Here is a 57,671-nt window from a genome sequence, read left to right on the forward strand (position 1 = left end):
TCATCGCAATTGGTATGGTATTGGCGGATACTAATACCGCGAGTTTTACCGCAAAACTAAACCAGCTGATAACCGTCGATATTCAACCGGATATGGTTAAAATTGCTGAGGCAGAGTATCCGAATGTTCTTGCAGCTGACATGTTACTTGCAATACAGAATGTGGGTTATAAGGGACAAGGCTTGGTAGAAAAAATGTCATTCCCTTACGACCAATTAAATACTAACACCGATGCCCCTCTAATAGCAGCCAACTATTATCCACGTTTTCAGCAGATGCTGAGAGAGGAAGACATTGTAGTTGTCGAGACCGGTACATTCTATTACGGAATGGCAGAGGTGAGACTACCGAGCGATGTAATATATATTGGGCAAGGTGGTTGGCAGTCCATCGGTTACGCAACCCCTTCGGCGTTTGGTGCTATTATGGCTGTGCCTGAACGCCGAGTGTTTCTGTTTACAGGGGATGGAGCCTTACAACTGACAGCTCAAGAAATCAGCACCATGCTTTATTATGGATGCAAGCCTATAATTTTTGTCTTAAACAACGATGGTTATACGATTGAAAAATATTTGAATGTAAAAACAAAAAATCAAAAGTACAACAAAATTCCTCAATGGTCTTATACTAAGCTAGCGGAAGTTTTTGGAGGCGATGCGCTTACAGCTACAGTCCGTACCTACGGAGAGCTTGATCAGGCAATAAACCAAGCTGAAATAGAAAGTACTGAAAAACTCTGTATTATTGAAATGATTGTAAAAGATCCAATGGATGCATCTAGATATATGAAAAAGATGCGCAATTATATGGAGAAGCAGGAAATGCAGCGTACTCAGCAATAGTATTGAATAGATTAGGAAGATAAGTCTAATTTTTTTAGAGGAATTCTGAAAAATTTACAGAAAAATTGTTAGGTGTATTTTAAGATATAAAGTTGATGAATGTTCGATATATTAGGAAGAAGCGTGTTTTGAAGAAGATAATCATAACACGCTTTTTTTATATTCAATTGCCATCCCTTATTTGATACTAATAGCACAGTCCAAATCATATTCTTATAATAGAAAGGGGTGTAAAGTTAATTGATAAAAGTAAAAGTTCGTTTACAACCCATTGTAAGTAAGATAAATCTACCCACCGTTTTAAGAACAACTATACTTCCAGGTGAATCAATTGAAAGATTATTTATTGCAACCCAAATAGGAGAAATCTTTTACATAGGAGACGGAGAAATAAGAACTTTTTTAGATATTCGTTCTCGAATCATAAAATTAGGGAAGTCTGAACAAGGTGGATCTGGCAGTGGATATGATGAAAGAGGATTGCTAGGACTAGCGTTTCATCCACAATTTCATTATAACGGTTTGTTTTATCTTCATTATTCATTGGCTGGAACACAAGGACCGGGCGCTCTTGCTGAACCTTTTAAGCCTAATCCATGTGACCCAAAAACGTTAAATTTAAGGTGGATAAACAGGGAAACTCAATATGATCATATTGATACCGTAGAAGAATGGGTTTTACAACCGAATGGTCAACCTCAAAAAAGACGTACATTACTTAATATAAGAAGACCATTTCTTAATCATAATGGAGTTAATAGCCTAAGTTTTTCACCTGAAACTAGGGCACTTGTTTTAACAACTGGAGATGGTGGATCAGGCTATGATCCATTTAATTTAAGTCAGCATGATATGGAGATAGCCGGTAAAATAATTGAAATTGATGTAGCTAAGAATACACTTATCAATAATCCTCCTGTAGTCACACGTTTTGATGAACTTCCCTCATCTATTCAGGAAACTCTTACGGTAATTGCTAAAGGCGTTCGTAATATCACAGGTATTTCATTTCAAAGGTTTTATAATCAGTATATTAAATATGTGGGAAATGTTGGGCAGGATTTGGTGGAATCAATTTTTTCATTTGTTAATTATAGACCTATACCAGTCACTCAACTTGTTCAAGCTTCTTTAATGATGAGATCTACTTCTGACCAAGACGGATTTATTAACTTTGGTTGGCGTGGATGGGAAGGGAATTTTCCTACTTCTTTTATAAGACGCTGTTCTTCAACTCCCACTTTAGATGAAAAAATAATAGCTTATTATGATGAAACAGTTAAAATGTCAGTGAAGCGGCTTCAACCATTCATTAGTTATTTTCATAAAGGCTCCAGGCCTGATAAGTTTGATGGAACTGCACTTACAGGTGTTCAACCATATATGGGGAATGGAATCCCGAATTTAACTGGAAGTATTTTGTTTACCGATCTTGCTCGGAAGGAAGAATCTAACTCCCCAGTTAGAGGGGTTTTAGCCTATACTCGTCCTAGTATAGATGGTAAATTAAATGATTTTAGTGTTATTGAAACTGATTATAATTTTGGATCTCAATCAGCTTATTATGTTAACTTGGGAACAAACCTGAATCAAACTAGATTATATTTAGGGGTTTATGAATCTACAAATGTGACTGATTTGAACAAAGGTACTATTTTTGAAATTGTTCTATAAAACATTAACATGAAAATTCAAACGATAGGGTATGTTATATCTTTATGAGAATAAAGAGAGGGCATTTCAAAATAAATATAATAGCAGCTTTAGAAAAAGGGCATTCAGCAATATCTTGCAAAACTTATTATAAAGGCAATACCGCATAAAACACGCGGGAATGAATAGTATAGAAAGTGACTGTTTGGATATTTTTAGGTGGTGATTTTAATCGAATGGTTTGTCCGTTATTGGTATCAATCGATGAGAGGGATATATGGAGACCATATTCACTTGAAAAAGATTCCTTTTGCAGCCAACTTGGTTATTACAGCCTTGCTGAGTACATTTGCCGCCATGCTTCAATCAGCAGGAGGCTTTATACCAGGTATAGGCTACTTAATTAGTTTTTTAGCGACATTACCAATTTTTTTAGTTACGTACCTTTCTATTCGTCAAGGGATCCTCTCTTATATCCTTACAATTCTCCTTTTATTTATCATTCAGCCGAGTGAATTAATTATTTTTCCATTTACAACAGGTTTATTAGGTATAGCTATAGGTGTGTCTTTTTTTCAATTGAATAAGAGAATTTTGGTTGTTTCTTTTTCATCAATATGTCTACTGGCGGGGATCATGGTGATACTGTATGTATTCCGTTTCCCAGTACTTGGCCCTACTGTTAATACAATTATAGATGCAAAGGTTATTGCAATAATATTTATATTAAGTTTTTTTTACTCCTGGCTATTCGTTGAACTTTGTAGAATATTTTTGAATAGATTGTATCATTTTTTATAAATGCTGACTAAATTCCATTGAACGAATAAGTGTTTTAATATTAAAGGTTTTAAAAGGAGGGGCAAGATGAAGCTAGCTTTTAGTACAAATGCATTTACAACATACACATTACCCGAAGCTATTTCAGAGATTGGAAATTTGGGGTATAAAGGGGTTGAAATTTTAGCGGATGTTCCTCATGCTTTCCCACCTGCATATACTGCTGCTTGGGTAACTGATGTACAACAAAAACTAGAAAAATATAGCCTTGAGGTCTCAAATATAAACGGAAATACAGCAGCTGGATTTTTTCCATATTCTACTGGAGAACCTACATTTGAGCCTTCATTATGTAATGTAAGAGAAGAGGTGAGGAATCAGAGAATTAAATATACAAAACAATTAATAGATTTAGCTGTAATAGTTAATGCCAAAAACATCAGTATTACAAGTGGAAAGTGTCTTTCAGGGAACCCACCAGATCAAGCAATTAATTATCTTATAAATTCACTAATAGAGATTATGGACTATGCTGAACGACGTGAAATCAACGTAGGGATTGAGTACGAACCTGGCCTTTTAATAGAAAATGGAAAAGAATTGAATGAATTAATTCAAATAGTGGGATCAAATAGGCTGGGCGCAAATCTGGATCTCGGGCATGCAGATGTAATAAGAGAGGATATTCCCACTTTATTATCAAGTTTAAAGTCTAGGATATGGAACATCCACCTAGAGGATATAGCAGATCATAAACACTATCATCTTATACCTGGTCATGGGAATATTGATTTTAATCAATTATTTAATTATGTAAAGCAAATTAAATATAAGGGATTTATTACAGTAGAATTATATACCTATTGCAATGATCCAGTACTGGCAGCAAAGGAATCTATAGAATTCCTTACACCATATTTTAAGAATAGCCTTTTATGAGGGGAGATAATTTATGAAATATTTTGATCCGCACATCCATTGTTATTCTCGTACAACCGATGATTATGAAAATATGAGTCTGGCCGGTGTACGCGCTGTTGTAGAACCCGCATTTTGGCTTGGAAGCGAACGTCGTTATCCTGAAACCTATTTTGATTACTTTCAACATTTGCTTACCTTTGAACCTGAGCGTGCTAAGCAATATGGAATCACTCATTATTGTTGTTTAGCTATGAATCCAAAAGAAGCAAATAACATTGATATTGCCTATCAAGTAATTGATGGATTGTCCGAGTATTTGCAACATGAGCGGTGTCTTGCAATTGGGGAGATTGGATTTGATAGGATTACTCCTGAGGAAGAAGATGTGATGCGGAGACAACTGAAATTGGCTAAAGACCTCGATATGTTAGTTATGGTGCATACTCCTCATCAAAATAAGCGGGAGGGAACAAGAAGAACAATAGAAATCCTAAGGGAAGAAGAGTTTGAACCTAATAGGGTATTAATAGATCATAATAATTCAGATACTATTGATCTTTCCGTTGAATATGGAGGCTGGAGCGGAATGACAATTTATCCGACGAAAGTTTCAACTGATGAAGCAATTGAAATAATTGAACATTACAGCATAAATAAGATTATGGTTAACACTGCAGCAGATTGGGGACCATCTAATCCTCTTAATGTTGTAAAAACTGCGCTTGAGATGCGAAAGAAAGGGCATGCAGAAAATATCATTCAAGAGCTAGTTTGGAATAATCCAGTTCGTTTTTATGAGCAATCTGGAAAATTAAAACTAGATTCATAAGGGGTGAAAAGATTATGAAACTTGCATATAGCAGTAATGGATTTAAAAGATATGACCTGTTAAAAACAATAGATATATTATCCGAAATCGGATATGAAGGCATAGAAATCTTACTAGATATCCCGCATGCTTTTCCACCTGAAGTAACGAATGAGAAAATACTCATGATAAAAGACAAGTTGAAGCAACGGAACATGATTATATCAAATTTGAATGCATTCATGCTGTATGGAATAAAAGATAATTGGCACCCGTCTTTTGTAGAGGTAGATGAAACAGAAAGAAGACAACGTATAGAACATACCCATAACTGTATTGACTTAGCTCAAAAACTCGGTGCAAAGACACTATCTACTGAACCAGGAGGTCCACTCATCAATGTAGGAAGGGAATGGGCAAATAAAGTTTTTATTTCAGCAATGGAAGAATTGGCTGATCATGCCGAAAGGTCTGGCGTAACAATTCTTGTTGAGCCTGAGCCTGATTTATTAATTGAAACATCAGATCAATTTATAGAATTCAAGAAGGCTGTTCCTTCGCAGGCAATTGCATTAAATTTTGATATAGGACATTTCTTTTGTGTTGGAGAAGACCCAGCTGCATTGGTTTATAAATTGCTACCATATACACAACATTATCATCTGGAGGATATTGCAGCGAATCGTGTACATGAGCATCTAATTCCTGGTCACGGTGCTATTCCTATTCTGGAAGTTTTACAATCTATAAAGAAAACGGGTTATGACGGTTTTATTACCATTGAATTATATCCTTATGAAAATCATGCAATATCGGCTGCCAAAGAATCTTATGACTATGTGCAAAGTATCCTTAACAGCCTATGAGAAGAATTCGTACTTATTTTGAACTGATAAGATTTCCGAATACCTTTACTGCGATGGCAGATATATTGGCAGGCACCTGGATTGCAGGAATAGTTTTGAATCAAAGTTATTTCAGTCAGATTATTCTTCTTCTGTTAGCAAGCGCATGTATATATGCGTCAGGGATTATTTTAAATGATTTTTTTGATTTTGAAATAGATAAAAGTGAGCGTCCTGAGAGACCTTTACCATCTGGTCGTATATTAACTCGTTCTGCTTTATGTTTTAGTTTTGTGCTTCTTACTGTAGGTATCATATCTGTATGTTTTGTTTCAGGTATCAGCTTTTTAATTGCTTGTATCCTCATTATGTTGGTATTTGTATATAATCGCTATTCAAAGCATTATGACGTTTTAGGACCATTAACGATGGGGCTTTGTAGAGGAGTTAACTTGTTACTAGGATTGAGTATTGTACCAGATAAATTAGTAGAATTTTGGTGGTTAGCGGGATTAGGGTTTATATATATTTTCACTGTTACTGTAATGTCTAAAGGTGAGGTTGGATCCGGCCTCCATCCTATACGAGTAAGAATTATGGCAGGAGCAGTCTTAACATGTGCTATTGCTATTTTGCTTTTGCATTTCTATGGTGTATGGGGAACAACTGTTATTACGGTAATAGTTTTTTTATTATGGACTTTTTCAGGGATTTTACCAGCATTAGTAAATCCAATATCATCTAATATTAAAAAAGCAGTTGGAACATGTATAATTGGTCTTCCATTATTGGATGGAGCAATTGCTGCTTCATTTGGAGGATGGCCAGCTTTCTTTTCTGTATCTTCTTTCCTAATTATAAGCTATATCATGTCTCGTATCTTTCCCGTTACATAGACGAAAGGATGATATCTATGGAGAAAAAGAACGTGATTGTATTAGATATTATTAGTTTGACGGAGGAGCATCTAAATGATGCTGAATTAACCCCAAATATTCGGAAGTTGCTAGAGAATGGCCAACAAGCAAAAATTAAACCTGTATTTCCGGCTGTAACTGGTTCAATGCAGGCTACGTATATTACTGGAACCTCACCAGCTGAACATGGAATTATTTGTAACGGTCTTCCAAATTGGAATACAAAAGAGATAACAATGTGGAATCAAACAATGCTACCAGTTGAAGGTAAAAAGATATGGGAGAAGTTGAAGGAAGAAGATTTGGCAGCTAAAACAGCAGTGTTGTTTTGGCAGTTCAGTAAATTGAGCACAGCAGACTATGTAGTTACTCCTGCCCCAATTCATCTCGATAAAAAAACAATTATGTGGTGTGATTCAAAGCCGAGGGGGCTATATGAAAAATTGAGGGAGAAATATGGGGAGTTCGATTTGAAAAGCTTCTGGGGTCCGCTCTCTTCAGTTAAATCCAGTGAATGGATATTAGATGCAGCAATAGATGTTTTAGAAGAATATAAACCAAGATTATCACTTGTATATCTACCCAATATAGATTATAACGCACAAAGGTTTGGGCCTGAAAGTGAAGCTGCGAAGAGATCCATTAAAGAAATTGACAGTTTAATTGGAAACTTTGTCGAGCAATTGGAAGAGCGCAACTTGAAGGAGCAAACACGGCTAGTTATTTTATCAGAATACAACTTTAAGACAGTTAACAGACCTATATTTATCAATCAAACGTTGAATAAAGAGGGATATGTGGCTATCAAGCATGTCGAAAATATGGATTTTCTCGATTTGGAGATGTCGAAAGCCTTTGCTTTAGCAGATCATCAATTGGCTCATGTGTATATTCAGGACTCACGTGATATTGGGGTAGTTAAAGAAATTCTCGAAAGAACACCAGGTATAGCCGAGGTATGGGGAGAAGAAGAGAAACGGGTTCATAAAATTAATCACGAGCTTTCAGGGCAGTTAATTGCAATTGCGGAACCTGACAGTTGGTTTGTGTATTACTGGTGGTTGAACGATGAACAGGCACCAGAATTTGCATACAATGTAGATATTCATAGGAAGCCTGGTTATGATCCGGTAGAGCTGTTTGTAAATCCAAAGACATTCCAAATACCACTAGAACCGGAACGAATCAAAGGATCTCACGGTTTACCAGCAAAGGATAAAGGAGATTATGTGTCACTTGTAGTAACAGGGAGAGATTTTGAACTTCCAGATACATTAGAAGCAACCGAAGTCCATGACTTGTTGCTAAAACTTGTGGGGAATGAGGGGTGGTGAAAGAATGACATATCAGATAGGTGTGTTATTTGTTGGAGTACTAGGCGCAGTTGCAACAACAACGATTTCCGGACTCTATGCAGTCAATCAAAATCTTGCTCCACTAAAGGGCGTTATTTCTACAGAGAAAGAATTCGAGACACTACAGCTAACTCCACTCGATCAGATTGCTTTTGGTGGATGGGATATACAAAAGGATTCATTGATAGAAGTAGTACAAAAATATGGTATCATTCAGGAATCTATTTTGCAGAAAATTAAAGTGCAACTCAATGATGTTCCTATTTGGCAAGCACCACTGGCTAATGTAAATGATTTTGTTAAAGGAGTCTATAGTCTGACAGGAGAGCCTGAGAACTTAATGAGCGCAGTGAATCAAATTCAGGCAGACATTGAAGATTTTAGAAAAAAATATAATCTTGAGAGAATTGTTGTGATAAATACTGCTTCAACGGAAGCAAAGACAAAAAATCATTCATTATATCAGTCTTTAAAAGCATTTGAGACAGGGTTAAGGGAAAATTCATCGGATATTCGACCGAGTATGCTTTATGCCTATGCAGCTATGAAATCAAAATGTGCCTATGTAAATTTCACGCCAAGTGTGACGACTGAGATACCAGCACTACAGGAATTAACAGAATTACAAGCTGTTCCGACAGCAGGAAAAGATGGACGGACAGGTCAGACTTTATATAAACATGTTTTAGGAAAAATGTTTAAACAACGCGGATTGAATATTGTCGGGTGGTATAGTACGAATATCTTAGGGAATCAAGATGGTGCAGTTTTGGAACATCCAATACATTCTTCAACAAAAATTGATTCGAAATCCATTGGGTTAGAACAAATATTGGGGTACAGTAATTTTGATCATAAAGTAAGAATTGATTACTTTCCTGTCCGAGGAGATAGGAAAGAGGCCTGGGATACGATTGACTTTGAAGGTTGGTTAGGAGAACGAATGACAATGAAAATTAATTGGCTAGGTATCGATTCGATTTTAGCTGCGCCTCTAATAATTGATTTGTCCCGTTTTATGGATCATGCACTTAGAGAGAGGAAAGTAGGAATAATGGAACATCTTTCACTCTTTTTTAAATCACCAATTGGAACAGATGAGTATGCCCTTGATCAACAATATCAAACATTATTAGAATATGTGAAGAATTTTGAGGGTAATGTTTAGTATCTGTGGTGACCTTAGAGTTGAAAAAACATGAATGTAATATTGGAAATAGATATTAGTATTATTAACCAATATAGGGAATTAATTAGAAAAATCCAGTTAGAAGTTGGTTTTAATGCAATTCATTTAATATAAAATGCCCCCACTGATAGTTGTGGGGGTATTTGAAATTCTATTGTTTTAATGTTTATACTAGAAAGTTCTTACTTCATGCCATAAATAGTAGTTTTTTAAAATCATTCAACTTTATTTTCAAATCTTTACATTTTTCTCTTTCGTCATACTCAATGTAAGCTATGTGACCATCGGGGCGAATTAAAATGACAACTATATTTTTTAACTGAAAATCCTGTATTTCACCCACAACCACCTTTATGTGCGAATCAATGTTCATTTTATCTATTTCTTCTTTATAAGAAGGAGGTATTAATAAAATATATTTACCATCTTGCATCAATTCAAAGAGTTTATGAGTTTTCTTATTTTGAGAAGAAATAGTAAGATTTGCGCATCTTTTCCCTATCAATGGATGCCTTTCTTTCGTATGCATAGAGGAATATATAACCCCTAAGCCACTTACTCTTTTAGCTAAATCTTGATTTACCTCTGGGTATGTGAGTAAATGCGAGAATAATTCTCTTAATTCTATACCTGCATTTGAAAAGTTTATCATTAATTGTTCTTGTGCTTGTACTTCCTTGAAAAATTGTCTTCCCACAGCATGTCGTTCAATATGATAACTTTCTAATAGGCTTTCATATTTTTTTTGTTTTATAGCGAGTCCCAATTTCCATCCTAAATTAAAAGCGTCTTGTAAGCCTACATTCAAACCTTGTCCTCCCGCAGGGAAATGAATATGCGCTGCATCACCTGCCAAGAATACACGCTTATGTTGATAAGTATTTGCTAGTTTGGTTGCATTTCCAAAACGAGAAAGCCATATTGAGCTTTTAATTTGAATATATTTACCTGTAATACTATAAATACTATCTATAAGCTCTTTTTCTGTGACAGCAACATGAACAGGTATTGTCTGATTCTTAGAATCTACAATTGCAAAACGAAATACATTAGGTGCAATAGGTACCATTATTAGTATCCCATTTATATTAGATGTAGATAAAAATGGGTTATCTGGTACATCTTCTAAAATGACATCGCCTAATATAGCAGTAGTTGTTGTATCTGTTCCATTAAACGGTATATGTGATAACTCACGAACTACGCTTCTTGCTCCATCAGCGCCTACTACATATGGAACTTCTATTTCATATATTGTTTCTCTTTGCTCTATTTCTAGTTGTACGAATGTATCATACTGTTTTAAATTTTTTAAAGTATGACCACGTTTAATGTTTACACCTAATTCTAACGCACGCTCTTCTAATATTTCTTCTGTAATAGATTGGGGAATAAAAAGTGTATATGGAAAATCGGTATCTAAATTTTTAAAGTTTAATCTTGTATCTAGGGCAGCAAAATGGCTTGTATCTGATTTCTTCCCTCTAGATAAAAATCGATTTTCAATACCTCTCATAGCCATTAATTCTAAGGAGCGGGGGTGAAGTGTGAGTGCTCTAGAATTTCGTATCCGATTTAACCTTCTCTCTAAAACGACAACTTTTACGCCTTGAATAGCTAATTCACATGCTGTCATAAGTCCAACTGGGCCACCACCAATTACCGCTACATCATAATAATTTTCCATTTCATGCCCTCCATTTATTTTCGTAATTAAGAGCTAATGCAAAAATACGTACAATAATAAATTTGTAAACGATATTTATTGTACGTATATAATTATACTCTATTTTAGTTTCCTTAGAAACAAAAACGAAGTACCCTTGGAATATTCCTTATATCCAGCATTCAATTTAGCAGTTATTTCATTCCTTTTATTTCCATAAAGTTTAGAAAAGCATATAAACTGGAAGGATAATGCGGGTGCTTTCTTTTCACAGAGCTAGGACTTGGAACAATTGTTGTACGTGCAAGCGTTATGATAGATGGAATGTTCGCAGCAGCTACTGAAGCAGTTGCAGAAGGTATTGCTAGAGAGAACTTAAGTGATAACGATATCAAGATTACATTAAAAGAAGGAATGTGGAAGCCTTAGTATCGTCAAATAAAAGCGGTAGAAAAGGTTAGCATATAGAAAGCCTGTTTATAATAATTAGGCGTACGGCCCCATTATAATCTAGCCAATGAGGTAGATATCGGTATTATTATCCAATACATTCAATTAATTAGGAGAATGTAGTTGAATCTAAAATACGAATCCGCTTGAAAATAGAAGTGTATGGAGAAGGAATCGGCATAGATGAGGCTATTTTTTGCTTAGTAGTTGCTAGTAGGTGTTGTAAAAGTTGGACGGACGTTTTATTAAACCGTTGATTCAGTCCCTCAGGGCTAATGGGTACTTCTGTTGATGCTTCTAAACAGCTAGATAACTGACTTAAAGAAGTCATAGCTACATTTTGGCTCACTCATACACATAAAGCTACTAAATCTTTTGCTTGGTACTTACTGGTTCGTCGTATAAACCCAATATCTCTAGCAAGATTCCGTAAAGTATTTGGAGGTGAAAAACTTTGAATCTCTTGAGCAAATAGTTGTAATTCGTCAGACACAGACATAAAAAAACGCCATCTTTTCTTTTGATTCTACAGAAAGATTAGCATGTTTTTTCATTTTAGAAGGACATTTTGTTTTGTTATGTTTATAGGGATAGGGCAGTACCCCTTTTAATTTTGAGTTCGATAGATTTCTTATCCTTGGATTAAAGTTAAATCTGAAAATCTATTTTGTGTAACCGGTTGTGTCTATATACTCAGATAGGACTTTACTTGAAGTGGTAGGTATGATAGGCTCGTTATTCGGAAAAGATTCGGATTGAGAAAAGCAAATTTATAAAGGAGGATTGATATTTATGAGCGATAAAATACTTGTCGTAGAAGATGAACGCGAAATTGCCGATTTGGTTGAGCTATACTTGAAAAACGAGAATTATACGGTTTTCAAATACTATACTGCCAAAGAAGCATTGGAATGTATAGATAAGAATGTGCTTGACCTTGCAATATTGGATATCATGCTTCCCGACGTAAGTGGTCTCACTATCTGTCAAAAAATAAGGGATAAGCACACCTATCCAATTATCATGTTGACGGCGAAAGATACGGAAGTAGATAAAATTACAGGGCTAACAATTGGTGCGGACGATTATATTACAAAACCCTTTCGCCCACTAGAGTTAATTGCGCGAGTCAAGGCGCAGTTACGCCGATATAAAAAATACAATGGAGTAACGGCACAGAACGAGAATGTTATCGTTCACTCTGGTCTTGTCATTAATATAAGCACGCATGAGTGTTCTCTGAACGAGAAGCCGTTATCTCTCACTCCCACCGAGTTTTCAATCCTGCGTATCCTCTGTGAAAACAAGGGGAATGTGGTTAGCTCTGAGCAGCTGTTTCATGAGATATGGGGTGACGAATATTTCAGCAAGAGCAATAACACTATCACCGTGCATATCCGACATCTGCGAGAAAAGATGAACGACACGGTTGATAATCCGAAGTATATAAAAACGGTATGGGGGATTGGCTATAAAATTGAAAAATAAAAATAAGAATAAAAAAATCGATTATTCAAAATTAAAACGAAAACTCTACCAATATATCCTTACGATTGTCATGGCAGCAGTTGTATTTGTGCTGTTTGTGCGTCTATTTATCCAAGGGACACTTGGGGAGTGGATCGTACGTTTTTTGGAAAACAGTTATCATTTAGAGCGTTGGGACGCAATGATAATATATCAGTATACTATACGGAACAATATAGAAATTTTTATTTATGTGGCGGTTGCCATTAGTATTCTTATTCTATGCCGAGTTATGCTTTTAAAATTTGTAAAATACTTTGAAGAGATAAATACCGGTATTGATATACTTATTCAGAACGAAGATAAACAAATTGAGCTTTCTGCGGAAATGGAGTTCATGGAACAGAAGCTCAACACATTAAAGCGAACCCTTGAAAAGCGAGAGCATGATGCAAAGGTGGCCGAACAAAGGAAAAATGAAGTTGTTATGTACTTGGCACACGATATTAAAACGCCTCTTACATCAGTTATCGGTTATCTGATCCTGCTTGACGAGGCACCAGACATGCCAAGAGAGCAAAAGGCAAAGTACGTGCATATCACGTTAGACAAAGCGTATCGCCTGGAACAGCTAATCGACGAGTTTTTTGAGATTACGCGATATAATCTTCAAACGATTACGCTCACGAAAAAGCACATAGACCTATACTATATGCTGGTGCAAATGACTGATGAATTTTATCCCCAGCTTGCTGCGAAGGGGAAACAGGTGGTATTCCATGTTTCTGAAGATTTGACCGTATTTGGTGACCCTGATAAGCTAGCGAGGGTCTTTAACAATATTTTGAAAAACGCCGCTGCATACAGCGAGAACGACAGCGTAATTGACATTACGGCGGACCTCTCCGATGATGTGGTATCCATCGTTTTTGAGAACGCCGGAAATATCCCGAAAGATAAACTCGCTACCATATTTGAAAAGTTTTACAGATTGGATGATGCCCGTTCTTCTGATACGGGCGGCGCGGGACTTGGATTGGCGATTGCAAAAGAAATCATTGTTCAGCATGGCGGACAGATTTACGCGGAAAGTAATGATAACTCTACGACTTTCACGGTAGAACTTCCAGTCTTCCAAGACTCGGTTAATAAAGGGGATTCTTAGAAAATAATCATTGTTTCTTAAGAAATTCTTAAGGTTATCTATACTTTTTCTTAGGAAATTAACAATTTAATATTAAAAAATGGCTCGTTCTTATGCGGTAGAATTAAACCATAAGAACGAGCTTTTTTTACTTCGTCAAAGAAAGATATGATAACTTATGCGTGGATTAAAATAGCTTACATGTTTAGAAAAAGAGTGACACAAATATTTCTTTTCCTTTTAGCCAATTGTGTCAAATGAGCAATCTGCTGCTTTGGATGTTTCTGCACACACCACTGGATAGAGTATCCACATATAGATATAGCATCGCTTTGCAGAAAGCAATCGTTAAGAGTTACATATCCGAAATCTTCAGCGTGACATTATCATCAAGTCATTTACTTAAGGAAGAAGCTGAAAATGAAGAAGTGGTGTTTTTTATTTGGTTTTGCTTTCATGAATAAAGCACTGTTTTTTCAGAATAAAGTAGAGGTTCAAAAATATGATCAAAATCACAAAGATAACATAGATAATACAGGGACTACCTCAATGATTCAAAAGAAAGAGATTGTAAAAGAACACATCTATCAAGGGAATCTGCTCTTAATTAACAGTAAATATCCTATGCGCCAAGAGAGTGTGAAATCAGATATCGTAAATTTATCTAAACATAATGAATTGATAAACGGATACGGATTGCTTAATACAAATATTTCTTTATCAAAAGAAATAGCAAAAAAATTTTCAGAGATGATTAATAATGTTGTAAAGGAAGGCGTTAATCAATTTTTAATTAATAGTGGTTATCGTGACTTTGATGAGCAAAGTGGACTTTACCATGAGATGGGGGCTAATTATTCTTACCAGCAGGTTATAGTGAACATAATTCAGGTTTATCACTTGATGTAGGATCAGGCTTAACGCAAATGGATCGAGCACCTGAAGGGAAGTGGATAGAAAAAAATGCTTGGAAATACGGCTTTATCTTACGCTATCCCTCGGATAAAACGGATGTTACAGGTATTCAATATGAACCTTGGCAGATTCGCTATGTCGGTTTGCCTCACAGTACGATTATGCAAAAAATGAATTTAGCCTTGGAAGAATACCTGGATTATTTAAAAGAAGAAGAGAGCATTTCAGCAAGTATTGAGGGGGAAAAATATGCGATGTCATATTATCCCTTTTTTCAAAACAAGACAATGGACGTTGAAATACCATTGAAAGAATTTTGTGAAATATCTGTAAAAATATGGATGAGGTGATTATGACCACCCGTTCTTAAATTATATTCTAAAATGACAAAGTTATAGATTACAATGTAAAGTTAGGAGATTTTAAATGCATTCAGGAGTTTTGATTAATTATTTATATACTTATTTTTTTACTATTATTTTTTGTATAATGTTTCAAATTGGATTTTATTTTAAAACGAAAAAAAATATATCTATTCAGCATTTTCTATGGGTGTATGTTTTTCTATTCTACCTTTCATTAGTGTATAAGGTGACGCAGATAGGGACTATATGGGACATAGGTAGATACGAAACATTAATTCGTGCAAATCAAATTAACTTGATTCCATTTGCTTCTGAAGGTATGACTACTTATGTCTTAAACATTTTACTGTTTATGCCATTAGGTTTTTTATTGCCGACTATTTGGCCGCAGTTTAGAAGAATGAAAAGTACTGCCTATGCTGGATTCGGTTTTTCATTGGCTATTGAGTTAGGTCAATTGCTAGATAATAGAATTACAGATATTGATGATTTATCTATGAATACCCTGGGAGCAATTATTGGGTATTTATTATATAGAGTATTATTCAAAATGTTATATAAAAGAGATGAAAAAAAGATTGATAATAATATTTCTCTAGTAATAAAATACGAGGCTATTTTTTATTTAGTTTGCTCATTTGTAGGTATGATGTTAATTTATTATCCAGTTTTATTTAGACGTCCTCTAATCCTTCAATAAGATGATTAAGATACTGTCAGATAATATAAATATAGCAAATTGATTCTTAAATAATAGGATATTACATATACCCATTTATATTAAATTCTCACAGAAATCTTTCAACACTATTCTTACTGAAGGTTGAGTGATTATTGAATTGATTTCTATTGCTCCCGTTTTATATCAAAGTACCAGCCTTTAATTAACAATTATATCCATTGCGAAAAAATAAGATAGGCTGTAATATTTACCAGTATTTAAATGCCGAAAATTGTTTAAAGCATTTCAACTAATATTTAAGAGGAGAATACAATGAACAAACTAAAAAGGTTACTGAAACGTAAAACGACTTGGATAATTCTTATCCTATTCGTATTTGTTTATGTAAATAACAGTTCTTATTTTGCTAAGAGGGACGATGGAACTCCTCTTCTTCTTGCTCACCGAGGACTTTCGCAAACATTTAGCATGGAAGGGATTGAGGGGGATACATGTACAGCAGAACGTATAAATAAACCTGAACACTCTTATTTAGAAAATACAATTCCATCTATGGAAGCTGCATTTAAAGCTGGAGCTGATTTAGTAGAGTTTGATGTTCAACCAACTAAAGATAATAATTTTGTTATTTTTCATGACTGGACGCTTGATTGCCGTACTAATGGTAAAGGCGTTACAAGAGATTTTACAACAAAAGAATTACAAGCACTTGATATTGGTTACGGTTATACAGCTGATGGGGGTAAAACATTCCCGTTTCGTGGTAAAGGGATTAATCTTATGCCAACACTGGATGAAGTACTTAACCATTTTCCAGATCGTTCTTTTCTTATTCATATTAAAAGTGATGATGAAAATGAAGGAATCCAATTGGCTGCTCACCTTAAGAAATTACCAGCGAAACGCCTTGATCAACTAACTGTATATGGTGGCGATAAACCAATTGCTGCGATAAAAGAGCGCATCCCTAGTTTACGAACAATGTCAAAAGCGACCATGAAAAAAGATCTTATTACTTATATGGCATTAGGGTGGACTGGCTACATACCTTCAAGCCTGAAGCATGGAGAATTACATATACCAGACAAAGTAGCTCCTTGGCTTTGGGGATGGCCAAATCGTTTTCTTAATCGAATGGATAAAGCAGATACTCGAGTTATCGTTGTAGGAGGAAATGGGTTTGGATTTTCAAGTGGATTTGACTCATCTGAAGATATAAAACGCCTTCCTGACGATTATACAGGTGGAATTTGGACAAATCAAATTGATAAAATAGCACCTTTATTTGAGAAATAAGGGACGATATAACAATCGAAGTTTTTCATCCGTTTAACCATCTATATTTTAAAAGAAGATTCATTAATAATGTTGAAGTTATATATATTTACTGAAAAATGCCCCTGATTTCCTATACATAATGGAAATCAGGGGTGTTTTTGGATAAATGGAACTTACTTTATTTATATTCAAACAGAAGTACAACAACTATCAAAGAATAAACCACTAGATGTATAAAATGAGCTGATGTAAATAAGTAAATTTTTCGTTTTGGGGTACTTTCAAGATCTTAGCTTGATGGTGATGTGACGCTACCCCTTTTAGGATGGGGATATCAATCACTGAATATTAATATTCTTTAACTGAGCAACAGTTCCAAAACTGATTTTTAATAGAAAAAAAGGTTACAAGGTCAATTGTAGCCCTTTTTTCAAGTGTTTTTTATTTTATACGAGTCCTATAATGATTACAAGACAGAAGTATGGTTCGAAATACCGTTGATTATATGAACCCAATCATCGCAATGAATTTCGTGCCCCGATCCTTCTAGGGTTAGTAACAAAGCATGCGGAATTTCATTAACAAGAGCAAGACCATGCTCGTATGGAAGCACTGTATCTTCTGTACCATGGATAACCAAAGTTGGTATATTAATTCCTTTTAACTTCCCCTCATAAGAATCATCGCCTTTAAGAAGGGAGTGATTAAACATACTAAGTAGGTTATTTGCTCGTTTTATTTCTTTTTCTACCTGCTTATAAGTCCTCTTCTCATCAAATTTATTCTTTGAACCACAGAGTAACGCTGATCCTGCAACCAAGTAATTTGCAACAGATTCTTCATCCGACCAATTTAGTTTGGCCCCATTAGCATGGTAAGCGAGTATCTTCTCGTCAATCGGAGGCAAATTACGGTTATTGTCTTCAGAACCAAAAATACTTGATGCAATCAAAGTTATACTTAGAACTCTCTGTGGGTTTCTTAAGGCTATAATTTGAGCAATCATTCCACCCAATGACATTCCAACAATGTGTGCTTGGTCAATATGATATGCATCGAGTACCCCAACCGCATCATCAGCCATATCTACCACAGTATAATGGGAACTCCCCGGCTCATAAGTAGTTGACCGTCCGACATCTCTATTATCATAACGAATAACATAACGGCCCGTATCAGCTAATTGTTGACAAAATTCTTCATCCCAATAAACCATTGAACACATGGCTCCCATAATCAGTAGTACTGCTGGATCTTCTGAATTGCCAAAGCTCTCTGTACATATATCAATGTCATTAATTTTAATAATTTTTTCATTCATGATTAAATCCTCATTTCATTCGTATTTAGTTAATAAAAAAGACACACTCAAATAAACCCAAACATCTTGAAATAAATAACTGGGCATAACAAATTGTGTTTAAAATTAACGTAAACGAATGAACTTGATAATCATGTTAAACACTCTCCTATAATAAGTGAATAAGAGTAAAACCCTTATTCACTTATTATAACATACCTCTATCATTTGGAATATTGGCTCGTTGTTCCTTTTTAATAATTGAAAAAATAATTCTTGTTGTATAAATCCGCACTCTTAGTTGAAGAAAAAAAGATGTTTATGTAGTCCGAATCTAGATTTGAAATAAAGTAGTACTGTTTATAAAAAAGTCCTACCGTTTTGAAAAAATGGTTTTAATTGTATTTTTTTGAACAGTTGTGCTAAAATATAAACATGAATACAAAAAATAAAACAAAAAATCAAAAAGAAAAGTCATTTATTGAAAAAGCCCGGAGGGCTCAAATTATGGAATGTGCAATTGAAACACTTGCTGAAGTAGGTTATGTAAAAGCCTCTTTAGGACAAATCGCTAAACGTGCAAAAATAAGTAAGGGGGTTATTTCTTATTACTTTACAAACAAAGAGGAACTTCTAGAGCAAGTTATAATCGATTATTATATAGCTTGCCAGTCCTTTAGTTGTCCGCAAATTGAAGCTCAAACGACCCCAGAAGGAATGCTCCAAACGTATATTGAATCGAATCTGAAATTTATAGATAAACATCGGAAGCATGTATTCGCTGTTATAGAAATTGTTTCAAATGAAAGGACAGATGAAGGAAAACTTCGGTTTGCAGCAGACCATGATGAAACTATTTTTCTTCCCATTAAAAATATTCTACGTTTAGGGATGCAAGAGGGGGTGTTTCGAGAATTTTCCGAAACAGCCTTAAGGGTGATGGCGTTAACAATCAGGCATGCCATAGACGGATTTAGCCTCGAGCTAATGAGGAACCCCGATTTAAACGTTAAAGATTACACTAAAGAACTTATTACAATCTTTGAGCGGACAACTCAAAAGTAACATATCACCCTGATGAGGGGGAAGGTCATGATATTTTATGAGGTTATTTGTTTTTGCTGTAAAAGTGTATTTCGAGTAAATGAAGGAACTGAAAAATATAAGCAATTCAAGGAAAATCCAAAAGGGAAATATTGCTGTGACGAATGCAGTCATAAAATAAGACTTGAAGCAATTAAAAATTTTTTTAGATAGGGGCACTATCTACTTCTTATTTTTGCTAGTTTATAATGTCTAACATAATTCAACTTAAAATGATTAAATTTTTTTATAAATCTTGTTTATATATTCATAAAGGAAACTCCATTTTAATCAATCTTGTAACAAGAAGCATAAGACGGCCGTTTTGGTCAACTTATGCTTCTTTTAGTTTACGGCCAACTTATAGGTAAAGTGACAAATCTTTTGACAAAATGGAGTTTTTTTATTTGTTGTTAGATAAGGATAGGAGGATATTTTTTAATCCATCTTTATTTTAAAGCTACACCGAATCCTTAAGTTGATGGATGTGGGGTGGTACCCCATGGCTATCAAGCTAACATTTTTAAGTACCCCCTAAATGAAAATTTTGTGTTTTTATAGAACCAAAGTTTATTTTTATCGTTTTGGAGAACAACAGATTTTTTAACTTGATAGCAAGGGGGTATTTCAATAGCATAGCTTAATGGATGTGTGGTGGGCCCCAATAAGGTTGTTTAAAATTCGGCTTTGGAGACATTTTCAAATACGTTCAACATCCAAACTAAGCTAAGGTAATTACAAATGAAAGTGTTCTATTAATATATTTCAAAAAACATATAATCCCATTCTCTTGCTATATTTTTAGTTAACCCACTTGACTATAACGCAACGTCATAGTGCATAATTTTAACTATATTAAATAAGGAGTGAAAGAAATGAATATAAAATCATTACGGTCCGATAAAATATATCGAAAAATTTTACAAGCTCCAAAAGAGGAAAAGGTTGAATTATACAGACAAGAAATGTTGGCTCCGTTTATGGGGAAATGGGAAATTCAATATGTTCCTTTTAAAGCTGAGGAGCAAAATGGCTTTGATGTTATTACATTGAATAATATAATGAACATTTCTCCTAATCAGATTACAAATGAGATTACACCAGAATTAGAATTGATTTCGTCTGATTCTTTTTGGTCTGAGTGTAAAGAAGCTGTTAGGAAAAGCCTTCATTTATTTAGAGAGCATGATGTGAACCTTCGTGTATCTGATTACTTATTCACGATTCTATTAGGGGATCCAAATAGCCCTTCATTAATGTTAAATGAAGGATATAGTGGTGATGGGGGTATCCCTGGCTATATTTTGTGTACATTTGTGCCAAATGAATACACAATACCTCGAATGAAGGCTGCTTTAGCACATGAATGTAATCATAATGTTCGATATCAATTTATTCAGTGGGACCATACGGTTACTTTAGGTGAATTAATTGTTAGTGAGGGTTTAGCAGAAAACTTTGCTACTTCTATTTTTGGGGAAGATCTACTCGGTCCTTGGGTATCGAAAACAACTATGGAAATGCTTAATAGACGTATTAAACCCGTGCTCAAGGAACAATTACAATTAACAGGATTTGATAAAATTGCACCGTATCTTTATGGTGATGAATTAGCAAAACTTCAAAACTATATACCAGTCAATATGCCTTATGCTGCTGGTTATGCCTGTGGATACTATTTAATCAAATACTATTTAGAAAAGACAGGAAAAAACATCTTTGAAGCCACAATAATTCCTGCCAATTTAATACTAGATGAAATAAAAGGATTTTGGGATGAAGAAACAATTATTAACGGTTAAAGATATTGTCCAAATTACAGGCATAACCAAAAGAACCTTACAATATTATGATAAAATAAATCTATTAAAGCCAATTTACTTAACAGATAATGGTTATCGACTCTATGATAGGAACAGTTTAGCACAGCTTCAAACGATTCTATTTTTTAAGGAAATGGAATTTTCTCTAAAGGAAATTGCGGATGTATTGAAGCTTACGAGAGAAGAACAGCAACAATTATTAAAGAAGCATAACCAAACTTTATTGTTAAAAAAACAACGTTTAGAAGCAGTTATTACTGCGGTAGATGAGTATGTATCAGGAAAGGATATCTACAACTTAAATATTTTTAATAATTCATCCATTTTACCATTACAAGAACAATATACTCATGAAGCGAAATACATCTATGGGGAAACAGAAAAATACAAAGAATTTGAGGAGAAATTGAAAAATCTCTCTCCTAATGAAAAAGCGAACTTATTTCATGAATTCGAACAAAAAATGGAAAGAGTGTTTATAAAAATTGCTTCCTATATTAATCAATCACCTACTTCCGATGAAGTACAACAATTAATTGTAGAGTGGAAAAGTTATCTCGAACAATCTATTGTATGTGATTCTGAAATGTTGACATGTATTGCAAATGCGTATAAATTTGATAATCGATTTAAAAATTACATAAATCAATTTAGTAATGAAGACTTAGCTGAATTTTTATATAATGAAATTATACATTATATAAATAAACAGAAAAATTAATGTCATACTATTTATAATAGGGGGTCACCTTACATGGCCGTCAACTTAAGAAAGGTAATCACCCCCAAAACGAAACAAGAGCTGACTTCTCAAAGTAACTAACTGTAAAGAAAGAAAATTTTCATTTTGGGGGTACTTTTATGCTAGAAAAAAAGGCTTATAAAGTTGGTAGCTCAAAAATTAAATTAGGATACTCCGTAAGGATATGCTAGACTTGGTTTACCATTTGATTTACTGTTTTCATGTCCTTTATGAGTCGGGGATTCTTTGTTTCACGGAAAAAAAGCAGACTCTCATAAAAGAGCCTGCCTTCCCTGGTTTGTAAAATTAAGAAGCTTTACGTACGTTTGAAGCTTGAGGTCCACGTTGACCTTGCTCCAAATCAAAAGTCACTGCTTGACCTTCTTCTAAAGTTTTGTAACCTTCGCCTTGAATCGCTGAGAAATGAACGAATACATCGTCTCCACCTTCACGTTCGATGAATCCGAAGCCTTTTTCGCCATTAAACCATTTTACATTACCTTTTTCCATTTGTATTGCCTCCTAGTGTGTAAACACACACATTGTAATACTATCCTTGCTCTCAGTGATTATAAAGGTGAAAAGTTACAAATCCTTTACACCGAACAAAAATAATTCATTTTAATAATAACATTTTTTGTAATAAATGTAAAGGTGAAGAAAAGACAGTTACTATGTTTATGCAAATGTTAGAGCTAAAGAAAAACACGTTTCATAAAATAATGACGGAATATGAGGAAATAAAGTAGGATCTCTCTTATTAGAAATCCTACTTTTTCTTTGGTTGTAAGAATCTTGATGTTTTTGTATCAGAATAGTATTGTGTATATCGAGAAAAATAAAAGACAACTCCAATTAAGAGTTGTCTTTTTGTGTAATAAAATCCCCAAAATATGAAAATATACAAACGAATATAATACGCTATGGTTGATATTATAACAAAACCGAAGAGTATTGAAAATAAAAAGAATGTTGTAATGATTTTTTAAGGTTTTAGTTAAAAAAGCCTCGAAAATAAACCTTTTATAAAGGTTTCCTTTAAATATGATTATTGTATTTCGAGGGTTCCTTATAAATCTTAGCTATATATTTTACAAAATCAATGACGGGATAGTGTATGAGTGAACGGTGCTGCGTAAAACGAATCCCTGCTTTTTCTATTTTTGAGATGAGTTGTTCAACTTCCAACTCATTTTGTTGTATCCTATTATAATTTTGATATACAATGTTTTTCCATTGATAGGAAGAGCCGTGAAAATAACTCTCTCCTTTTACCCTGTGACTAAATATAATTTCTATTTTTTCTCTACGTTGTTTTTCCTTCATATGCGCTTCCGTTGACTGCATGTTTATCGCCTCTTCCCTTTTTTTGTTGTATAACAAAATTTGGTCTAACTCACCATACATAGCCAATGTACATTGTTCTAGTTGGGATTTGTCGTTTAGGGCTATCTCATCCACTGTATTTGGTTTTCAAGTGCTTAATCTAATCTAGTAGTTGTTAGTGTGTATAAAACACTATCTATCTTTATTATAAAACGATTTTTTATAAACATGCACCTTTTTACACTCACGAAGATTTATAACATGACGATTATCTTCATCCATGAATGTTATTCTGAATTTACTGAGGTTAGTTTCTTTATTTAGGCTAACTAACATATTGTATGCCTCAGTATCTATTTTATAAAAAAAGAAAATAGATGTAACGGTCCTCCTTTTGATAAAAAAAACCTATAAAAATATAGCGCTCTTAAAGAATTTTGTTACAAATTTATTATGTTTGAATTTAAAAAGGAACGTAATATTTATTTGTAGAAAATTTTAAGAGTAAAAATAGAATGACAATTTATATGATAAGAAAAGGGGGCACTTATAGATGCTAACAAATGATTTAGATTTCCGATTAGAACCACGTTTAAAAGAACTGTATGAACAACATAAAATAAGAGCTCAGAAGATAGACTGGGGTTATCATGAGTTTTTACCATGGGATAAGGGAATGGACTTTAAAAGAGTTCCTTGGGATGAAAGTCAAGTTACTCTTCCTTTTGGTGTAATTACAGCCATTGAAACAGCTTTATTAACAGAAGTGAATTTACCATGGTTTACCACGTATTTATCTGCAACTTTTAAAGGATCCCTTTCTGTTATTACGGACTTTATTCACACATGGACTTCAGAAGAGGATCAACATTCGAATTTATTGGAGACATATTTACTACTCACTCGAAGTGTGAACCCTAAACGTATACATGAATTAAGAAAGTCAGTAGTTGAGGGTGGATTTGAGCCTGATTTTCATACACCAATTGAAGCCATGACGTATACGACGCTACAAGAACTTGCAACGATGGTGTTTTACAATAATGTAGCTAAGGTTGCAAGTAAGCATGATCCAGATCTTGCTACATTATTACGTCGTCTTGCAAAAGATGAAACACTTCATTATGCGTTTTATCGAGACGTCATTCGAACACATTTGGAATTAGAACCTAATTATTGCTATCATATTGCCAATGTGATTAAGAATTTTAAAATGCCAGGTGCCGTCATGCCTGATTTTGAAAATAGAATGGCTGTAATTGCAAAAGAATCGAATTATGGACCACTACAATATTTTGATCAAGTACTTGATGTAGTGGTTGATTATTGGGGGTTAAAAGACTTACGACCAATTGCACCTTTAGCTGAAAAAGCAAGAATTGAGATTTTGGAATACCACACAAGATTGAAAAAAATACGGGATCGATTTGGTCGTTTTCAAGGGAAAACTAATCCACGTTAATGAGTAGAGATTTCAGAATATAAGCGGTGGAGTTCCCTTGCCCTTTATGGGGAATCTGACACACTCCCTATTGTTTTGGGGGTGTTTTTTACTTAATTTAATTTTTGTTAAAAAATGGTTGACGATAAAAATGATTTTATGATATTATAAAATATTTGTTAAAAAACTACATATGTGTTAAGGTTAAGAAGGTTACCATATATGGAGGTGGATTATATGTTTCAAATTGGCGATAACATTGTTTATCCAATGCACGGAGCAGGTATAATTGAAGCCATAGAAGAAAAAGAATTCTCAGGAAAAAAACAACAGTATTTTGTCATAAAAATGTCGATTAGTAAGATGCAAGTCATGATTCCTACGGGTAAAATAGTGAATTCGAATATACGCCCAGTTACTGATATACTTGCATTAAAGCACATTATACACATTTTTCACCATGAAGAATCCTGTAAATTACTGCCGTGGAAACAAAGGCATAAAGTGAACACGGAAAAAATAAAAACGGGTGAAATACAAGAAGGTGCTGAAGTTGTACGGGATTTAATGCGTATGAAGAAAGAAAAAGCACTTAATACAAGCGAAAAAAAATTGCTGGATGATGCATATAGATTTTTGGTCAGTGAACTAGAATTAATTAAAGGAATCACTGAAAATCAAATAAAAAGTTTCTGTTAAGGTTCATTATAAATAATGTATTATATCCTCTGAAAACATTCTAAATCTTTCGGGAATATGATGAGTATTAAAAGCAAATCATTTCAAAGACATTCAATTTCTTCAACTCACTTTTAGAGTAGGAACCTCTTTTGTTATTACTTCAATCTAATCCATTTTTATTTTTAAATTTCTTTTACGAACGTTCGAAGTTTCATCAAATAACTCGATTAAATAGTCACTTGATTTTTGCAATCCTGATTCAAACTGGCACGGACAAGGATCCGTAAGGATGAAAGAGAGGTAGGGCTTTCATTGTTTTAGGTAATATACTGTCTAAGTCATTATTTCTAGAAGAAAAAACAATCAATCTCACCGCTATCTCTTTAAGGGTTTCTTACATCTACTGAGACAGTGAATAATAATTGTTTCTCTTCTTTACGTAAAATTGATAAACGAACTGGTAACACCATATGGTCAACTACAAAAAATGGTTTTCTGGCCAGGAAACCATTTTAAATTCCATTTACATTACAATAGTAAATGAAGCAATAAGAAGGAGCGTACACATGAAAAAAATGTTAACAAAAGAATTAAGTAATGAATTAAAGAAGCGGGATGGAATCATTTCCATTACTGTTGAGCCTTACGAAAAAATCGAAGTTGGTGGAATTCGTGTAGATGGACCAGCTATTATTCTAATTAATCAAGAATAGGTAAAAATAGTTGTATGCAAGAAGAAAAGGATCAGCCTTTACGAGAAGGGGATCCTTTTTATTAACTGCAGCTAATATGGGATATACATAACTTTCATCTGATTTGTTGGGGTTAAAAGGAAGGAGAGGGTCTGGATTATCATGGTAGAAAGCTTAATATTGGTAGGATTTCTTTTTACGTTATATAAACTAGTTGATAAAAAAACAAACTAATTATTTAAAACGATATATTGTTTCCTTTTTAAGGGCAAGATTTATTTGAGAGTGAAATGGATAATTTAAAGGAGGAATTTAGATGGAAGCAAGGAAAGAACGCATAAAATATGAGAAGATGTCAAAGAATTATGATCGTATTTATTTAGTTTCGTTTATCCTATTAATTGTACTTGTTTGTAGTAGTGTGATTATCATAGGAGCTACAGGAGGAAAATATGGAGTGTTTTTATTGTTAGCAATTTTACTTAACGCACGTATTACGAAAGAATCTCAAAAAAAGTATGAGCACTATTCTAATAAAGGGCGTATTTAAAATCATACATATTCTAAAAGGAACAACCTAGATGTACATTCAAATTATCCATATATCATCACCTATTAACTAGTAAAAGTAACTTTATATAAATAATTTTTAGCAATTTAAAAATAGAAACCGTACCTTATTAAAATGTTATTTCCGTTCCTATAATGAATTATCCTTCTAGCATATTTATAAGATTTATATCATATATTAAGAGAAAGAATGCAAATTAGAAAGGAGTCTTATAGAATGAGTTATTCGGAAGGAAATGACTTGAGTGAACAACATATGGTAAGTACCCCCAATCCCTATGTATATCAGACATTACAATCCATAATTGGTAAACATGTAGTTATTGAAACTGTAAGAGGTAATGTAAGAGGAAAGTTAAAAGATGTGAAACCAGATCATTTGCTCATTGAAGATACGGCACCATATATTGTACGCATTCAACAAATTGTATGGATTATGCCAAAACAATAATCAAATTACATGTAATTTGATTTATAACAGATTAGCGTCATAGAGCATCAAATAAAAACACAGGGTTTTATCTCTGTGTTTCTTCAAATTTTCGTTTTTGGATATATGCTTGAGCATGGATAATTTCTTTCTGAAGTTCTTTTAATTCTTCCGTAGATCCAGATTCAATCCTCATGTACGTAGTAACTAGACTAATCATCATATCCATCTTCTCTACTATATTTTGAATGACCTGTTCAGATTGCTCTTTTTTAGGGTGTTGTATTGCTATTAAAGCATTTTCTATATAATTGTTCTTTCTTTGCTGGATATCATAAATAAACTGTTTTGTGTTTGAGTTCATTTGCTATTCCTCCATTTTGGATATACTTCTATTCTATCATATTCGAATGGAAAATATTAGATTACCCTAAATATACACCTGTCTCGCACATCTCCTCAAATATACAAACTAGCCCTTTAATGTAAAGAAAGCTAAGAAAAATTTTTATAAAGAAAAAGCCGATTTCCCTATATATTAAGGGTATCGGCTTTTGTTCATATTCTGTTACTTAATCAATTTCTGACATAAAACTTATAATAATAACATTACTTTTACTAGCTAGAAAAGGGTTGATACTGTACATTTTAAAATATCAATTAAGCACTAATATTTTGGTTATGCACTGTTTCACCTTTATGAGAAACATAACTGTGTGCTATCATTCCTAGCATTATTACAAACATGCCACACCAAGATAAAATAGAGGGGAATGAAGAATGTAATAAGATTAGTTCTCCGATAATAGCAAAAAGTACCTCCATGGATTGTGTTGCTTCAACGGTTGCAAGTTGCTGCATATTTCCTTTAACCATATCAGTCGCTTTAAAAAATAAGATAGTTGCAATTACACCAGAGCAAATAGCAACTAAAATAGATTGCATAGTTTGTTCTTTACTAGGCACTCCTGCTGTAAAAAGACCGTACAAGGATAGTAAAAACCAAAATGGTAAGCTAGCTAATGTCATTCCAAGGACACGTTGATAAGCATCTAGTCGATCTCCACAAACCTCCATCATCTTACGATTCCCGAGCGGATAAGCAAAAGAAGCTACAATAACAGGGATAATACCTAACAAAATATCTTTTACAGCAAGCGATTTTGCTTGTTCCATTTGCATAAGGAAAATACCAAGAAGAATAATCAATGACATACCCATACCCTTCATTGGAATTTTTCCTCTTTTCTTAAGAATTCCATCTGGTGTTTGAACGGTTTGAATAAAAAGAGGAGCTAACAAAGATCCTGATATAATAGTAATTTGCCATGTCCCAGCAATTATCCATCCTGGTGCATGTGCAGCGGCAAAGCATAAGGGAGCGTAAAATAGACCAAACCCTACAAAGCTCCATAAAAACCATGTTCTTAAATCCTCTCTCATAACTTGTAATAATACTTTTAATTTTTTTCGACTCATAACAAGAAGTAAAAGGAATGGAAGCATGAAAAAAAACCTTAATGAAGCACTCCATATCCAGCTACCACCTGATAATTCCATTGCTCGATTTAATATAAATGTGAAAGCAAAAAAGAAAGCAGCACATATACCTAAAAAAATAGGGCGCAAATTTCTCATCTCAATCTGCCTCATAAGTCATTAATTTCTCAAGACTTAACCAGTTTTGTTCTACAAGATGCGCTGTTGTTTCTTTATCATTATTTTTGCAAGCCTCTATAATTTGCTGATGTTGTTCTACTGACTTTAGACCATTTATAGAAGTGAACTGAGAAATTTCGAGACGTTGAATCTTAGATATACTTCGTTCTAACGCACGAATGATTTCAGGATTTCCTGCCACATCTAAAAAAACATTGTGGAATAACTCGTCAGCTTCAATTGCTTTTATAATATCTTTTTTCTCAATAGATAATAGTAAAGCCTTATTACTGAACTCTAATTCTTGAATATCCGACTCTTTTAATAATGGTACTGCTAAACGAGCAGCTAACGAGTGTAAAACTGCTACCACAGTAAATGCGTGTTTCGCCTCCTCAATATTTAATGGTGCAACACGAGTAACTGAACCAGGAATAGATTCAACAAGTCCTTCATCCTCAAGACGCTTCAACGCCTCTCTAACTGGAGTACGGCTAATTCCAAATTCTTCTGCTAATTCTTTGTCATTTAAGCGTTGCTCCGGTTGCAGCTCTAATGTAACGATTGCTTTTTTCAAAGTTAGATATACTTCATCTCTAAATGACATACGTTTAATGGGTTTAATAATATCTTTTTTCATAAAACCAATATATCGGATATTGGTTTTATGGTCAACTCTAATTTTTCAATAAAATATACTCGATTATCAAATTCTAAAAACGACCATTTATAAGTTAGTGAGCAGTTAGCTTTGGCTAGCTGCTTTTTTGTATATATTGGAATCGATTCTACATTTTACTGCTTTTTGATGATTCATATATAGATTTTATGGCTTTTAAAAACTCTGTAAGTGTTTTGTAATATTTACGAGAGACTTTTTTAACAGTTATGAGAGAGAAAAGAAAGATTTGTTATATATGATGAAATTAATCTTACTAGTAGGTGTTCTAATTGACCTAGAAACCAAGGAGGAAAAATAACAATGAAACAATTAAAGCCAGCAATTAGTGTATTAGGTAGTGTATCGATGGCACTGACTCTAGCATCTCCAGCTTTAGCAGATGTAAAACAACCGAATCCAGGAGGTACAGTTGAAATATTCAAAGAGAATGCAAATGCAAAAAAAGAAGATAAGAATTTCACGCTCGGATCCGATGGGGAGATAGGTTCGCTCATTACACAAAACATTGAAATGGCAAACAATGATTGGGACAAAGATGGTATTTCTAACGACTTAGAGATTAATGGATATAAAATTGAATTCAATTCACAAACTGGAAAAAATGAAGCGAAAGCATGGGATCCTGAGAAGGATAAAGGAAAACCAAAATTTATATCGAATCCTATGAATGCAAATACGGATGGTGATCCTTTTACCGATATGTATGAGGTTGAGAATTATAACAACGATTCTGATACTAATTTCAATCCGATAATTGCCAACATACCGAATTTGCAAATTGGTGTCAAACGTATTGAAGTAATTCCTATTGCAACCATCACGGATAATAATGGCGGATCCGTTAGCAGAGGATGGGAAAAAAGCGTATCTACACAACATTCATTTAATGTAGGTCTAAGTGGTTCAGGTGGTGTAGAAGGCTCAGCAGCCGGTCCTGTTCCTTCCGGAAGTGTTTCAGCAAATGTGGGATACGGATATTCAAAAACAACTACGGAAACGGAGAGTTATACAAATAATTTTGATTGGTCTACTGCAACAACTGTGGACACAGCGAACGCAGCAAAATTACGGGTACATTTGGAATATAAGAATGTAGGAACAGCATCCGCTGAAAATGTTTCGCCACATTTTAATATTCGTTTAGGAAACAAAATTATTAATACTGTAAAGGCAACACAAGATCGTTATAAAGCAAACTATTTAAGTACAGAAAAAGGTGGACGCAATAAAACAGAAGTAGTTATTGACAGTTTAGAAGGACAAGCAGATGCAAATATTGTCTTATCTTTGGATGAATTGAAAGCTGTTGAACAAGGGGAACTTCTTTCGATTGAAGTTTTACCTACAAGTACAATGGATTTATCTATTGAAAAAGGTGAAGAAATTATGCATTTGGGGGATTCAGGAAGATATGAGTCTAGAGTGCATGCAGCTACGGAACAATTAGAAACAGATATCGGAAATATACCAAAGTTTAGAGTATATACTCCTAAAGACAAATCCCTTGCTGATAAGCCAGTTTTATCCTATAACGAAGTTTTTCAACATGTAAATATAGATACGAAAAAAGTAAATCATATTGTAAACAAGGCTAAAAGTACTAATAACGTATCAGTGGTTTCAGCTAATAATGGAACTGATGCATTAAACGATTTAAAAGCGGGACAGGGAGATCGCGGTTATTTACATAAAGACTCTGTACACGGTGCTTTTGCAAAACTACAGCAACCAACATTAGTAGAAGGTAGTTATGATTCTGTGACGCAAAAGATTAGGGCAACAATTTTACCTGGTTTATTTGGGGTGAGTAAAGAGATTCCTACTACTTATAGCAAGAAATGGAATGCTCCGTCACAAACAGTAAAACTAGTTAAACGTGAGAATGGATTTACATATGAATCTAGAGAAAATATACACCCTATTAAATCTGAAATTGCTGCGCACAGAAAAGTTACATTTGAAATCAATGATGCACATAATCTAACGCCTAAACAAAAGATTGATACTGAAGTTAAAGCTAATAAAGAGTTTGAAGATTATGTAGTTGATAATTCAGGTGAATTTGTTACTGAAGGAATTCCTTATACTATAGCTTCATATGGAAATACAGCTTATTGGGGAAGTCATCACGCCGGGAATAAATGGGAGTATCTGTGGGCTGAGCAATCTAGTGATGAAAAAGTGAATGTAATTATTGAAAGAGTAGGTCAACCTAAACCCGGAAAACCAATTAAAAAGGATGAAGAGGTATTAATTAAATTCCATAATCCTATTTATTCAGATTATGCATATTTAAAACTTCAAGATAGTTATATTCATTTAGATCAAAAACAGAACGCAAGTACTTTTAAATTTAATCATGCATACCCAAAGAATTTCACTGGACACCATAAGCAATGGAACATACTATCTAATGGTAACAAGTTAAAGGTAGGATATTTAATTGATTATATGAAATATGGTAATGGAGAAAACGGGACGGATACTATAGCATGGAATCTATCAAGAGCTCAGTAATAGGTAACAGTTCTATTGCTAAGATTGAAAATAAACGGTAATGAACTGAATATGAAAAGTTAGATACAAAAATTTAGACTACTAATAGGGAATGAGTTTGATGTTGAATCAGACTCATTCCTTTTAATTTATATGATTTAGACACTACTATTTTAAATGCTTATCTAGGCATATAAGTAATCAAATGTTAAGATTACTATCTGGATTACATAAATAGTATTCTGAATTTTTATTTATTTTGATGTTGAAATGAGGAATTTTGATTTGTTGATACAATCAGTTTATATATATTTATTCGAGAATAGAAAAAATAAATTTTTTTGTTATTGATGAAAAAAAGTGAGGATAGTATATGAAGAAAAGAATTTTAATCGTAGAAGATGAAGAAAATATTCGAGAAGTATGCAAACGGTATTTAGAAAGAGAAGAATATGAAGTATATACTGCTGTAAATGGTAAAGAAGGTTGGGATTTATTTCTTACATATCAACCAGATTTAATTATATTAGATTTGATGATGCCAAAAAAAGATGGATGGGAATTATGCGAGGAAATTCGTCAACAATCAAACGTCCCTATTATTATGTTAACTGCTAAGGGAGAAGAAAGGGATCGGATTTTAGGCTTAACAATGGGGGCGGATGATTATTTAACAAAGCCATTTTCCCCTCGTGAATTAGTATTAAGGGTTCAAATTATACTAAGAAGAGGAAGTCATGTACCAATACAAGCGAAAGAATCCCTGTTGGAAGTGATAGAGTTTCCAGATTTAAAAATATATCCAAAGACAAGATATGTACTTGTTTGTGATAAGGAAGTGGAGTTAACGGTGAAAGAGTTTGAGGTACTTTATCTCATGGCAAAGCATCCAAAACAAGTATTTTCTCGCTCGCAGCTTCTTGAATTAATTTGGGATTTTGGACATGAAGGGGCATCAAATACAGTTACCGTATTAGTGAGTCGTTTACGTGAAAAGCTCGAGAAACATACGATAAAGAATCGTTGGATTCATACGGTTTGGGGTATAGGATATCGCTTTGAGCCGAATGGAGGAAATGAAACGTGAGATTACGTATTCAATTGTTACTCATGAATTTATTAAGTACCGGTATTATGGTAATTGCTATATGGTATAGTGAGACCAAAATGTTACTTGAACCGGAACAAACGCGGTTATTAACAGTAATTGCATTTGTGGCATTCATTATTTCAACGTTTATTTATTGGTTAATGACACGTCCTATCATGAGATCTATACAAAATTTAATAAAATTGACGAAACAATTTAGTGATAGACACTTTGAAACAATGTATATAATTGGGCAAGAACCACGTGAGTTTAAAGAATTAGCAACAGCCTTTCAACAGATGGCAAAAAAATTAGAAGAAGGGTTTACTAAGTTAGAGGAACAGGAAAACTCTCGTAAGGAGCTAATTACCAATATCTCACACGACTTACGAACACCTATGGCTAGCATGCAAATGATGATAGAAGCATTACAAGATAACCTGATTGAAGATCCTGAAATGAAAAAGCAATACTTAGCAACGGTTTTAAAAGAAATAGAAAGATTAAACGGATTAATTAACGACTTATTTGATCTTTCAAAGTTAGAGTTTGAGCAAGTAGATTTTCACCCAAGTTTCACACATTTAGATAAAGTTCTATTAGATGTATTAGAGTCACATTCTGTCTTATTAGGAGACAAACAAATCCATGTGCAATTGGATGTCCCTGATACATTACCTCGACTTTTGATTATGCCTTGTAAAATAGAAAGGGTCATAGGTAATTTATTACATAATGCAATTCGATATTCTCCTATCTCTGGAACAATTGAATTGACTGTAGTGGAAAATAAACTAACTCAGCAGGTCCAATTCACTTTGCGAGATGAAGGAATAGGAATTTCTCCAAATGATCAATTACGTGTATTTGAACGTTTTTTTAGAACAGATCGATCAAGAAGTTCAAAATCTGGAGGTTCCGGACTTGGATTAGCTATTGCAAAATCATTAATTGAAATGCACAAAGGGGAAATTGGTGTAAGGAATCGCGCAGATGGTAAGCAGGGAAGTGAATTTTGGTTCACTCTTCCCATCACATCAGTAAAAAAATAAGATGGCTGAAAGACTTTTGTAACATTTACGTTAGAAAAATGAAAGACCTTCTTGTTAACATACTACTACACAGTATGTTACAGGAGGTTTTTTACTTTATGAAAAGAAGATATGTATGGCTTATAGGCGGTTTGATAATTGTATTGGGGATTTTATGGTCATTGTTCCGACCAGAGAAATTATTTATTGATAAGCACGTAAATGAATCATTGCCACAAGCAGAGATACAATCAACTGAAGTAAAGCAGCAAAGTGATCGAGTAATAAGGGAAGGTCAGTTTCAAAACGGTGTCCATGAAACAGCCGGAACGGCAAAAATTCACCAATTAGCGGATGGAAAACGTGTTTTACGACTTTCTAATTTTGCAACATCTAATGGGCCAGATGTACGAGTTGTATTAGTTCCTACAAATCGTTTAAAAAATAATGAAGACGTGAAAAACTATAAGTATATTGAATTAGGAAAATTAAAGGGAAATAAAGGAGACCAAAACTACGAAATTCCTGAAGGGATAGATGTAAATGAATATGGTGCGGTTTCTGTTTGGTGTAAAAGATTTAATGAAAACTTTGGTGCGGTTTATTTTAATAATCAAATATGAACTTAAAATATCCTCTTACAGGAGAAATTCATATGGGTTATGGTAGTAGCTGCAGCGGACTTAGTTGCTAAAAAGGGCACTCATAAGAGTGCCCTTTTTCATAGTTCTCAAATTTTGTATATTTTAGGGTTATTGGACATTTACGGGGTACCGCCATACATCCATTAACTTAAGATATTAATTGTTCCAAAAACGAAAAAAATGAGCCGAATTCTCAGTAGTAACTGTAAGAATGCTCATTTTTTTGTTTTGAGGTATTTACATTTCTTAGCTTGATAGAGATGTGGTGCTACTTCATAAGTAAAACAAAAAATTTAATTAGCTCACTAAAAAAGTGACTTTAAGGAAGAGGTATATATACGGAATGCCATCAGTATATCTCTCATTTTCCACTTTAATTTATGGAATGAAGTATTTGACGCAAATAACTTCTTCTAATAATAAGATAGTAAATTATTTGTACACTAATAAAGCTCGTGAATATGAGAATAGAATTTCCTGCAATAGGTAAGTCTATGTGCCTGCTCTGTGCTAAAAATCTTATTGCCAAGAAGGCCACGCTACTATGAAGAACAGAAATCACAATAGGTATAAAAAATAATATACTAATTTGTTGGGTTACAATTTTTTTTATCTCTCTTTTAGTTAACCCTAATTTAGAAAGCATTTGAAATTGGCTTTTATCTCGATCTAAATCTGTAAATAAACGGAAGTATAAGAAACTAATTGTAAATATAAAAAATACAACACCTACTAGTACACTGAGAATAGATAGTATCGCATTCACTTGTTTACCTTCTAACCATTTTAATACCGGGGAATCAAATATAAAAGGTGGGCGTCCGCTTCTATAATCATTTGGAATTATCTTTGTAAGTTTTTTAGCCATATCTGCTGTTTCATACATGTTTTTAATTAAAAAACGATAGTCTATATACTGATCGACCGTTGCTTCTCCTAACTGTGTATTGAGTATTGTTTCGTACATTGAATCCGAAACAACGACAGAAAAATTATCAGATGGGCTGATAATATTATCCATTAATATTTTATTACCAGAAAAATTATAATTCATATTACCGTGTTCCAGTGTAAGGGATGAAGACAGTTTCTTTAATTTCTCTTGAGGAGCTACTCTCAGATACATTTTTGATGGTAGGATTAGACTGTCTGTTTCCTTATTTAACGTTTCTGCTGGGTATCCTAGTGTTTTGGCAGTTGCGTTGTAATCAGTCAGTTTCATAATTGGTGTTGCGTGACTTGTTGTATTAAAACCAGTAGAAGTTACTAATTTATATGAGAATCCATCATTATGTAATTGTTTCTCTATTTGAGAAATATGAAATGCCTCCTCCTTGTTGTGTTTATATGATTTATATTCAAATGCATAAGGACTGTTAACTTCCGCTAATGCGCCATTTCCAATAGAAAGGCAAGCACCAATAGAGGTAAAGGCAACTGCGGAAAGTATACTTACTAGAAAGAGTGTTCGTGCGTTATCTGTCATTCGATATGTTAGCTCTGAAATCATTAACATATTGGTTTTTTTAAAGAAAGTGTATTGACGATTTTTCAATATTGTAATGACATAAAAGCTGAGCTGAGTAAATAAAAAGTATGTTCCTAATACAGTTAAGAAAACACATAGTAATAGAACATATATCTCAATTCCTTTTTTTAATGCTATATTTAAATAAAACGCTGAAGAATATCCAATGCAAATACAAAGAATTGAGAAGAAAGCTAGCCATTTAGATGACTTTGGTTCCGCTTTTGGTTTTTCTTCAGATTTCATGAGTTCAATTAGCTGTGATACCTTCATTACTCGTACAGTGAAAAAAGAGACAAGTATAAATAAAATAAAAAACATAAGAGATGTCACTAAAATTGCCTTAGTAGGAAAATGAAATGGAAGCCCACCTTTTAACAGGAAAAGGGAACCACTAATCAGTAAGATTAATTTTCCAAAAACTAATCCAAGTCCAATCCCAACAATAATTGCAGAACATCCAATTAACATATTTTCCATGAAAATTAGCTTTTTTAATTGTGCGTTAGACATGCCATGGAGTAATAAAATCCCAAATTCCTTTTTCCTTGTTTTTAAAAACATAGTAATAGAATAGAGAATGAAAAAGAAGGAGAAAAATATAATTAGATATTGAGCAATTTTAAATCCTTTTGTACTTAAAGAACTCATGGTCTCACTGGTCGATACAAGATTTCCAGTGAAATTAGGATGAAATGCAAGCAATTCAAAAGTAAATAGAATCATCACGGCAAATGTACTACTCAAAAAATGCCCAAGGTATAATCGTTTATTACGAGTGACATTATTATATACAAGCTGACGAAAATTCATGTTAATTACCTCCTAGTAAAGATAGTACATCTGTAATATCTTTGTGAAATTTTGAACGATTGTTATCGCAATAAATTTCATTATAAAAAGATCCATCTTTAATGAAGATTACTCGATCACAGTAACTCGCGGCTACGGGATCATGTGTCACTAACATCATAGTTACTTGTTGATCTTGATTTAATTTCTTTAGGAGTTCCATCACATCATTTGCCGCTTTTGAATCTAAATTTCCTGTTGGTTCATCTGCTAATATTAATTGAGGAGAATGAATAAGGGCACGAGCAATGGCGGTTCGTTGAGCTTGTCCTCCTGAAATTTCATAGGTTCTTTTATTTAAAATCTGTTCAATCCCCAGTTTTTTAGAAATAACTTCTACTTTGTTGTTCATTTCATTCAAACTTACACTATCTAATGTAAGTGGTAAAACAATATTCTCTTTTACAGTTAGAGTATTCATAAGGTTAAAGGATTGAAAGACAAAGCCTAGTTCACGGCGTCTAAATAATGCTAAATCATTAGAAGATAAACAATGGGGATTTTTTTCGTTAATAAATACTTCTCCTGATGTTGGTGCATCAATAGTAGAAATCATATTCAGTAAAGTTGATTTGCCACTGCCTGATGCTCCCATAATTCCTACAAATTCTCCTTTTTGTATTGTCAAATCAATATTGGAAAGAGCTTTATAAGATACTTTTCCTGTATTATAAATTTTACTTAAGTTACGGACTGTTAATATACTCATAGTTGTTATCTCCTATTCTTTTATTGGCTACATATAATTTAATCTAAAGTATTATAGTCCTCATATTGAATTGTCTTACATTTACCTTACAAGCATGTAAGATTTCTATCTTTTAAGAGAATTGTTTTAGAAGAGGTTGAAGATCTAACTCACCATATTTACAGTGTATAACGTCTATTAAATTAAAGGAAGGAACCTATCATATTTCCTAATAGGTTCCTTTTTTAATACAAAAATTTCAAATATATAGAGTTATGCTTCGAATCGTTTGTATTTTTATAAAAATCTTATAAAGTTAAATTTCTTGTTTTATTTTAGCTTAATATTGATAAGGTACTAGCATCCTATTTTTTTATTATTTAAATTAGAATAAATATCTACTGTCGTTTAATAGGTAATGAATAATAACCAAAAGCTAAATCCAGCAAGGAACTTGCTTCTTGACGCAGTAACACATCTTTCGGACGGAACATAAAAGATCCGTCAGCGTTGATGGAAGTATCAGGGTCTAGAATTCCTTGGGAGGCAAGTGCTTGAATAGATTGGACTGCCCAATCATCTGCGGCATCAAGTAATTTAACTTTACTAGATTTATCATTTTGAATCATTTTCAAGTCTTGAATTTGCTTTACGTTTTGAATCATGGTTGCTGCGACCTGTCGTGTAATCGGGGTAGCACGATTATACTCTGGAATTCCATTCATCATTTTTTCCCTGGCCTCCTTGGATTCGTCTGGAAAACCGTTCCATCCGTGAGCAAGTAACAGCATATCCGCAAATTCTCCTTGTGTCATGGTGTCCATCGGATTAAATAGATTATCTGTTTTAGCACCCATAATGTTTAGAGCATGAAGGTTATCAATGTGACTTCTATATTTACTCTTTGCTGGCACGTCATCAAACGGTGATTTGTTGTTAATTTTCTGAGCATCTGCTACAAAATCAAGGCTTTTAGGAGAGGTGTAGTGAAAATATGTGATTTCTCCTGCTGAATTCTTTTTGAAAGCGACTTTATTGCCTTCTGAATCCTCAAATAACAATGGATGAATCATTTTGAGAACTTGTTTTCCCGTTGTTCCACCCTCCATGATCAAATTCCCATTTTCATAAGTAAAATGAGTGCGAATGGCAGCGAAACGCGTATTCTGGAATAAACCCAAGTATTTATGAGCCTCTTTTTCCTCTAACGGGAGATAACTTGTTTTTACTTCATTCTTCTTAGCGGGGAAATAGTGATCCATGAGAGCTTCATATATGTCTATACTCATCATTGAATCATTATTGTAAGACATGAAGAATGCTGTTTTTTGTTCAGGCACTAAAATCAGCAGTGATTGATGCCCAGGCATACTTCCACCTTTCATTACAACATGTTGACCGTTAGCAAATTTATTAAAAGGCGTTTCAAATCCAATTGTCGCAACAGGGACTGTCTTATCATCAAAAACTTGATAGGCATGCATCATATCTATGCCTTTTTTACTTACAATTTCTTTGTCTTTAAACGTTCCTTTCTGTAGTTGCATAATCATGTATTTTGACATGTCTTCCGCAGTAGATAAAATGCCTCCTTGTGGTGTATCCCTTAAACCGCTCCCACTTGTCGGAATCGGATCACCTGTGGGACCATAATGTGTAGCCATTCTTTTGAGAAGGTCAGGCGTAAAACTCATACTCGTAGATTCCATATCTAATGGTTTGAAAATATTTTTTTCCATATATTTTGAGAAAGGGGTGTTAGTAGCATTTTCTACTGCAAACCCTGCGAGCGCAAATGAGACGTTGTCATACGTATAAGCTTCCCCTGGTGGCCGTATCACCGTTGGCATATACTTAGAGAAAAATTCTTTCATTGGTATACTATTATGAACGTATTCGGGTCCAGTTATATTTGTGAGATCCGGAAAATCTACCCCGCTAGTATAAGTAAGCATATCAAACAGGGTGAGAGGTTTCCCTGTTTGATTAGGAATTTGTAATCCACCAAGGTATTTTTGTACATCTTGATCTAGTTTAAGCTTTCCTTTATCGACTTGCTGCATCACAGCCAAAGCAGTAAAGGTTTTTGAGACTGAAGCGATTTGAAAGACCGTGTCCTTAGTGACAGGGATTTTCTTTTCTTTATTGGCATATCCATATCCTTTATTGACAACGACCTTTCCATCATGAACGACGACAAAACTAGAACCGTTCACATTATACTTCTTCATTTTTTCTTCAAATAACGGGTCTGCAAAAGATTCTATTTCTTTTTTATTATTAGGTCCTTCCATCATTTGATTATTAGTTGAGGATGCTAATGGTTTTGATTTTTCAGCTTCTAATAATTGTTGGGAACACGCAGAAATCATTGTTGAAGAAGAAAGAAGAACTGCAACGATCCCCAGTTTGTTAATTGCTTGTTTCATTTTTGTAAGCTCCTTTAATTGATTTTTTTTTTGTTAGCGAAACGAGTTAGCACCCGTTAGCGTATGAACAGAGTGTAGCAAGAGGCCAGTCATAGTAGGTAGTGAGTTTTTGTCATATTTATAAAGGAGAACAAAATTGAGTGGATAAGGCTGTATTAATAGTTATGTCATAAAAGTCATGACATTTTGACACTACCGTGTGTGACAGAAAAACATTTAGAATCAAGGAGCAGTTTTTAACGCATTAACAATAAATGGGGAGGGGAGATCTACATTGTGTATGTTAAAAAATATAATGAGGCGTGAAAGGGGAAATAGGCATGATTTATTTATGAAAAATAAACCAGTAATAAGAGTGGTTCTTCTAGGGTTAACATACATGCGGAAAAAGAGGGATTTATCGTTTGTTAGAATACAATTGCATTTATGAAAAAATAATTAGCAAGATAATTACAAATGTAATATTAAACTTTTAATAGAGGTGATAGCTGTGTGCTTAGTATGAAACAGCTAATAACCATCTACACAATATGAATAGAGGAGAGGGAGAATCTTATGAAAACAAGTAGGCAAATTACGAGGGCAAGTCTGACCCTTTTAATGGCTGGAAGTTCTTTGTTATATACAACACCAAGCTCAATTGTAAAAGCAGAGCCCAATCAAAATGTATCTAATTCGTTACAAACAAGTAATCAAAGCGATCGTACTTCCGTTAAGAAAGCAATACGGGATTCACTCCAACTTGGATACCCTGGAATACTCGCTAAAATTTCTAAGGGTGGCAAAAATTGGAGCTATGCCGCCGGGATAGCGGATCTGAGAACCAAGAAGCCGATGAAAACAGATTTTCGCTTTCGCATTGGCAGTACGACGAAGACATTCATTGCAACAGTTCTACTTCAATTGGCTGGAGAGAACCGCTTGAATCTAGATGACTCCATCGAAAAATGGTTGCCTGGCGTCATTCAAGGAAACGGATATGATGCTAACCAGATTACGATTCGGCAGATATTGAATCATACAAGTGGGATTGCTGAATACTTAAAGTCAAAAGACTATGATATTATGGATACAAAAAAATTGTATACGGCTGAAGAATTAGTAAAGATGGGAATTTCTCTTCCACCAGACTTTGCTCCAGGTAAGGGCTGGTCTTATTCAAACACAGGATACGTAATACTGGGTATCCTTATTGAAAAAGTAACTGGAAACAGCTATGCGGAAGAGGTTGAAAATCGGATTGTTGAACCGCTCGAATTGTCGAATACATTCCTACCTGGTAATTCAACTGTTATTCCAGGTACCAAACATGCCCGTGGATATGAAAGATATGACGGAGAAAGTGAGCTAAAAGACGTTACTTATTCTTACCCAGGTAGCTCGGATGGAGATATGATTTCTACTGCTGACGATTTAAACAAATTCTTCTCTTACTTACTCAGTGGCAAATTACTGAAGGAACAGCAACTAAAACAAATGCTTACTACAGTTCCTACAGGAATTGCTGAAATCGGCAGATATGGTCTTGGAATCTATGAAACTAAACTTCCAAACGGTGTCTCGATATGGGGACACGCAGGTGCCTCTCCAGGGTTTTCTACTTTTGCTGGAGGCACACTTGGAGGCAAGCATACATTGGCCATCAATTTGAATGGCCATAAAACTAGTCATTCTAATCCTTTTAAAAATATTTTACTTGCTGAATTTAGCAAGTAGGCAAAAAGGAAAAATAGATAAATTTTGTCATAGTTTTTATAGTTGAAAATATCCTTTTCTGGTTCAAAAAATACCTTAATTTTAAAGTTTTTTTAAAATTAAGGTAGTAAATGCTGTTAAGCTAATAAAACAAAATCCTCCGTAACATGAAAAACGTTATTCTTTCTCTAGAATCATAGGAAAGGATAACGTTTTTTTTACATTTGGGGTAAAGCAGGTTCCTAATTTGATGGACATGTGGCAGTACCCTAGCCTATCAAGTTAATAGAACTGAGTTTTTCTTAAAATAAAAACCACCGAATTATAGAAGTGGTTTTGAGCGTAAGGAATTTGTAAGAAAGGAGTAAGAGAAAAGAGATTTTCATTGTGTATGATCAAAATGTAGAGAAGAACGAGAGGGGGAATAGATACTATATATTTATATAAAAACAAATTCATTAACAAAACTCTATGGAAGAAAAGAAGAAATTACAGAGGTTAACATACATCTGAAAAAGAGGAATTAATCATTTATTAGGTCAGAAAGTTGTTTGTAGAAATAATTGGTGCATAGATGATTGCAAATTCAGTGTTGACTTTTATCATTGGGAGAGTTGATAGCTGTGTGGTTAGCATATGACATAGCTATCAACCATCAATACAATTTAAATAGAGGAGAGGAATGCTTTATGAAAACAAGCAGTAAAACTACATGTGCAAGTCTAGCACTTTTAATAGCTGGAAGTTCCCTGTTATACATAACACCAACATCAATTGTAAAAGCAGAACCTACGCAAAATGTATCTAGTTCGCTACAAACAAGCACTCAAAGAGAACGTAATTCCGTCAAAGAGGCAATGCGGGATACATTGCAACTTGGATATCCTGGAATACTTGCTAAAACTTCTGAGGGTGGAAAAACATGGAGTTATGCCGCTGGGTTAGCGGACCTGAGCACCAAGAAACCAATGGAAACAGATTTTCGCTTTCGCATTGGTAGTGTAACGAAGACGTTCATTGCAACAGTTCTACTTCAATTATCTGGAGAGAACCGTTTGAATCTAGACGACTCCATTGAAAAATGGTTGCCTGGTGTTATTCAAGGAAACGGATATGATGGTAACCAGATTACGATCCGGCAAATATTGAATCATACAAGTGGTATTGCTGACTATACAAATTCAAAAGACTTTGATATTACGGATACAAAAAAATCGTATACGGCTGAAGAATTCATCAAAATGGGGATTTCACTTCCCCCAGACTTTGCCCCAGGAAAGGGTTGGTCTTATTCAAATACAGGATACGTATTACTGGGGATCCTTATTGAAAAAGTAACTGGCAACAGTTATGCCGAAGAGGTTGAAAATCGGATTATTGAACCGCTTGATTTGTCAAATACATTCCTACCTGGCAATTCAAGCGTGATTCCAGGCACCAAGCATGCCCGTGGCTATTTCCAACTAGACGGAGCAAGTGAGCTAAAAGACGTTACTTATATTAACCCAGGTAGCTCGGATGGAGATATGATTTCTACTGCTGACGACTTAAACAAATTCTTCTCTTACTTACTAGGTGGCAAATTACTGAAGGAACAGCAATTAAAACAAATGCTTACTACAGTTCCTACAAATAGAGAGGGAACCGGATATGGTCTTGGAATCTATGAAACTAAGCTTCCGAACGGTGACTCGGTATGGGGACACAGGGGGGGCGTTCCAGGGTTTACCACTTTTGCTGGTGGCACACTTGGAGGTAAGCATACATTGGCCGTCAATTTGAACAGTTTTAAAGCTGATAGTCCTGATCCATTTAAAAGTATTTTACTTGCTGAATTTAGCAAGTAGGTAAAAAGGAAAACCAGATAAAAAGTGAGTTTTAGGAATTAGAATAAATGTATCTTAACAGTAATAGGGGGGTTAATAGTTTAAACTGGGATCCTTAGAGCATATCAAAAAACTAATAAGTAAGTATTTCAGGAGGGTTTTATGAAAAAGAAAATAATTATTGCAATTGTTGCTTCTGCTATAACAATGACTCATTTTGTAGGAAATACTTATGCAGATTCGAAAACAGAGGTTTCTGTTACAGCTCCCTACAATACAAATCAAATAGCGAAATCGTTAGAAGCACATGCAAAGCCTTTAAAAACAACTAATCCAACTGCATCTCTTAATGATTTGAAACCACTTAAGGATATGGTAGGTTCAGCTTCCATTGTAGGTTTAGGTGAAGCTACGCATGGGGCTCATGAAGTTTTTACGATGAAACACCGTATTGTTAATTATTTAGTATCTGAAAAGGGCTTTACCAATCTAGTTTTAGAAGAGGGGTGGGATAGGGCCTTGGAACTTGATCGATATGTTCTTACTGGTAAAGGAAACCCAAGCCAACATTTATCACCTACATTTAAGACGAAAGAAATGCTAGCTTTACTTGATTGGATTCGGCAATATAATGCTAATCCAAAACATAAATCTAAAGTACGTATCATCGGGATGGACATTCAATCAGTAAACGAGAATGTTTATAATAATATAATAGAATATATTAAAGCGAACAATTCAAAACTGTTGTCTAGAGTAGAAGAGAAGATAAAAGGTCTTATTCCTGTAACAAAGGATATGAATACTTTTGAAAGCCTTACGAAAGAAGAAAAAGAAAAGTATGTTTTAGATGCTACACAAATTAGTGCTTTATTAGAGGAAAATAAAAGCTATATAAATGGAGAATCTAAAGAGTTTGCATGGATAAAACAAAATGCTCGTATTATTGAACAGTTTACTACAATGTTAGCGTCACCTCCTGATAAACCATCGGATTTTTATTTGAAACATGATATTGCAATGTATGAAAATGCGAAGTGGACCGAAGAACATTTAGGAAAAACCATTGTATGGGGACATAATGGACACGTTTCGAAAACAAATATGCTTCCTTTTATATATCCTAAAGTAGCTGGGCAGCATTTAGCAGAATATTATGGAAAACGGTACGTATCTATTGGAACGTCAGTTTATGAAGGACAATATAATGTCAAGAATAGCAATGGTGAATTTGGCCCCTATGGAACATTAAAATCGGATGATTCAAACAGTTATAACTACATCTTTGGACAAGTTAAAAAAGATCAATTTTTTATTGATTTACGTAAGGCAAACGGCGTGACAAAAACTTGGTTAAACGAACAACATCCAATTTTCGCTGGAATAACTACCGAAGGGCCTGATATACCAAAAACTGTTGATATATCATTAGGTAAAGCGTTTGATATACTTGTTCAAATTCAAAAAGTGAGTCCATCTCAACTACATCAATAAATTTGTAATAATGTGGCTCAACGAAGTGTAGTATTGATGATAGTGTTAAGTGTCAATAGTGTTGTTTAGAAATGTCAGTTAGGTTATTTTATTAAAGGATTATTAGATAAAATAAATGTTTTCAAATTAGAGACGATGTGGGATAGAAGCACATTAACATTAAGTAAACAAAATAAAATTCTCCCTAATTAGATAAAATGAGGAACTAAGGAATTTATCCCACATTAACGGACAATAAGAGCTCAACCTCAAAATGCAGCGAAAACAAAGAAGTTAGGCTGGGTGGGTTGCCCGTAAAAAACTGATTGGTGAGGGCTGATTAAAGTTTACTTTATACGTGTGATGAACTAAATTAAGAAATTGATTAGGGTACGTCGTTTCTTTTAGGAATCCTTATTATAAGGATTCCTTTTTTGTACCAAAAAATTTGCAAAGAAAAAAGATAAGATTGGGAACACAATCTTATCTTTAACATAAAGAATTAGCGTATGAACAGAGTATAACAAGCGGCGAGTCATAGTCGATAGTAAACTTCTGTCATGTTTATAAAAAACAACAAAAATTGAGTAAATAAGGCTGTATTGATGGTTATGTCATACAAACCGTGACATTTTGACACTAACGTATGTGACAGAAAAATACTTAGGATTAAAAAAGTAGTTTTTAACACATTAGCAACGAATGAGGAGGAGAGATTTTAATGATAAAAGCATCAGCTCAAAAAACTTTGCAAGATTTTTATTTCTTGTTATTTACCTTTGTATCCGGTTTTTTTTACTTTTGTTTCTATCTGGTCAGCATTACATTTGCATTAGTAATGACGATTATTTTTTTGGGTATTCCCTTATTAGCGTGGGTACTACAAACAACTCACACGTTTGTTCAGTATGAACGCATTCAAACGAAGGTTTATACAGATATATCGATAGATTTATTCGAACCAAGAAAAAAAGAGGAAGGAGATAAATGGATTAAAGCGATAGATACAATCCTCAATAATAGCAACTGGAGGGCTATTTTTTGGCTCATGCAGAAAATTTTTGTTGGAATAATGAGTCTTATATGTGCTGTTTTACTGTATGTAATACCACTAGGATGTATCGTTACCCCCTTACTTTTTCAATATTTTAATATATACTTATTGGGCATTGCAGTAAATTCATGGGAGACAGCAATTTTTGTCATGATTGCTGGTTTCATTCTCATCTGGATACATAATCTTATTGGAAACAGCTTAGTTCGAATTATTGGAATGTACACGCGTTTCATGTTTAAAGCTATAAAGGAGTGATAATTTGTTTAAGACTTTAAAACTATGGTTTTGGTATGATTGGGCCTTACTTTGTATGCGCTTTATTGTTTGGCTATCATTGATATCAACGACTATCCAACAACAAGATCATTTGACAGTACCACTTTGGATCATAATCCTTTGGGAAGTCGTTTCATTTTCAGTACCTTGGATTTGTTTAATGTTCAGCTATCGCTATTATTTATTTACTGAAATAATATTATTTGGCGGAGTTTGTTTCTATTTAACTTTATTATTTCCGTTAGCGTATCTTGCTTTTTTAATGCCAACTTTTATGATTGCGGCAAATAGCGTTCATAAATCTTACCGCTGGTCGGGTCCTATCACAATTATTTTGTTCCCGTTGCTCATTGCGATATTTTCTAAAGTGACAGATTTATGGGTAATCATCCTACAACTCAGTTTAGCTTTTGCTATGGGCTCTTTCTTTCGTTTACTGGCTATTAATTACCGTCAAAGTGAAATAATTCGGAACCAGAAACATGTATTGGAACAGTACGTATCCCAAGTTGAGCGGATTACATTACTGGAGGAACGTGATAGGCTCTCAAAAGACTTACACGATACGATGGGACATTCCTATACTTCAATTATTATGGGGATGGAAACATTGCGTATGGAATTAAAGTCTAAAGAAGGAGAGCAACAGCTAGATTCATTATTACAATTGGCCCGTAACAGTATGGAAGAAGTAAGACTGTATTTACACCAATTAGATTTATCACAAGAGTCGCTTCCCTTAGCTACCACACTACAACAATTGACAGAGGAATTTAAGAAACATGCAAAAGTAAATGTACGTACTCGAATAATAGGGGAAGAGTATATGGTCTCCAAACAATCAAAAATGACACTATATCGGAGCTTGCAGGAATCACTAACAAATGCTGTTCGCCATGGGCATTCCACAGAAATCATTGTGTCACTTCATTTTGAACCACAACAGATAAGATTGGATGTACAGGATAATGGCTGTGGGGTAGAAGAGTGGAAGGATGGCTTTGGATTAACTGCAATGAAAGAGCGTGTAAGTCATTCACAAGGAAGAGTCATTGTTTATTCCAAAAAAGGGGAAGGGACATTAATTTCATGTGTTTTACCGAAACAAGTACAATTGGCTAACGAACAAATTCGCCTGTGTATTGTCGATGATCATTCTTTTATCCGAGAAAGTCTTCATACAATTTTGAGTGGACTGGAGGATTTACAAGTAGTGGGAATGGCTGAAGATGGAGAACAGGCTTTGGAATTGTGCGGGAGACTAAAACCAGATGTAGTATTAATGGATTTAGAGATGCCAAATCTGGATGGGATTCATGCAACTAAAATGATTAAGAAAAAATGGCCGGAGATTCGTGTACTCATTCTGTCAACCTTCCAGAATACAGAAAGGGCAAAAGAAATCATACGAAATGGTGCGGATGGATATGTATTGAAATCCATAGATTCGCGTGAACTAGCTGAATCAATTCGTCTAGTCTATCGAGGAGGGGCGATGATTACTCATGACTTATTCCATAGGATGTGGGAAGAGAATAAAGAAACAGGATTATTTGAATCACGATCAGATGGAATAGAGTATGGCTTGACGAAAAGAGAATTAGAGATTTTGGAACTATTATCACAAGGAAGCCGTTATAAAACAATAGCTTCGACACTTTACTTGTCAAACGGAACAGTAAGAAATTATGCCTCCAATCTCTATGAGAAGCTAGGAGTTAAAAATCGAGAAGAAGCAGTACAAAAGGCAAAAGATATAGGATTACTTTCATGACTCTCCCACTTGAACTAGTTAGCTGAAGTTAATGGGGAACTTACAGATAATGCAGAACATCACTACCCAATCCCACATTTGAAACTACAATGAAAAATAAAGATTTGGAACGCTTCTACTTTTTTGTGAACAAAGTTGTTTAAAAAGGTTATTTGGATTCTCATATCGAAAAAGTAAAACACTATAGACGAAGACTATAAAATGTGTAGACTATAACTAAATTTGAAACAAGGTTTAAGGTAGATGAATGTTTTATTGAAACCTATCTTTACAAAGGGCTGGTAAATAGTTTTCGTATTTGTTAGTACATCGGTTCTAAATCTAAAAGTAAAATAGGTATTTGGGTCAATAACATCTTTGATTTATATGTTATTGACCCAATTTAGAAAATATCTATTAAGTTGCCATGAGTAATTTTAGAATTGAAAGAGGGAATTTCGTAAATTCGGGGATAATAATACTCACTAAATTAAAGCTCTCTATAAAGAGAAGAATTTAGAAACTAAAGAAATCAGTGTGACGGTGCTTGATTGTAGTCAAGTATAAAATATGTTGTTTTGAGTTGAAGTAAGATGTGTAATTGAAAAAGATAACAGGATAACATATTTCTAATCATTTAAAGGGAAGGGGATGTGATTAAGATGAATAATACATATAATGAAAAGACGCATACATTGATTAAACAATTAATAAAAAAGTTTTCACCAAAAGCTCCTGGCTTTGCATATATTGCTAGTTTTGATAGCGGAGTAACGTATAAAGGTGCAGTTGGCTTAGCTTCTATAGAGGAAGATCTACCGATAACCACAAAGAGCGTTTTTAATATCGCCTCAGTTTCTAAACAATTCACAGCATTTTCTATATTACTCTTAGAACAAGAGAGGAAATTGAGCTTAGATGATTCAATTGTAAAATTTGTCCCTTCTATAGGTGCATATGCTGAACCTGTAACATTGAGACATCTAATTCATCACACTGGTGAACTAGTTGATTATATGGAATTGGCTCAAGCAGAAAATATTAAATTTACTGATATATTAACTGTGGAAGAATCGCTAAAGCACCTTAAAAATCATCAAATTGCAAGGTTCCCTGTTGGCACAAAATTTGAGTATAGCAATACAGGATATTTTTTATTGTCACTAGTGGTAGAGAAGGTAAGCGGCAAGTCTTTACGTCAGTTTGCAAAAGAACGTATTTTTGATTCTTTAAATATGAAAGACACAACAATTGTAGATTGCTACCCAACTACTATATCAATTGCTAGGGGGTATTCAAAGAATGAACAAGGAGCATATATGGTCTATGAAAGCCCTTGGGAACATACAGGTGATGGGGCAGTTCATGCAACAGTCGAAGACCTGGTAAAGTGGGGAGAAAATTTAACTACAGGTACCGTTGGCGGAAAAGAACTTGTTAAAAGAATGAGCGAAATAGGTCCGGAAATTTCTCCAACTGGGGAAACAATTATTGACAATGAAGATTATGCTTTTGGGCTAAGGCTTGCAGAAGGTTTTAACTGTCGATACTTGGAACATTCAGGTAGCTGGGCAGGTTATCGTTCATACTTCATGCGGTTTCCAAAAGAATATTTGACTGTTGTAGTACTAAGTAACTATGATGGATTTGACTCTAAAAAATATGCTAATGAAATAGCAGGAATTATTTTAGAAAAGTAAAAAATAGGGTGTAGAAGAGTATCTGGATTTGGTTAACCACACGTTGTTTTAGGTGTAATTGATTTTGGGAACGGAAGGCAGGCATATATTTATGCCTGCTTTTTTGTATTAAAATGAACATAGATATTAATTTTTTTGTAAATATGGAACAATGTCATTACTTACAATGTCTATTAAGCGTTGAAACATTTTTTATTTAATAAATTAAGAAAGGAATAATGATTTTTAATTAAGGGAGAAGATTGAATTGAAAAAATTATGGATGCTGTTTTTCATTTGTTTCGCAGTTATGTTGGTAGGATGTAATAAAAACGAACCGCCAAAACAAGCATTTGAAGAATATATTAATTTATGGAATGATAAAAAGTTTGCAAATATGTATGATCATTTATCAGATCATGCCAAAAAATCGATTTCTAAAAAAGAATTCACAGAAAAATATCAAAAAATCTATGAGGGGATTGGAGCTAATAATTTAAAAGTTAAAATGAAAGGAGAGAATACGAAAGATAAAGAGCTTTTTCTTTTTGAAGTTAAGATGGATACGGATGTAGGACCAGTTTCATTCATCCATGAAGCAAAACTTGTGAAAGATAAAGAGTCTTGGAAAATAGATTGGACACCAGACTTCATCTTCCCAGGTATGAAAAAAGATTACAAAGTACGTATGCAAATAGAGCAAGGAAAACGCGGAGAAATATATGATCGAAATGGAAAAGGGCTTGCAACGAATGGTAAAGCAACTGAGGTTGGAATTATTCCAGAGAAACTAGGCGAAACAGCAGCGCAAACGAAAGAAATAGTAGCACAATTACTTGATATGTCTATAGAAGAGGTCGAACAAAAACTCACAGCAAAATGGATAAAACGAGACTCCTTTGTACCAATTGGTATTTTAAAAGAGGGAACCAGACAGAATGATTATATTGAATTAGAAGGAGTTTCATCTCGCCCAGTAAATATTCGTACGTATCCATTAGGTGAAGCAGCGGCACACTTAACTGGATATATAGGAAAGGTGAATGCGGAGGAGTTAAAATCACTTCAAAAACAAGGTTATCAAGCAGATGATTTAGTAGGTAAGACCGGTTTAGAGAAAGTGTTAGAAAATAAATTGCGTGGTGAAAAGGGTGGACGCGTATTTATAGAAGATGAGAATGGGAAAGAGATTAAAAACGTAGCAAAAAAAGAAGCAAAAGAAGGAGAAAATGTTACGTTAACAATTGATGCTGCAATTCAAGAAAAAATCTTTAATGAGATGAAAACTGAAGCAGGGTCTAGTGCAGCGATTAATCCTAAAACAGGTGAAACAATCGCACTTGTAAGTAGCCCTGCTTATAATCCAAATATAATAGTTAGAGGAGCATCGAAAGCCCAACGAGAAGCATGGAGTAACGACTCGAAACTACCAATGACGAATCGCTTTACACAAGCAATTGTACCAGGTTCCGTATTTAAAACGATCACAGGTGCAATTGGTTTGGAAACAAACACAATAAATCCGAAGGAAGAATTTAAAATTCAAGGATTGAAGTGGACAAAAGATTCATCTTGGGGAAATTACTATGTAACGCGTGTGAAGGATGCAAGTCCAATTGATTTTGATAAGGCAATGAAGTACTCTGATAATATTTATTTTGCTCAACAAGCTTTGAAAATAGGAAAAGATCAGTATGTAAATGAACTGAAGAAATACGGTTTTCATGAAAAATTACCAATCGAATACGAATTTCCTATTTCAATCATTGCAAAAGATGGGATAAAAAACGATATCCAACTAGCAGACACAGGCTATGGACAAGGACAAGTATTAATGACGCCACTTCATTTAGCATTAACATATGCACCGATTGTGAATGAAGGGAATATTCCGTCGCCTCATCTTTTAAAAGAAGCAAAAGTAGCGGGGAATTGGAAAGAAAATGTGGTTTCTAAAAAGAATCAAGACATATTAAAGAGTGCATTAATCAAAGTCATTAATGACCCTGATGGCGCAGGGAGGATTGCAAAGGTTGATGGTGTAACGCTTGCTGGTAAAACTGGTACAGCAGAACTGAAAGAGTCGAAAGAAGCAGACGGAAAAGAACTGGGATGGTTCGCAGCTTTCGATGCAAATGCGCCAGACATGATTGTTACCATGATGATTGAAGATGTAAAAGGAAGAGGAGGAAGTAATGTTCCAGGTGAAAAAGTAAAACATGTATTTCAGAAATAACACTTAATTATAAGGTGAATTTTTTCACTAAATTTATTATATGTTTGCTTAACTCAAAGGTATAAATTGGGGGGAATATAGAGCAATTAAATTTCAAAAAAGCATTCTTTCTAATCGAGAATGCTTTTTTTGCTGCGACTCTAGAAAGTTAATACCTTATCTTAATTTTCATTTCTGAAAAGTTGGCATTGCTAATGGTAAATAGAAGAGTATAGCAAGTTGAAATGGACAAGTGGAGTGTTACGTTAAATTCAAAAAACAGATTTTCATGAGTAGAATTTTATCATTGTATGCTTTACTTGTTTTTTAGTAGTATTATTCTGCTTGAAAAAAGATAAACAATGGAACAAATGAAACTTGTATCTTGTCTATATATTGAAACCATAATAAAAGTGAGGGTAGTTTTACGTTTATTCAAATAAGTTTGAGGTGTGGAAATGGAACAGACGTTTATTGAAAAGTATAATCATGATGAGCTGGACGATGTTATAAAAGACTATTGGCAAGATGTATGGAATTATTCATTTATTATTACGAAAGATCCACACTTATCAGATGATATTACGCAAGATGTATTTATAAAGGTATTTAAAAATTGGAATTCATTTCGAAAGGAGTCATCTATTAAAACGTGGATATTAAAAATCACAAGAAATACGGCAATAAACTATTTGAAATCATCTTATTTTAAAAGAATATCTTTAATAGGTTTTTTTAGTGACGATAAGCAATCCCAGTCGGCAGAACAAGAATTTTTTAAGCAAGAAGAAATGAATGATGTGTGGAAGGTTGTATTAAAACTACCTAAAAAGCACCGTGAAATAATTATATTGGACGCAAAATATGAATTATCTTATGAAGAAATGGCTGAAACATTAGGAGTATCCATTGGAACTGTAAAATCGAGATTAAGTAGAGCGAGAAGTAAGGTTTCAAAATTAATAGGGGAGGGTAGTAGTGATGAACAATAAACAAAATCCTGACTGGTATAGAAAAATAAAAAAAGGGCCAATGGAGAATCGTAAAGATGAAGAAGAATTTATTTCTAAAATAAAGCAGTCTATATATGAAAATAATGAAGTGGATTTTGTAAAACATAAAAGACCATTTCGTAAAAAAGCATTACCTATTGTAGTTGTTTTGGTTTGTACAATGTTATTTTTCATTGTTCAACAACCTTGGCTTGATGATAATAAATCACCAGTACAAAGTAGTACTCAAATTAAGCCTAAAACAAAAGATGAGTCTGCTCAAGATCCATCATTAAAACAATTTATGAATGAACTATATCAAAGTACGAACTCAAAAAATGAAAATGACTTGTACAAAGCGTTAAATGATGAAGTTCTATTTAAAGGGAAGAGTTATAAGAAGGATGAACTGAAGTTTGATGAAGATATTTTTCATGAGTTGCAAGTCGCCCTTACAATGGGGGGAGAGTTTGCAAATGATACAAAAAAAGTATACAAAGTACCAAGTGGATTGACAGAAAGTAACCAACCAAAGCAAGCGCATTTTATATATGCAACGGTTACTGGAAATAAAACAAAAATTTTAGCAGAACCAAAACGAGAATCACAAGTGTTATATGAAGTATCTAATGAAATGGTAAAAGCTTGGATTCCAGAAAAAGTGCAAAATGATGGATATATAAAAATATCGACAATTAATGGCAATACTGGATACGTACAAAAAGAGTATGTTTTAACTGATATTAAGTATTCATTTATGTTCGAAAAAAATGATAATGGTGAATGGAAAATAATAAATATAGATTCTATTTGGTAAAAGAGGAAGGTTCACTTTAATGAACCTTCCTCTTTGTTTTTATTCTCTTTTTGAAGTGTATGCCAAGACTCTAAAATTTCTGATGTAACGAGAGCAGCGATGTTTTTTTCTGAATTACTACCAGGAATAACGACAGAAACGGCAATTTGTGGATCTTCGGTAGGAGCATATGCAATGAAAAGAGAATGATTTATCATTCTTTCTTGCTCATTCGGAAAACCTGTAATACCTGTTTTACCTGCGACGTCAAAGGGCAACTTTTTAATTTCCTCTATATTTTGACTCATTCCACCTTGCACGACACTCCAAAAGTTCATCGGGTAACGATTTGAACTTTCTAAAATTGGTTTAAACTTTTTTGTTTCCTTACCGTCCGGACTAATAATTGCACTTACAGTTTGAGGTTTATATTTATCACCTTTACTTGCCAAAGTTGCTGCATATTGAGCGAGTTGAAGAGAGGTATGCACTTCATTTCCTCCCCAAGAGGCGTTTAATAAAGCGGAGATCCCATTTTCAAACTTATTAGATGGATGGAATTCATATTGTCCGTCTTCTTCAAAGGGTAAATCAATCCCAGTTTTAGAACGTAGGCCGAATTGCATTAAATAATCTGTCCATATATGTGCCACTTTTTCTATATTCCCATTATTTTGGTTGAATAGGGGCAGAGCTACTTTTGCTGTCATAAATGTGTTAGATGAATTAATGATAGCCTGCCTCGGTGTAATCTCACCTGTTGGCGTTCCAGGTGCATTCGTAATGTTATTTTGATTATCATACTGAAAAGTCCCTTTATCTAAATAAGTATCTTCGGGTTGGAAAAGCTTTTCGTTTAATCCAATTAAAATAGTAAGTGGTTTTATAGTAGAAGCCATATTTACATAAGATTCACCATACTTTAATTTTTGAATTGCTTTATTTTGCGAAAGAGATTTAATGTTTTCTTTTCTAGAAGATACATGTGTATTTAATATATTTGGATCAAAAACTGCCGAGTTGACCATAGTTAAAATCGCGCCAGTTTTTGCATCGCTCACTACAGCATAACCAGCTTTAGCATCAGGTGTTTTCTTAATTTGAGATCTTAATGCTTCTTCTGCTTTTTGCTGCAACTCAAAGTCTAAAGCTAGCCGTACATCTTTTCCTTTTTGTACTTTTTGAATGTTCCATAAGAACTTTTTATTATTCAATTTAAAAATAAGAGTTTTACCTGGTTTTCCTTTTAAATCATTTTCATATTGCAGCTCAATCCCGCTTTTTCCAACAGCCATATGCTTTGAATTAAGGTCATTTTCTACATACCCAATTACCTGTGAACCAATTTCGTGTTTAGGATAATACCGAATCCATTCATCTTTAATTATTACATTATTGGGTTTGTTTTTGTTTATGAATGCAAGTTCATTCTCAGTTATATCAGAGTATAACGGTATATCATTCATAGTCTGCTTTTTACAAGATTGTTGTAATTGAGATTTTATGTTCTCTGTAGAAATATCATGTTGAAACTCGCTTGAAAATTGATTAAAAAAAGCTAATGTGTTTGATGTATCTTGTTTCGATAACTTTTCATCATTAGAAGTGCAATATAGAGACTTAACTTTCTTATTTGTAGCTAGTATTACACCATTTTGATCAAAAATCTTTCCTCTTTCAGCTGAAGAAGTTGCGATAGTAATTGAAATGAAGTTGATTTTTAATAAAATTAGTAAAATCAAACCTACAATAGAAAGAACCGCAAAAAATCTCCATCTTTTTGTATGTAACATATAACCCTCCCTTATGTAGCCTATTTCATCTTATATTTAATTATTTTTTTTGTAAATGTGGAACAACTTTATTGTTTAGGTTGTCTATTAAGTATTAAAGCATGAAGAAAGGAATAATTAGCATGAAAATTTACTAGCAAGTCTATATGTAAGTTTAATAAGAGTCATTATACAGTTTAGCACTTCTAATGCAAGCGGCAAAAAAATAGAGAGAAAACAAGAAGGGAGAGTTATTAATGCCGTAGCTAAACGAAAAGGAATGGTTGCTTACAAGGATTAAGCAAAAAATTGAGGCGATATTTATAACCGATTATCGGTATCTAATATATAAGGAATGCTTTTAGTATTTGTAGCAATTCCTGAAAGGATTAAATGGAGGATTTATGAAAGAACAAAAAGGCAAGAAGCAGAAGACATATATATCTATTCGATTAAATATAATGTTCCTTTGCATATTTGTACTATTCTCAGCTATTATTATGCAGCTAGGAAAGGTACAAATCGTTGAGGGAGAGGCTTATAAGAACCAAGTGGAAAGTAGTCAAAATGCAATAACTAGTATTCCAGTTCCACGTGGACAAATTTTAGATCGAGAAGGGAAAACAGTTGTTAATAATAAATCTCTTCGCACAATTACGTATACAAGGGTGAAGGGAATTACGAGTGAAGATATTTTAAAAACAGCAAAAGACTTGGCGAAAGTACTTGAAATGCCTGAACAAGATATAAATAAATTAACAGATATCGATAAAAAAGATTTTTGGATGCAGTTGAATTCGAAACGTGCGGAGACAAAGATTACTAAGAAAGATATAGAAAAGTTTAAAGAAAAGGGTATAGAGGGAAAAGAGTTAGATAAAAAAATAGAAGACTTAAGACGAGGTCGTGTTACAGAGGTAGAATTAGCAGAATTAACAGCACAAGATTTAAAGGTGTTAGCTATTAAAAGTAAAATGAGTTCAGGTTATCAACTAACACCACAAATCATTAAAAAAGATGTAACAGATGAAGAGTATGCGCGCATAAGCGAAAATCTTGCGAATTTTCCAGGAGTAGATGCAACTGTTGATTGGGAACGTAATTATGTAAACGGTAATTTATTTCGTTCTGTATTAGGAAATATTACGAGTAGTGAAGAAGGATTACCGAAAGAAAATTTAGATTCTTATTTAGTACGTGGATATAACCGTAATGATCGTGTTGGAAAAAGTTATATTGAACAACGATATGAAGATGTATTACACGGCACAAAAGAAGAAGTAAAAAATATTACTGATAAATCAGGAAACATTGTTAGCACAGAAATAATCTCTAAAGGAAAAAGTGGTAATAGTTTAACATTAACGATTGATATGGAATTACAAAAGAAAGTGGAAGAAAGTATAGAGAAAAACTTGAGAGCTTTTAAGAGTTCAGAGCCACTGCTCGATCGAGCTTTTGTTGTCATGACGAATCCAAATAACGGACAAATTTTATCAATGGCAGGCAAAAAGATTGTAGAAAAAGAAGGGAAAATAGAGGTTGAGGATTTGGCATTAGGAAACATGACAACTTCGTATGAGCTAGGGTCAGCTGTAAAAGGTGCTACTTTATTAACTGGATATGAGACAGGGGCAATACATCCAGGAGATCAATTTTATGACGCGCCGATG

General features: G+C 33.9%; 47 protein-coding genes and 4 pseudogenes (2 of these 51 cut by a window edge). 39 read left to right on the forward strand and 12 right to left on the reverse strand.

The window, feature by feature from the left end:
- The 9 genes from GBN91_RS23785 to GBN91_RS23825 form a co-directional block, all read left to right on the forward strand.
- A protein-coding gene (locus tag GBN91_RS23785) for an alpha-keto acid decarboxylase family protein (protein ID WP_113304790.1) crosses the window boundary here: on the forward strand, window positions 1–842 show its end. The gene continues 877 nt to the left of window position 1, outside the view; 842 of the gene's 1,719 nt are visible here — the last part of the coding sequence; its start codon lies beyond the left edge, outside the window; the stop codon is at window positions 840–842.
- Window positions 843–1,082: 240 nt separating this feature from the next.
- On the forward strand, window positions 1,083–2,516 hold the full coding sequence (locus GBN91_RS23790; RefSeq protein WP_113304788.1) for a PQQ-dependent sugar dehydrogenase: 1,434 nt from the start codon (window positions 1,083–1,085) through the stop codon (window positions 2,514–2,516).
- A 210-nt stretch (window positions 2,517–2,726) separates the two neighbouring features.
- A complete protein-coding gene (locus GBN91_RS23795) occupies window positions 2,727–3,296 on the forward strand; it encodes a hypothetical protein (protein WP_414826877.1) in 570 nt (189 codons plus the stop codon).
- 66 nt (window positions 3,297–3,362) lie between these two features.
- A complete protein-coding gene (locus GBN91_RS23800) occupies window positions 3,363–4,214 on the forward strand; it encodes a sugar phosphate isomerase/epimerase family protein (RefSeq protein WP_113304787.1) in 852 nt (283 codons plus the stop codon).
- 13 nt (window positions 4,215–4,227) lie between these two features.
- Window positions 4,228–5,025, forward strand: a complete 798-nt coding sequence (locus tag GBN91_RS23805; protein WP_113304786.1) for a TatD family hydrolase — start codon at window positions 4,228–4,230, stop codon at window positions 5,023–5,025.
- 14 nt (window positions 5,026–5,039) lie between these two features.
- Window positions 5,040–5,870 carry a sugar phosphate isomerase/epimerase family protein gene (locus GBN91_RS23810; protein WP_113304785.1) on the forward strand — a complete coding sequence of 277 codons (831 nt, stop codon included), beginning with the start codon at window positions 5,040–5,042 and terminating at the stop codon, window positions 5,868–5,870.
- Window positions 5,867–6,745: a UbiA-like protein EboC gene (gene eboC / locus GBN91_RS23815; RefSeq protein WP_113304784.1), complete on the forward strand. Its 879-nt coding sequence runs from the start codon at window positions 5,867–5,869 to the stop codon at window positions 6,743–6,745. Before GBN91_RS23810 ends, eboC begins: the two co-directional genes overlap by 4 nt.
- A gap of 17 nt (window positions 6,746–6,762) precedes the next feature.
- Window positions 6,763–8,100 (forward strand): alkaline phosphatase family protein, encoded by a 1,338-nt coding sequence (locus GBN91_RS23820; protein ID WP_226800193.1) that lies wholly within the window; start codon window positions 6,763–6,765, stop codon window positions 8,098–8,100.
- 4 nt (window positions 8,101–8,104) lie between these two features.
- A complete protein-coding gene (locus tag GBN91_RS23825; RefSeq protein ID WP_113303701.1) occupies window positions 8,105–9,289 on the forward strand; it encodes an inositol-3-phosphate synthase in 1,185 nt (394 codons plus the stop codon).
- A gap of 208 nt (window positions 9,290–9,497) precedes the next feature.
- Here GBN91_RS23825 and GBN91_RS23830 read toward each other — a convergent pair whose 3' ends face one another.
- Entirely contained in the window at window positions 9,498–10,997 is a 1,500-nt protein-coding gene (locus tag GBN91_RS23830) for an FAD-dependent oxidoreductase (protein ID WP_152122505.1), read from the reverse strand.
- 243 nt (window positions 10,998–11,240) lie between these two features.
- Here GBN91_RS23830 and GBN91_RS23835 point away from each other — a divergent pair.
- A pseudogene (locus GBN91_RS23835) lies at window positions 11,241–11,405 on the forward strand (hypothetical protein); the annotation flags it as partial.
- A 136-nt stretch (window positions 11,406–11,541) separates the two neighbouring features.
- On the opposite strand, the pseudogene GBN91_RS23840 reads toward GBN91_RS23835, so the two are convergent.
- Window positions 11,542–11,925 (reverse strand): annotated as a pseudogene (locus GBN91_RS23840) (IS4 family transposase); the annotation flags it as partial.
- Window positions 11,926–12,218: 293 nt separating this feature from the next.
- Here GBN91_RS23840 and vanR-A point away from each other — a divergent pair.
- The 5 genes and pseudogenes from vanR-A to GBN91_RS23870 all read left to right on the forward strand — a co-directional run bounded on the left by vanR-A (window position 12,219) and on the right by GBN91_RS23870 (window position 17,295).
- Window positions 12,219–12,914: a vancomycin resistance response regulator transcription factor VanR-A gene (gene vanR-A / locus GBN91_RS23845; protein ID WP_113304520.1), complete on the forward strand. Its 696-nt coding sequence runs from the start codon at window positions 12,219–12,221 to the stop codon at window positions 12,912–12,914.
- Window positions 12,904–14,058, forward strand: a complete 1,155-nt coding sequence (gene vanS, locus GBN91_RS23850; RefSeq protein WP_113304523.1) for a vancomycin resistance histidine kinase VanS — start codon at window positions 12,904–12,906, stop codon at window positions 14,056–14,058. The genes vanR-A and vanS overlap by 11 nt, the downstream gene beginning before the upstream one ends.
- A 399-nt stretch (window positions 14,059–14,457) precedes the next feature.
- Window positions 14,458–15,322: pseudogene (vanY, locus tag GBN91_RS23860) on the forward strand (VanY-A/VanY-F/VanY-M family D-Ala-D-Ala carboxypeptidase).
- Between the two features lie 56 nt (window positions 15,323–15,378).
- Window positions 15,379–16,017 (forward strand): VanZ family protein, encoded by a 639-nt coding sequence (locus tag GBN91_RS23865; protein ID WP_000555586.1) that lies wholly within the window; start codon window positions 15,379–15,381, stop codon window positions 16,015–16,017.
- Between the two features lie 294 nt (window positions 16,018–16,311).
- Window positions 16,312–17,295 (forward strand): glycerophosphodiester phosphodiesterase family protein, encoded by a 984-nt coding sequence (locus GBN91_RS23870; protein ID WP_124749702.1) that lies wholly within the window; start codon window positions 16,312–16,314, stop codon window positions 17,293–17,295.
- Window positions 17,296–17,743: 448 nt separating this feature from the next.
- Here GBN91_RS23870 and mle read toward each other — a convergent pair whose 3' ends face one another.
- Complete coding sequence (gene mle, locus GBN91_RS23875) at window positions 17,744–18,598, reverse strand: alpha/beta fold macrolide esterase (RefSeq protein WP_124749701.1); 855 nt, start codon at window positions 18,596–18,598, stop codon at window positions 17,744–17,746.
- 414 nt (window positions 18,599–19,012) lie between these two features.
- On the opposite strand from mle, the gene GBN91_RS23880 reads away from it, so the two are divergent.
- The 4 genes from GBN91_RS23880 (at window position 19,013) to GBN91_RS23895 (ending at window position 22,204) form a co-directional block, all read left to right on the forward strand.
- Window positions 19,013–19,642, forward strand: a complete 630-nt coding sequence (locus tag GBN91_RS23880) for a TetR/AcrR family transcriptional regulator (RefSeq protein ID WP_124749700.1) — start codon at window positions 19,013–19,015, stop codon at window positions 19,640–19,642.
- Window positions 19,643–19,669: 27 nt separating this feature from the next.
- Window positions 19,670–19,834 carry a DUF2197 domain-containing protein gene (locus GBN91_RS23885; protein ID WP_069355893.1) on the forward strand — a complete coding sequence of 55 codons (165 nt, stop codon included), beginning with the start codon at window positions 19,670–19,672 and terminating at the stop codon, window positions 19,832–19,834.
- Between the two features lie 701 nt (window positions 19,835–20,535).
- A complete protein-coding gene (locus GBN91_RS23890) occupies window positions 20,536–21,462 on the forward strand; it encodes a DUF2268 domain-containing putative Zn-dependent protease (RefSeq protein ID WP_113304978.1) in 927 nt (308 codons plus the stop codon).
- The gene (locus tag GBN91_RS23895; protein WP_149214949.1) at window positions 21,437–22,204 is read left to right on the forward strand and encodes a MerR family transcriptional regulator; all 768 of its coding nucleotides are present in this window, start codon (window positions 21,437–21,439) and stop codon (window positions 22,202–22,204) included. The genes GBN91_RS23890 and GBN91_RS23895 overlap by 26 nt, the downstream gene beginning before the upstream one ends.
- Before the next feature lie 327 nt (window positions 22,205–22,531).
- Here the strand turns inward: GBN91_RS23895 and GBN91_RS23900 are convergent, their stop codons facing one another.
- Window positions 22,532–22,735: a cold-shock protein gene (locus GBN91_RS23900; RefSeq protein WP_000410775.1), complete on the reverse strand. Its 204-nt coding sequence runs from the start codon at window positions 22,733–22,735 to the stop codon at window positions 22,532–22,534.
- A gap of 131 nt (window positions 22,736–22,866) precedes the next feature.
- Here GBN91_RS23900 and GBN91_RS29770 point away from each other — a divergent pair.
- A pseudogene (locus tag GBN91_RS29770) lies at window positions 22,867–22,974 on the forward strand (integrase); the annotation flags it as partial.
- Window positions 22,975–23,263: 289 nt separating this feature from the next.
- Here GBN91_RS29770 and GBN91_RS23905 read toward each other — a convergent pair.
- Window positions 23,264–23,572 carry a hypothetical protein gene (locus tag GBN91_RS23905; protein ID WP_124749810.1) on the reverse strand — a complete coding sequence of 103 codons (309 nt, stop codon included), beginning with the start codon at window positions 23,570–23,572 and terminating at the stop codon, window positions 23,264–23,266.
- 532 nt (window positions 23,573–24,104) lie between these two features.
- Between GBN91_RS23905 and GBN91_RS23910 the strand changes: the two genes are divergently transcribed.
- The 5 genes from GBN91_RS23910 (at window position 24,105) to GBN91_RS23930 (ending at window position 27,386) form a co-directional block, all read left to right on the forward strand.
- On the forward strand, window positions 24,105–25,013 hold the full coding sequence (locus GBN91_RS23910) for an acyl-ACP desaturase (RefSeq protein WP_000957097.1): 909 nt from the start codon (window positions 24,105–24,107) through the stop codon (window positions 25,011–25,013).
- A gap of 216 nt (window positions 25,014–25,229) precedes the next feature.
- Complete coding sequence (locus GBN91_RS23915; RefSeq protein WP_000486304.1) at window positions 25,230–25,691, forward strand: CarD family transcriptional regulator; 462 nt, start codon at window positions 25,230–25,232, stop codon at window positions 25,689–25,691.
- Window positions 25,692–26,239: 548 nt separating this feature from the next.
- Window positions 26,240–26,386 carry a BC1881 family protein gene (locus GBN91_RS23920; RefSeq protein ID WP_000738544.1) on the forward strand — a complete coding sequence of 49 codons (147 nt, stop codon included), beginning with the start codon at window positions 26,240–26,242 and terminating at the stop codon, window positions 26,384–26,386.
- 295 nt (window positions 26,387–26,681) lie between these two features.
- Complete coding sequence (locus GBN91_RS23925; protein ID WP_000388211.1) at window positions 26,682–26,915, forward strand: hypothetical protein; 234 nt, start codon at window positions 26,682–26,684, stop codon at window positions 26,913–26,915.
- A gap of 237 nt (window positions 26,916–27,152) precedes the next feature.
- Entirely contained in the window at window positions 27,153–27,386 is a 234-nt protein-coding gene (locus tag GBN91_RS23930; RefSeq protein WP_000122223.1) for a YuzF family protein, read from the forward strand.
- 67 nt (window positions 27,387–27,453) lie between these two features.
- Here GBN91_RS23930 and GBN91_RS23935 read toward each other — a convergent pair whose 3' ends face one another.
- The 3 genes from GBN91_RS23935 to GBN91_RS23945 form a co-directional block, all read right to left on the reverse strand.
- Window positions 27,454–27,729: a hypothetical protein gene (locus GBN91_RS23935; RefSeq protein WP_001087712.1), complete on the reverse strand. Its 276-nt coding sequence runs from the start codon at window positions 27,727–27,729 to the stop codon at window positions 27,454–27,456.
- Window positions 27,730–28,025: 296 nt separating this feature from the next.
- Window positions 28,026–29,003 carry a DMT family transporter gene (locus tag GBN91_RS23940; protein ID WP_001245211.1) on the reverse strand — a complete coding sequence of 326 codons (978 nt, stop codon included), beginning with the start codon at window positions 29,001–29,003 and terminating at the stop codon, window positions 28,026–28,028.
- A gap of 1 nt (window position 29,004) precedes the next feature.
- A complete protein-coding gene (locus GBN91_RS23945; RefSeq protein WP_113304922.1) occupies window positions 29,005–29,664 on the reverse strand; it encodes a GntR family transcriptional regulator in 660 nt (219 codons plus the stop codon).
- Between the two features lie 342 nt (window positions 29,665–30,006).
- On the opposite strand from GBN91_RS23945, the gene GBN91_RS23950 reads away from it, so the two are divergent.
- The 4 genes from GBN91_RS23950 (at window position 30,007) to GBN91_RS23965 (ending at window position 34,946) form a co-directional block, all read left to right on the forward strand.
- Window positions 30,007–32,223: a binary toxin-like calcium binding domain-containing protein gene (locus GBN91_RS23950; protein WP_000811540.1), complete on the forward strand. Its 2,217-nt coding sequence runs from the start codon at window positions 30,007–30,009 to the stop codon at window positions 32,221–32,223.
- Between the two features lie 352 nt (window positions 32,224–32,575).
- A complete protein-coding gene (locus GBN91_RS23955) occupies window positions 32,576–33,289 on the forward strand; it encodes a response regulator transcription factor (RefSeq protein ID WP_113304324.1) in 714 nt (237 codons plus the stop codon).
- On the forward strand, window positions 33,286–34,344 hold the full coding sequence (locus GBN91_RS23960; RefSeq protein WP_113304325.1) for a sensor histidine kinase: 1,059 nt from the start codon (window positions 33,286–33,288) through the stop codon (window positions 34,342–34,344). Before GBN91_RS23955 ends, GBN91_RS23960 begins: the two co-directional genes overlap by 4 nt.
- Before the next feature lie 98 nt (window positions 34,345–34,442).
- Window positions 34,443–34,946 (forward strand): DM13 domain-containing protein, encoded by a 504-nt coding sequence (locus tag GBN91_RS23965; protein ID WP_113304326.1) that lies wholly within the window; start codon window positions 34,443–34,445, stop codon window positions 34,944–34,946.
- A gap of 394 nt (window positions 34,947–35,340) precedes the next feature.
- On the opposite strand, the gene GBN91_RS23970 is transcribed toward GBN91_RS23965, so the two are convergent.
- The 3 genes from GBN91_RS23970 to GBN91_RS23980 form a co-directional block, all read right to left on the reverse strand.
- Window positions 35,341–37,308 carry an ABC transporter permease gene (locus tag GBN91_RS23970; RefSeq protein WP_152122507.1) on the reverse strand — a complete coding sequence of 656 codons (1,968 nt, stop codon included), beginning with the start codon at window positions 37,306–37,308 and terminating at the stop codon, window positions 35,341–35,343.
- A 1-nt stretch (window position 37,309) separates the two neighbouring features.
- Window positions 37,310–38,056 carry an ABC transporter ATP-binding protein gene (locus GBN91_RS23975; RefSeq protein WP_152122516.1) on the reverse strand — a complete coding sequence of 249 codons (747 nt, stop codon included), beginning with the start codon at window positions 38,054–38,056 and terminating at the stop codon, window positions 37,310–37,312.
- A gap of 377 nt (window positions 38,057–38,433) precedes the next feature.
- Window positions 38,434–40,464: a serine hydrolase domain-containing protein gene (locus GBN91_RS23980; protein WP_152122518.1), complete on the reverse strand. Its 2,031-nt coding sequence runs from the start codon at window positions 40,462–40,464 to the stop codon at window positions 38,434–38,436.
- A 555-nt stretch (window positions 40,465–41,019) separates the two neighbouring features.
- Between GBN91_RS23980 and GBN91_RS23985 the strand changes: the two genes are divergently transcribed.
- The 9 genes from GBN91_RS23985 (at window position 41,020) to GBN91_RS24025 (ending at window position 54,247) form a co-directional block, all read left to right on the forward strand.
- Window positions 41,020–42,180: a serine hydrolase domain-containing protein gene (locus tag GBN91_RS23985; RefSeq protein ID WP_152122520.1), complete on the forward strand. Its 1,161-nt coding sequence runs from the start codon at window positions 41,020–41,022 to the stop codon at window positions 42,178–42,180.
- Window positions 42,181–42,848: 668 nt separating this feature from the next.
- Window positions 42,849–44,006, forward strand: a complete 1,158-nt coding sequence (locus GBN91_RS23990; RefSeq protein ID WP_152122522.1) for a serine hydrolase domain-containing protein — start codon at window positions 42,849–42,851, stop codon at window positions 44,004–44,006.
- 141 nt (window positions 44,007–44,147) lie between these two features.
- A complete protein-coding gene (locus GBN91_RS23995) occupies window positions 44,148–45,479 on the forward strand; it encodes an erythromycin esterase family protein (RefSeq protein WP_152122524.1) in 1,332 nt (443 codons plus the stop codon).
- A gap of 700 nt (window positions 45,480–46,179) precedes the next feature.
- A complete protein-coding gene (locus GBN91_RS24000; protein ID WP_152122526.1) occupies window positions 46,180–46,770 on the forward strand; it encodes a sensor domain-containing protein in 591 nt (196 codons plus the stop codon).
- Window positions 46,771–46,774: 4 nt separating this feature from the next.
- Complete coding sequence (locus GBN91_RS24005; RefSeq protein ID WP_152122528.1) at window positions 46,775–48,565, forward strand: helix-turn-helix transcriptional regulator; 1,791 nt, start codon at window positions 46,775–46,777, stop codon at window positions 48,563–48,565.
- A gap of 641 nt (window positions 48,566–49,206) precedes the next feature.
- Window positions 49,207–50,244 (forward strand): serine hydrolase domain-containing protein, encoded by a 1,038-nt coding sequence (locus tag GBN91_RS24010; RefSeq protein ID WP_152122530.1) that lies wholly within the window; start codon window positions 49,207–49,209, stop codon window positions 50,242–50,244.
- 247 nt (window positions 50,245–50,491) lie between these two features.
- The gene (locus GBN91_RS24015) at window positions 50,492–52,459 is read left to right on the forward strand and encodes a penicillin-binding transpeptidase domain-containing protein (RefSeq protein WP_152122532.1); all 1,968 of its coding nucleotides are present in this window, start codon (window positions 50,492–50,494) and stop codon (window positions 52,457–52,459) included.
- A 437-nt stretch (window positions 52,460–52,896) separates the two neighbouring features.
- Window positions 52,897–53,430 (forward strand): RNA polymerase sigma factor, encoded by a 534-nt coding sequence (locus tag GBN91_RS24020; protein ID WP_000438340.1) that lies wholly within the window; start codon window positions 52,897–52,899, stop codon window positions 53,428–53,430.
- A complete protein-coding gene (locus tag GBN91_RS24025) occupies window positions 53,420–54,247 on the forward strand; it encodes an SH3 domain-containing protein (RefSeq protein WP_001060761.1) in 828 nt (275 codons plus the stop codon). Before GBN91_RS24020 ends, GBN91_RS24025 begins: the two co-directional genes overlap by 11 nt.
- A gap of 11 nt (window positions 54,248–54,258) precedes the next feature.
- Here the strand turns inward: GBN91_RS24025 and GBN91_RS24030 are convergent, their stop codons facing one another.
- The gene (locus GBN91_RS24030; RefSeq protein WP_152122534.1) at window positions 54,259–56,019 is read right to left on the reverse strand and encodes a peptidoglycan D,D-transpeptidase FtsI family protein; all 1,761 of its coding nucleotides are present in this window, start codon (window positions 56,017–56,019) and stop codon (window positions 54,259–54,261) included.
- Between the two features lie 383 nt (window positions 56,020–56,402).
- Here GBN91_RS24030 and GBN91_RS24035 point away from each other — a divergent pair, with 383 nt between their 5' ends.
- Window positions 56,403–57,671: the 5' portion of a peptidoglycan D,D-transpeptidase FtsI family protein gene (locus GBN91_RS24035; protein ID WP_152122536.1), read on the forward strand. 864 nt of this gene lie beyond the right edge of the window; only the first 1,269 of its 2,133 coding nucleotides appear in the window; its start codon is at window positions 56,403–56,405; its stop codon lies off the right edge, out of view.

The organism is Bacillus sp. B1-WWTP-T-0.5-Post-4, assembly GCF_009183795.1.
GTDB lineage: Bacteria > Bacillota > Bacilli > Bacillales > Bacillaceae_G > Bacillus_A > Bacillus_A cereus.

What these genes read in the sequence shown, in the direction of transcription:
- GBN91_RS23800 (WP_113304787.1), top strand. Translation starts at nt 3,363, where the DNA reads ATGAAGCTAGCTTTTAGTACAAATGCATTTACAACATACACATTACCC.
- GBN91_RS23805 (WP_113304786.1), top strand. Translation starts at nt 4,228, where the DNA reads ATGAAATATTTTGATCCGCACATCCATTGTTATTCTCGTACAACCGAT.
- GBN91_RS23810 (WP_113304785.1), top strand. Translation starts at nt 5,040, where the DNA reads ATGAAACTTGCATATAGCAGTAATGGATTTAAAAGATATGACCTGTTA.
- eboC (WP_113304784.1), top strand. Translation starts at nt 5,867, where the DNA reads ATGAGAAGAATTCGTACTTATTTTGAACTGATAAGATTTCCGAATACC.
- GBN91_RS23820 (WP_226800193.1), top strand. Translation starts at nt 6,763, where the DNA reads ATGGAGAAAAAGAACGTGATTGTATTAGATATTATTAGTTTGACGGAG.
- GBN91_RS23825 (WP_113303701.1), top strand. Translation starts at nt 8,105, where the DNA reads ATGACATATCAGATAGGTGTGTTATTTGTTGGAGTACTAGGCGCAGTT.
- GBN91_RS23830 (WP_152122505.1), bottom strand. Translation starts at nt 10,997, where the DNA reads ATGGAAAATTATTATGATGTAGCGGTAATTGGTGGTGGCCCAGTTGGA.
- vanR-A (WP_113304520.1), top strand. Translation starts at nt 12,219, where the DNA reads ATGAGCGATAAAATACTTGTCGTAGAAGATGAACGCGAAATTGCCGAT.
- GBN91_RS23865 (WP_000555586.1), top strand. Translation starts at nt 15,379, where the DNA reads ATGCATTCAGGAGTTTTGATTAATTATTTATATACTTATTTTTTTACT.
- GBN91_RS23870 (WP_124749702.1), top strand. Translation starts at nt 16,312, where the DNA reads ATGAACAAACTAAAAAGGTTACTGAAACGTAAAACGACTTGGATAATT.
- mle (WP_124749701.1), bottom strand. Translation starts at nt 18,598, where the DNA reads ATGAATGAAAAAATTATTAAAATTAATGACATTGATATATGTACAGAG.
- GBN91_RS23880 (WP_124749700.1), top strand. Translation starts at nt 19,013, where the DNA reads ATGAATACAAAAAATAAAACAAAAAATCAAAAAGAAAAGTCATTTATT.
- GBN91_RS23885 (WP_069355893.1), top strand. Translation starts at nt 19,670, where the DNA reads ATGATATTTTATGAGGTTATTTGTTTTTGCTGTAAAAGTGTATTTCGA.
- GBN91_RS23890 (WP_113304978.1), top strand. Translation starts at nt 20,536, where the DNA reads ATGAATATAAAATCATTACGGTCCGATAAAATATATCGAAAAATTTTA.
- GBN91_RS23895 (WP_149214949.1), top strand. Translation starts at nt 21,437, where the DNA reads ATGAAGAAACAATTATTAACGGTTAAAGATATTGTCCAAATTACAGGC.
- GBN91_RS23900 (WP_000410775.1), bottom strand. Translation starts at nt 22,735, where the DNA reads ATGGAAAAAGGTAATGTAAAATGGTTTAATGGCGAAAAAGGCTTCGGA.
- GBN91_RS23905 (WP_124749810.1), bottom strand. Translation starts at nt 23,572, where the DNA reads ATGCAGTCAACGGAAGCGCATATGAAGGAAAAACAACGTAGAGAAAAA.
- GBN91_RS23910 (WP_000957097.1), top strand. Translation starts at nt 24,105, where the DNA reads ATGCTAACAAATGATTTAGATTTCCGATTAGAACCACGTTTAAAAGAA.
- GBN91_RS23915 (WP_000486304.1), top strand. Translation starts at nt 25,230, where the DNA reads ATGTTTCAAATTGGCGATAACATTGTTTATCCAATGCACGGAGCAGGT.
- GBN91_RS23920 (WP_000738544.1), top strand. Translation starts at nt 26,240, where the DNA reads ATGAAAAAAATGTTAACAAAAGAATTAAGTAATGAATTAAAGAAGCGG.
- GBN91_RS23925 (WP_000388211.1), top strand. Translation starts at nt 26,682, where the DNA reads ATGGAAGCAAGGAAAGAACGCATAAAATATGAGAAGATGTCAAAGAAT.
- GBN91_RS23930 (WP_000122223.1), top strand. Translation starts at nt 27,153, where the DNA reads ATGAGTTATTCGGAAGGAAATGACTTGAGTGAACAACATATGGTAAGT.
- GBN91_RS23935 (WP_001087712.1), bottom strand. Translation starts at nt 27,729, where the DNA reads ATGAACTCAAACACAAAACAGTTTATTTATGATATCCAGCAAAGAAAG.
- GBN91_RS23940 (WP_001245211.1), bottom strand. Translation starts at nt 29,003, where the DNA reads ATGAGAAATTTGCGCCCTATTTTTTTAGGTATATGTGCTGCTTTCTTT.
- GBN91_RS23945 (WP_113304922.1), bottom strand. Translation starts at nt 29,664, where the DNA reads ATGAAAAAAGATATTATTAAACCCATTAAACGTATGTCATTTAGAGAT.
- GBN91_RS23950 (WP_000811540.1), top strand. Translation starts at nt 30,007, where the DNA reads ATGAAACAATTAAAGCCAGCAATTAGTGTATTAGGTAGTGTATCGATG.
- GBN91_RS23955 (WP_113304324.1), top strand. Translation starts at nt 32,576, where the DNA reads ATGAAGAAAAGAATTTTAATCGTAGAAGATGAAGAAAATATTCGAGAA.
- GBN91_RS23965 (WP_113304326.1), top strand. Translation starts at nt 34,443, where the DNA reads ATGAAAAGAAGATATGTATGGCTTATAGGCGGTTTGATAATTGTATTG.
- GBN91_RS23970 (WP_152122507.1), bottom strand. Translation starts at nt 37,308, where the DNA reads ATGAATTTTCGTCAGCTTGTATATAATAATGTCACTCGTAATAAACGA.
- GBN91_RS23975 (WP_152122516.1), bottom strand. Translation starts at nt 38,056, where the DNA reads ATGAGTATATTAACAGTCCGTAACTTAAGTAAAATTTATAATACAGGA.
- GBN91_RS23980 (WP_152122518.1), bottom strand. Translation starts at nt 40,464, where the DNA reads ATGAAACAAGCAATTAACAAACTGGGGATCGTTGCAGTTCTTCTTTCT.
- GBN91_RS23985 (WP_152122520.1), top strand. Translation starts at nt 41,020, where the DNA reads ATGAAAACAAGTAGGCAAATTACGAGGGCAAGTCTGACCCTTTTAATG.
- GBN91_RS23990 (WP_152122522.1), top strand. Translation starts at nt 42,849, where the DNA reads ATGAAAACAAGCAGTAAAACTACATGTGCAAGTCTAGCACTTTTAATA.
- GBN91_RS23995 (WP_152122524.1), top strand. Translation starts at nt 44,148, where the DNA reads ATGAAAAAGAAAATAATTATTGCAATTGTTGCTTCTGCTATAACAATG.
- GBN91_RS24000 (WP_152122526.1), top strand. Translation starts at nt 46,180, where the DNA reads ATGATAAAAGCATCAGCTCAAAAAACTTTGCAAGATTTTTATTTCTTG.
- GBN91_RS24010 (WP_152122530.1), top strand. Translation starts at nt 49,207, where the DNA reads ATGAATAATACATATAATGAAAAGACGCATACATTGATTAAACAATTA.
- GBN91_RS24020 (WP_000438340.1), top strand. Translation starts at nt 52,897, where the DNA reads ATGGAACAGACGTTTATTGAAAAGTATAATCATGATGAGCTGGACGAT.
- GBN91_RS24025 (WP_001060761.1), top strand. Translation starts at nt 53,420, where the DNA reads ATGAACAATAAACAAAATCCTGACTGGTATAGAAAAATAAAAAAAGGG.
- GBN91_RS24030 (WP_152122534.1), bottom strand. Translation starts at nt 56,019, where the DNA reads ATGTTACATACAAAAAGATGGAGATTTTTTGCGGTTCTTTCTATTGTA.